The organism is Chitinophaga sp. CC14, assembly GCF_048957795.1.
Classification (GTDB): Bacteria; Bacteroidota; Bacteroidia; order Chitinophagales; family Chitinophagaceae; genus Chitinophaga; species Chitinophaga ginsengisegetis.
Genome location: NZ_JARBFY010000005.1, coordinates 749,729 through 807,399, shown reverse-complemented (window position 1 = coordinate 807,399; position 57,671 = coordinate 749,729). Strand labels below are relative to the sequence as shown.

Annotated in this window: 51 protein-coding genes and 1 tRNA gene (2 of these 52 running past the window's edge); 29 read left to right on the top strand and 23 right to left on the bottom strand. The window is 45.8% G+C overall.

Annotated features, from left to right (window positions below; translation table 11 throughout):
• Positions 1-162: the 5' end (the start) of a Crp/Fnr family transcriptional regulator gene (locus PV783_RS22815; RefSeq protein ID WP_420989699.1), read on the bottom strand. Its footprint begins 405 nt before the window's first position; 162 of the gene's 567 nt are visible here — the first part of the coding sequence; the start codon lies at positions 160-162; its stop codon lies off the left edge, out of view.
• 203 nt (positions 163-365) lie between these two features.
• Between PV783_RS22815 and PV783_RS22810 the strand changes: the two genes are divergently transcribed.
• Positions 366-1,052 carry a type 1 glutamine amidotransferase domain-containing protein gene (locus tag PV783_RS22810; RefSeq protein ID WP_111579377.1) on the top strand — a complete coding sequence of 229 codons (687 nt, stop codon included), beginning with the start codon at positions 366-368 and terminating at the stop codon, positions 1,050-1,052.
• Between the two features lie 56 nt (positions 1,053-1,108).
• Here the strand turns inward: PV783_RS22810 and PV783_RS22805 are convergent, their stop codons facing one another.
• Both PV783_RS22805 and PV783_RS22800 read right to left on the bottom strand, forming a co-directional pair.
• Positions 1,109-1,486, bottom strand: coding sequence for a DoxX family protein (locus PV783_RS22805; protein ID WP_420989698.1), 378 nt, complete (start codon positions 1,484-1,486; stop codon positions 1,109-1,111).
• Positions 1,487-1,500: 14 nt separating this feature from the next.
• On the bottom strand, positions 1,501-1,965 hold the full coding sequence (locus tag PV783_RS22800) for a DUF2214 family protein (protein WP_111579186.1): 465 nt from the start codon (positions 1,963-1,965) through the stop codon (positions 1,501-1,503).
• 122 nt (positions 1,966-2,087) lie between these two features.
• On the opposite strand from PV783_RS22800, the gene PV783_RS22795 reads away from it, so the two are divergent.
• A complete protein-coding gene (locus PV783_RS22795; RefSeq protein WP_168771450.1) occupies positions 2,088-2,723 on the top strand; it encodes a MarR family winged helix-turn-helix transcriptional regulator in 636 nt (211 codons plus the stop codon).
• A 156-nt stretch (positions 2,724-2,879) separates the two neighbouring features.
• Here PV783_RS22795 and PV783_RS22790 read toward each other — a convergent pair whose 3' ends face one another.
• The 3 genes from PV783_RS22790 to PV783_RS22780 all read right to left on the bottom strand — a co-directional run bounded on the left by PV783_RS22790 (position 2,880) and on the right by PV783_RS22780 (position 5,554).
• Positions 2,880-3,593: a hypothetical protein gene (locus PV783_RS22790; protein ID WP_420989697.1), complete on the bottom strand. Its 714-nt coding sequence runs from the start codon at positions 3,591-3,593 to the stop codon at positions 2,880-2,882.
• A gap of 116 nt (positions 3,594-3,709) precedes the next feature.
• Positions 3,710-4,648 (bottom strand): hypothetical protein, encoded by a 939-nt coding sequence (locus PV783_RS22785; RefSeq protein ID WP_420989696.1) that lies wholly within the window; start codon positions 4,646-4,648, stop codon positions 3,710-3,712.
• A 60-nt stretch (positions 4,649-4,708) separates the two neighbouring features.
• Positions 4,709-5,554, bottom strand: a complete 846-nt coding sequence (locus PV783_RS22780) for an alpha/beta hydrolase (RefSeq protein ID WP_363438455.1) — start codon at positions 5,552-5,554, stop codon at positions 4,709-4,711.
• Between the two features lie 96 nt (positions 5,555-5,650).
• Here PV783_RS22780 and PV783_RS22775 point away from each other — a divergent pair, with 96 nt between their 5' ends.
• Positions 5,651-6,448: a class I SAM-dependent methyltransferase gene (locus tag PV783_RS22775; RefSeq protein WP_420989695.1), complete on the top strand. Its 798-nt coding sequence runs from the start codon at positions 5,651-5,653 to the stop codon at positions 6,446-6,448.
• Positions 6,449-6,451: 3 nt separating this feature from the next.
• Positions 6,452-6,940, top strand: a complete 489-nt coding sequence (locus PV783_RS22770) for a protein-tyrosine phosphatase family protein (protein WP_420989694.1) — start codon at positions 6,452-6,454, stop codon at positions 6,938-6,940.
• Between the two features lies 1 nt (position 6,941).
• Here PV783_RS22770 and PV783_RS22765 read toward each other — a convergent pair whose 3' ends face one another.
• Together PV783_RS22765 and PV783_RS22760 are read right to left on the bottom strand one after the other, a co-directional pair.
• A complete protein-coding gene (locus PV783_RS22765; protein ID WP_420989693.1) occupies positions 6,942-8,558 on the bottom strand; it encodes a family 43 glycosylhydrolase in 1,617 nt (538 codons plus the stop codon).
• Positions 8,455-9,339: an AraC family transcriptional regulator gene (locus tag PV783_RS22760; RefSeq protein ID WP_420989692.1), complete on the bottom strand. Its 885-nt coding sequence runs from the start codon at positions 9,337-9,339 to the stop codon at positions 8,455-8,457. Before PV783_RS22760 ends, PV783_RS22765 begins: the two co-directional genes overlap by 104 nt.
• Positions 9,340-9,500: 161 nt before the next feature.
• Here PV783_RS22760 and PV783_RS22755 point away from each other — a divergent pair, with 161 nt between their 5' ends.
• From PV783_RS22755 to PV783_RS22715, 9 genes are all read left to right on the top strand, one after another.
• Positions 9,501-12,512: a glycosyl hydrolase gene (locus PV783_RS22755; RefSeq protein ID WP_420989691.1), complete on the top strand. Its 3,012-nt coding sequence runs from the start codon at positions 9,501-9,503 to the stop codon at positions 12,510-12,512.
• Positions 12,509-13,933, top strand: a complete 1,425-nt coding sequence (locus PV783_RS22750) for an arabinose isomerase (RefSeq protein WP_420989690.1) — start codon at positions 12,509-12,511, stop codon at positions 13,931-13,933. The genes PV783_RS22755 and PV783_RS22750 overlap by 4 nt, the downstream gene beginning before the upstream one ends.
• Before the next feature lie 144 nt (positions 13,934-14,077).
• Entirely contained in the window at positions 14,078-16,441 is a 2,364-nt protein-coding gene (locus tag PV783_RS22745; RefSeq protein ID WP_420989689.1) for an ABC transporter permease, read from the top strand.
• 96 nt (positions 16,442-16,537) lie between these two features.
• The gene (locus PV783_RS22740; protein WP_336388118.1) at positions 16,538-16,750 is read left to right on the top strand and encodes a hypothetical protein; all 213 of its coding nucleotides are present in this window, start codon (positions 16,538-16,540) and stop codon (positions 16,748-16,750) included.
• A 100-nt stretch (positions 16,751-16,850) separates the two neighbouring features.
• The gene (locus PV783_RS22735; protein ID WP_420989688.1) at positions 16,851-18,050 is read left to right on the top strand and encodes a glycoside hydrolase family 71/99-like protein; all 1,200 of its coding nucleotides are present in this window, start codon (positions 16,851-16,853) and stop codon (positions 18,048-18,050) included.
• Between the two features lie 77 nt (positions 18,051-18,127).
• Positions 18,128-18,505: a hypothetical protein gene (locus tag PV783_RS22730; RefSeq protein ID WP_420989687.1), complete on the top strand. Its 378-nt coding sequence runs from the start codon at positions 18,128-18,130 to the stop codon at positions 18,503-18,505.
• A gap of 60 nt (positions 18,506-18,565) precedes the next feature.
• Positions 18,566-19,657 carry an AI-2E family transporter gene (locus PV783_RS22725; protein ID WP_420989686.1) on the top strand — a complete coding sequence of 364 codons (1,092 nt, stop codon included), beginning with the start codon at positions 18,566-18,568 and terminating at the stop codon, positions 19,655-19,657.
• 32 nt (positions 19,658-19,689) lie between these two features.
• Positions 19,690-20,172: a hypothetical protein gene (locus PV783_RS22720; protein ID WP_111579198.1), complete on the top strand. Its 483-nt coding sequence runs from the start codon at positions 19,690-19,692 to the stop codon at positions 20,170-20,172.
• Between the two features lie 78 nt (positions 20,173-20,250).
• Positions 20,251-20,769: a GNAT family N-acetyltransferase gene (locus tag PV783_RS22715; protein ID WP_420989685.1), complete on the top strand. Its 519-nt coding sequence runs from the start codon at positions 20,251-20,253 to the stop codon at positions 20,767-20,769.
• Here the strand turns inward: PV783_RS22715 and PV783_RS22710 are convergent.
• Entirely contained in the window at positions 20,758-21,081 is a 324-nt protein-coding gene (locus PV783_RS22710; RefSeq protein WP_111579200.1) for a hypothetical protein, read from the bottom strand. The two genes, PV783_RS22715 and PV783_RS22710, sit on opposite strands and share 12 nt — an antisense overlap.
• 5 nt (positions 21,082-21,086) lie before the next feature.
• A complete protein-coding gene (locus tag PV783_RS22705; protein ID WP_420989684.1) occupies positions 21,087-21,923 on the bottom strand; it encodes a DUF899 domain-containing protein in 837 nt (278 codons plus the stop codon).
• A 134-nt stretch (positions 21,924-22,057) separates the two neighbouring features.
• Here PV783_RS22705 and PV783_RS22700 point away from each other — a divergent pair, with 134 nt between their 5' ends.
• Positions 22,058-23,053 carry a GlxA family transcriptional regulator gene (locus PV783_RS22700; RefSeq protein WP_420989683.1) on the top strand — a complete coding sequence of 332 codons (996 nt, stop codon included), beginning with the start codon at positions 22,058-22,060 and terminating at the stop codon, positions 23,051-23,053.
• A 29-nt stretch (positions 23,054-23,082) separates the two neighbouring features.
• Complete coding sequence (locus PV783_RS22695; RefSeq protein WP_420989682.1) at positions 23,083-24,957, top strand: M1 family metallopeptidase; 1,875 nt, start codon at positions 23,083-23,085, stop codon at positions 24,955-24,957.
• A gap of 33 nt (positions 24,958-24,990) precedes the next feature.
• On the opposite strand, the gene PV783_RS22690 is transcribed toward PV783_RS22695, so the two are convergent.
• The 9 genes from PV783_RS22690 to PV783_RS22650 all read right to left on the bottom strand — a co-directional run bounded on the left by PV783_RS22690 (position 24,991) and on the right by PV783_RS22650 (position 35,113).
• Positions 24,991-25,650 (bottom strand): response regulator transcription factor, encoded by a 660-nt coding sequence (locus tag PV783_RS22690; RefSeq protein ID WP_079472565.1) that lies wholly within the window; start codon positions 25,648-25,650, stop codon positions 24,991-24,993.
• A 2-nt stretch (positions 25,651-25,652) separates the two neighbouring features.
• Positions 25,653-27,053: an ATP-binding protein gene (locus PV783_RS22685; RefSeq protein ID WP_111579204.1), complete on the bottom strand. Its 1,401-nt coding sequence runs from the start codon at positions 27,051-27,053 to the stop codon at positions 25,653-25,655.
• Between the two features lie 36 nt (positions 27,054-27,089).
• Complete coding sequence (gene urtE, locus PV783_RS22680) at positions 27,090-27,803, bottom strand: urea ABC transporter ATP-binding subunit UrtE (protein ID WP_420989681.1); 714 nt, start codon at positions 27,801-27,803, stop codon at positions 27,090-27,092.
• Entirely contained in the window at positions 27,800-28,555 is a 756-nt protein-coding gene (gene urtD / locus PV783_RS22675) for an urea ABC transporter ATP-binding protein UrtD (RefSeq protein ID WP_079472568.1), read from the bottom strand. The genes urtE and urtD overlap by 4 nt, the downstream gene beginning before the upstream one ends.
• Position 28,556: 1 nt before the next feature.
• Positions 28,557-29,636, bottom strand: coding sequence for an urea ABC transporter permease subunit UrtC (urtC, locus tag PV783_RS22670; protein ID WP_420989680.1), 1,080 nt, complete (start codon positions 29,634-29,636; stop codon positions 28,557-28,559).
• An 11-nt stretch (positions 29,637-29,647) separates the two neighbouring features.
• Positions 29,648-31,291, bottom strand: coding sequence for an urea ABC transporter permease subunit UrtB (gene urtB, locus PV783_RS22665; protein WP_420989679.1), 1,644 nt, complete (start codon positions 31,289-31,291; stop codon positions 29,648-29,650).
• A gap of 53 nt (positions 31,292-31,344) precedes the next feature.
• The gene (urtA, locus tag PV783_RS22660) at positions 31,345-32,652 is read right to left on the bottom strand and encodes an urea ABC transporter substrate-binding protein (protein ID WP_079472570.1); all 1,308 of its coding nucleotides are present in this window, start codon (positions 32,650-32,652) and stop codon (positions 31,345-31,347) included.
• Positions 32,653-32,697: 45 nt separating this feature from the next.
• Positions 32,698-33,987, bottom strand: coding sequence for a hypothetical protein (locus PV783_RS22655; RefSeq protein WP_079472571.1), 1,290 nt, complete (start codon positions 33,985-33,987; stop codon positions 32,698-32,700).
• Positions 33,988-34,519: 532 nt separating this feature from the next.
• Complete coding sequence (locus PV783_RS22650; protein ID WP_420989678.1) at positions 34,520-35,113, bottom strand: 2OG-Fe(II) oxygenase; 594 nt, start codon at positions 35,111-35,113, stop codon at positions 34,520-34,522.
• A 177-nt stretch (positions 35,114-35,290) separates the two neighbouring features.
• On the opposite strand from PV783_RS22650, the gene PV783_RS22645 reads away from it, so the two are divergent.
• From PV783_RS22645 to PV783_RS22635, 3 genes are all read left to right on the top strand, one after another.
• Complete coding sequence (locus PV783_RS22645) at positions 35,291-35,659, top strand: YccF domain-containing protein (RefSeq protein ID WP_111579207.1); 369 nt, start codon at positions 35,291-35,293, stop codon at positions 35,657-35,659.
• Positions 35,660-35,722: 63 nt separating this feature from the next.
• Positions 35,723-35,923: a hypothetical protein gene (locus PV783_RS22640; protein ID WP_079472574.1), complete on the top strand. Its 201-nt coding sequence runs from the start codon at positions 35,723-35,725 to the stop codon at positions 35,921-35,923.
• Positions 35,924-36,167: 244 nt separating this feature from the next.
• Positions 36,168-36,842 carry an ester cyclase gene (locus tag PV783_RS22635; protein ID WP_420989677.1) on the top strand — a complete coding sequence of 225 codons (675 nt, stop codon included), beginning with the start codon at positions 36,168-36,170 and terminating at the stop codon, positions 36,840-36,842.
• Positions 36,843-36,865: 23 nt separating this feature from the next.
• Here PV783_RS22635 and PV783_RS22630 read toward each other — a convergent pair whose 3' ends face one another.
• On the bottom strand, positions 36,866-37,444 hold the full coding sequence (locus PV783_RS22630) for a YdeI/OmpD-associated family protein (RefSeq protein WP_079472576.1): 579 nt from the start codon (positions 37,442-37,444) through the stop codon (positions 36,866-36,868).
• A gap of 116 nt (positions 37,445-37,560) precedes the next feature.
• Here PV783_RS22630 and PV783_RS22625 point away from each other — a divergent pair.
• A tRNA-Lys gene (locus tag PV783_RS22625) sits at positions 37,561-37,633 on the top strand.
• A gap of 321 nt (positions 37,634-37,954) precedes the next feature.
• Here the strand turns inward: PV783_RS22625 and PV783_RS22620 are convergent.
• Positions 37,955-40,327, bottom strand: coding sequence for an arylsulfatase (locus PV783_RS22620; RefSeq protein ID WP_420989676.1), 2,373 nt, complete (start codon positions 40,325-40,327; stop codon positions 37,955-37,957).
• A 312-nt stretch (positions 40,328-40,639) separates the two neighbouring features.
• Between PV783_RS22620 and PV783_RS22615 the strand changes: the two genes are divergently transcribed.
• The 6 genes from PV783_RS22615 (at position 40,640) to PV783_RS22590 (ending at position 44,005) form a co-directional block, all read left to right on the top strand.
• Entirely contained in the window at positions 40,640-41,347 is a 708-nt protein-coding gene (locus tag PV783_RS22615; RefSeq protein ID WP_420989675.1) for a hypothetical protein, read from the top strand.
• Between the two features lie 96 nt (positions 41,348-41,443).
• Entirely contained in the window at positions 41,444-41,782 is a 339-nt protein-coding gene (locus tag PV783_RS22610) for a helix-turn-helix domain-containing protein (protein WP_420989674.1), read from the top strand.
• 282 nt (positions 41,783-42,064) lie between these two features.
• Positions 42,065-42,427 carry a plasmid mobilization protein gene (locus PV783_RS22605; protein ID WP_420989673.1) on the top strand — a complete coding sequence of 121 codons (363 nt, stop codon included), beginning with the start codon at positions 42,065-42,067 and terminating at the stop codon, positions 42,425-42,427.
• Positions 42,417-43,037: a relaxase/mobilization nuclease domain-containing protein gene (locus tag PV783_RS22600; protein ID WP_420989672.1), complete on the top strand. Its 621-nt coding sequence runs from the start codon at positions 42,417-42,419 to the stop codon at positions 43,035-43,037. The genes PV783_RS22605 and PV783_RS22600 overlap by 11 nt, the downstream gene beginning before the upstream one ends.
• Positions 43,025-43,300 (top strand): DoxX family protein, encoded by a 276-nt coding sequence (locus PV783_RS22595; protein ID WP_420990657.1) that lies wholly within the window; start codon positions 43,025-43,027, stop codon positions 43,298-43,300. Before PV783_RS22600 ends, PV783_RS22595 begins: the two co-directional genes overlap by 13 nt.
• Positions 43,301-43,720: 420 nt before the next feature.
• Positions 43,721-44,005: a hypothetical protein gene (locus PV783_RS22590; RefSeq protein WP_420989671.1), complete on the top strand. Its 285-nt coding sequence runs from the start codon at positions 43,721-43,723 to the stop codon at positions 44,003-44,005.
• A 2,151-nt stretch (positions 44,006-46,156) separates the two neighbouring features.
• Here the strand turns inward: PV783_RS22590 and PV783_RS22585 are convergent.
• The gene (locus PV783_RS22585) at positions 46,157-47,179 is read right to left on the bottom strand and encodes a sensor histidine kinase (protein ID WP_420989670.1); all 1,023 of its coding nucleotides are present in this window, start codon (positions 47,177-47,179) and stop codon (positions 46,157-46,159) included.
• A 318-nt stretch (positions 47,180-47,497) separates the two neighbouring features.
• Here PV783_RS22585 and PV783_RS22580 point away from each other — a divergent pair, with 318 nt between their 5' ends.
• The 3 genes from PV783_RS22580 to PV783_RS22570 all read left to right on the top strand — a co-directional run bounded on the left by PV783_RS22580 (position 47,498) and on the right by PV783_RS22570 (position 49,862).
• Positions 47,498-47,758, top strand: a complete 261-nt coding sequence (locus PV783_RS22580) for a hypothetical protein (RefSeq protein WP_079472606.1) — start codon at positions 47,498-47,500, stop codon at positions 47,756-47,758.
• A 348-nt stretch (positions 47,759-48,106) separates the two neighbouring features.
• The gene (locus PV783_RS22575; protein ID WP_420989669.1) at positions 48,107-48,337 is read left to right on the top strand and encodes a hypothetical protein; all 231 of its coding nucleotides are present in this window, start codon (positions 48,107-48,109) and stop codon (positions 48,335-48,337) included.
• Positions 48,338-48,623: 286 nt separating this feature from the next.
• Positions 48,624-49,862, top strand: coding sequence for a hypothetical protein (locus PV783_RS22570; protein ID WP_420989668.1), 1,239 nt, complete (start codon positions 48,624-48,626; stop codon positions 49,860-49,862).
• A 22-nt stretch (positions 49,863-49,884) separates the two neighbouring features.
• Here PV783_RS22570 and PV783_RS22565 read toward each other — a convergent pair whose 3' ends face one another.
• Positions 49,885-51,756 carry a biosynthetic peptidoglycan transglycosylase gene (locus PV783_RS22565; RefSeq protein ID WP_420989667.1) on the bottom strand — a complete coding sequence of 624 codons (1,872 nt, stop codon included), beginning with the start codon at positions 51,754-51,756 and terminating at the stop codon, positions 49,885-49,887.
• Positions 51,757-52,192: 436 nt separating this feature from the next.
• Here PV783_RS22565 and PV783_RS22560 point away from each other — a divergent pair, with 436 nt between their 5' ends.
• Positions 52,193-57,671 carry the 5' portion of an amino acid adenylation domain-containing protein gene (locus PV783_RS22560; RefSeq protein ID WP_420989666.1) on the top strand. It continues 1,004 nt past the right edge of the window, so the window shows 5,479 of its 6,483 coding nt (coding positions 1-5,479); its start codon is at positions 52,193-52,195; its stop codon lies off the right edge, out of view.

The window sequence follows — 57,671 nt, the reverse complement described above, 5'->3', positions numbered from 1 at the left end:
TCCGCTTACCACAAAATATTCATGTCCCACCAGGTTCCCTTCCTGCACCAGGAACTGGTGCTTGCGCAGTTTTTTTTCCGTGAAGTACGACTGTATATGATCGAATTCCGTATCCGTGAGTGGGGAAATTTGTTCGATATGTTGTCTTAGCACATTACTCATAAGATACAAATTAACATAAAAGCTGTGACCTGCATCACAATTAAATGGTGATCTGTTTCCTTCCACAGCATACGTTTAAGTACCAACTTTGTGTAAAAATCAGGTAAATGAAAACTAAAAAAACAGGCTTATTGCTGTTACTGTTGCCCTTTCTGGCTTTTCAGGCATATAGCCAACGTACAAAAACAATTAATCATCAGTCTATGAAAAAAATACTTATCGTAGTGAGTTCTTTCGGCGAAGTAAAAAGTACGGGTCATAAAACAGGCACCTGGATAGAAGAATTTGCCACGCCCTACTACCTGTTTACCGATAAAGGGTTCCAGGTAACCATTGCATCACCCGCAGGCGGAAAGGCGCCTATTGATCCAAAAAGTACTGCACCAGATTATAGCACGGAATCAGTAAAAAGGTTTCTTAAAGATCCGGCAGCACAGGAAAGATTGAACCACACGGTGCTGCTGAAAGACGTGCAGGCGGCGGATTATGACGCAGTGTTTTATCCCGGCGGACATGGCCCCATGTGGGACCTGGCAGATAACGCCAAATCCGCACAGCTGATAGAAACATTTTATGCAGCAGGAAAACCGGTAGCACTGGTATGCCATGCTCCTGCGGCGCTGAAAAACGTAAAAGATAAAACGGGTGCGCCATTGGTAAAAGGGAAGAAAATATCGGCGTTCACCAATAGTGAAGAAGTTGCTGGTCAAACTACCGCTGAAGTACCTTTTTCCCTGGAAGATATGTTGAAGGAGCGTGGTGCAAACTATGTAAAAGGGGCCGACTGGCAACCCTTTGCCGTAGCCGATGGCAATCTCATTACCGGCCAGAACCCTGCCTCCGCACAGTTAACAGGCGAAAAAGTAATCGCAGCCCTGGGTGTGAAATAATATAGCAATAACAATAAAAAGCCTTCAGACACGCCCGGTCTGAAGGCTTTACTTTTTTAGGCAACAACCACTGGTGGATGCAGTTTGTGATAGTAAACATAAGAAACTACCAGGCTTACAAAAAAGGAGGTGTGACCTATTTCCAGCAATACGCTGTCGCCGCTCGACAAATGCGCAATGGCTGCAGAAATCAATGTAATACCAAATCCAAAATAGGCGAACTCCCGCAGCTTCGGCGGTGTAAAGGGCAACAGGAGCGCCAGTGAGCCCAGTAACTTGGCAACGGTCAGTTCTATCCGGAACCAGTTGGGTAACCCCAGGTGGGCGAAAGCGCCCTTCATTTCAGGGTTGAAGGCAAAATTAAAAGCGCTCCATAACATCACGCCGGTAAGAATGAGTGTGGCCGTCCAGTAAATGATTTTATCTTTTTTCATGATGTTCAATTTGATCAGTTGAATTTGTAAACGCTCAACAGGATGATGATAAAAACGAATAATAACTGCACAGTGTGGAACAGGCTGATGTTGCTCCTGATTTTTTGAACCGTGCCGGCAGACGTTTCAAAGGACTTCTTTAACTGTTTTTTCTGCCGCTGCCCGAAAAGAAATGTGTTGAGGATAATAACGATCACCAGGCCAAACTTCACCCGGAACCACAGCTGTTCCCCAAAAACGCCGTGCGTCATGTACATAATGCCTATGCCGGAAAGAATGATCAGCCCGATCCCCACTCTCATTAATACCGGGAAAACGGATATGGCCTGCATCACGGTGGCAGCCTTGCTTTTATCCAGGTCGTACTGCTTCCAGAATTGCCGGAAACCTACAAAATCCGCTACCGACGTACCGGCAAAGAGCAGAAATCCTATGAGATGGAGCACAACGAAGCCCTGGAAAATAATCTGTGTTGACATCTGACTATGATTTTTATATGACAGAATCGAAATAATAATAGTAAATGTATAACGGAAATGTAGCAAAAACAAAAAATCCGGAGTATTTTTTCTATTATTGCTTCGAAAATAAAATATATAGCATGAATAAAGCCGTAGAACTGATTACTGAATGGGGGGCGTTTGATGATCAGCATCCGGAAAGCAGCATTGAAGAATTTTGCAGGTACTACCTCGCACACAAGCAAACACGGAAGCCCGTTCCGCCGGAAGGGAAGTTTCTGCCGGTACAAAGTGAAGGTGTACTGATGCGGGTAATCGGAAGGATCTTTAAGTTACATACCATTTACACGGTAGCGGCACTGGACGGTACCGGTATCAACACCATCGATGAATATTCATTGCTTAATACCGTGGCCCAGTTAAAGGAGCCCCGGAAAACAGAAGCGATCTACGCGGCACTACAGGAGCTGTCTACCGGCACAGATAAACTAAACCGCCTGAAAAAGCTTGGCTACCTCGCCGAATATGATGATAAAGAAGACAAGCGCTCCAAACGGTTAAAAGTAACGCCTAAAGGAGAAAAAGTATTAGTCCTGTGCAGACGGCGGATCAGCCAGCTCGCGGAGGTGATGTTCCACGACATGACAGACGATGACCGTAAATTATGCGTACAGCTGTTGAAAGGGGTGGAAACAAAATTCGCCGGTATCTGGCAGTCGCACAAAGGAAAGGATTTTGAAGAGATTTATGCGGAAATCATAACGGATAAACGTTAATACTTCGCCGCACAGAATCGCCGTAGTCGAACCGGGTCATTGATACATGAAAGCTGGTGCAGTTGGGCTTATTAAGAGGAAATAAATTATTACTATATCTCAAAATAAAACGAAAAAGGGCGGGCAAAATTGCCAGCCCTTTCAGTCAATTTGCGTTTACTTATCTACATCCATGCAGTACGTAACACAATGCCATACGCGTTTAAAATCTTTGCCTTCATGTTGCCCGCTGGCTTCTTCGGTAAAAGTACCTTCCAGCATGTAACGGCCTGCCCATGCGGGTGAAAAAGTAACGTCACCGGCCTGGCTGGCTTTGAACTTCTTAGTCCATCCCTCCGGCGATTGTACGGTTACTTCGCCGGCAGCAGGAACTGCTTTCTTATAGCTTAACTGCACGGTAGCCGGCTGATGCAGTTTGTTTGTTTTTTTGAGATTCGTGAGCAGGGAGAAATCCGTATAGTCTTTTACGTTATCTGCGCCGGTTAAAGAGTTGTTGACTTTCACCAGGCCCATTGCATAATAATGGATCTTACTGCCGCTATATACTTCCTGCACGGTGTGATCAATGGATAACACGTGCGTGCCGGCAACAGCGGGCGTAAAAGTCGCTGTGAAATAATTGCCGTTGGCGGTGCAGGCCAGTTTTTCTTTTTGTCCGTCGGGTTTCACCAGGTACAGGGTGAAATCTTTCATATTACTGAACCAGTTCTGAATAGAATCGCGCTCGTTATCTGCATATTCTCCCAGGAAAACTTTCACTTCCTGTGGCTGCCCGATCTTCCCGGTAGTAACGGTTTCAATCCATATGGCATGGGCAAAAAGCGGCTGAAGGCTACAGCATAAAATAACAGAAAACAGGAATTTTTTCATTATATCTTGATTTATTAGTGGAGCATCATCTGCAATGCGGGCAAAGCTATGCCGGGAGAGGGCCGGACCGGTAGCGAAAAGGGAATATTATTTACGCAATCGGGAAAAATTATCCGTTATTCGATGCTGACGAGATAATGCAGGAGCCGTTGCAGATCCTGGTTCACGGACCGGATGGTAGATTGAAGCTCATTTACCATCGCTGCACGGGTATGAAGGTCGTCGGCTTTATACACGCCGCCATCACCAAAAAACAGCTGTTTATCGGAAGTGCTGACACTCCCTTCAAGATCAAACCGCTCCCATCTCTTTTTAACATTAGCCGCCAGTGATATCTGCCCGCTGTTACTGAAATGTTTTTCATTCAGCACATACCAGGTAAAAGGAGGATAAATGGCAGAAGTATCCGGCAGGTACCAGATGTCCGATAATACATTCCGGAAATGCGCGAACCTGATCTTCTTCCCGGCGGCATTGATCGTTAATGCACCCAACCCCGCGGAAAGCAGGCCTCCACCAATGGCAACGGCATTCTGCGGACCATCCTCCTTGATAGCAACCGTCGCAATAGTAGTCAATGCACCGGTAATGATCGATGCCACCGTTAAGCGGGTATTCCTTTTGCTGTTAAAATTATCAAGATATTTGGCCAGCTGGTCAGCCTTTTCGCCTTCACAGTCCAGCTCCGCAGCAATACCGGCAATCTCCATGGTGGCCAGCAACAGACGGTGCTGGATCTTCGACCGGAGTTCAGATCTTCTCATCATCCCTTCCAAAGTGGTGTCTCCGCTTATTTCTTTCATCCGCCGGATCAGGAACAGGGTACCGGTAGCATTGGCCATCAATACTTCATGTACCGGTAAATCAGGGTTCGCCTTTATCAGTGAATCGGTATTTTTTAAGGGAATGGTATCCTGGTTGTTGGTGAAGGCGGTCGCCGGAGCGCAGTAGTTGCCGGTAATGGTCAGGTCGGTACTATTGATCACCCGAGTGGTTTTACAGGCGAACAGCAGTGCCATGCTGGCAAAAAGTAAGAGGAAGCAGCGTGTTTTCATGCAGGCATTTTTCTTCATACACTACAAACAACCTGCTAAATGGTTTGAAAGAACACCTCATTATCCGGATGGCAGTATCCACTGTAGCCCTTTTATAAAAGTAGGCAGCTGGGTATCCATATGTCCCAGGTTGGAATAAATGTCGCCCTGGTAGGTAATTTTTTGGGAGACAGAAGCCGTTAATTGCGCCATCAGCGCCTGTAGCGATAAGGCGCCGGAATCACCGGGCTCCGGTTCTTCCTGCCCTCCGAAAGTAAAATATGCCTTTACGTTTACCCGCGCGCTATCCTTTATAGTTTTCAGCTGCTCCGGCAGGTAGTAATGATTATAATGCAACGACGGACTCGCCGCAATATATCCGCTGAAGCCGGTGGCAGTACCGGCCAGATCACGGTAAAGTGTATACGCAGTAAAATAACCAGCCAGCGAATGGCCCATCAGCACCCGCTTTGTGGTATCGGTGCGGTATTGCTGATCTATTGCCGGCATCAGCTGACCGTGTATAAAAGACAGGAATTTATCTGCGCCGCCACTGGTGCTCATTTCATATTCCGGGATCGCCACAGGATAAGTGTCGTCCCGGTTCCTTAAAGAATCCATCGCTGGGAAATCTTTATAACCAATACCCACCAGAATCACATTGGGCGCCAGCCCTACTTCGGCATATTTATTCAGGGTAACTGCCATCACATCAAAGTACAGGTTGGCATCCAGCAGGTATACCACCGGGTATTTTGTGGATTGCTCCGGGTTATAATCAGCAGGAAGATGTATGAAGATAGAAAAGGAATCGGCCACGGCTTTAGCATACAAACGCATCACGGTGGTTTTACTTTGTTTATCTGCTTCGGACGAACATCCGGCCATTATCAGCAATACTATTACGGAAGTAACATAACGGGTCATAGCTGTTAATTTAGATACGTCGTAAAGTATCACTAATTTCTGTTTACAAAATGTTATATTTAAACTCACCGTTTCCTGATCAAACAACAGATCCTCATGAGTAATACCGCGAATGAAAGAGCCGTGATGCCAAAAGACAGCAGCATTTTAGACAGCCGGAGTTTGCAGAACAGCTATGCTACGCTGATACCATTGCTCAGGGAAGGCATGCGTGTGCTCGATGTAGGCTGCGGCACCGGCGCCATTTCTGCCGGAATAGCCGGTGCAGTGGGCCAAACCGGAACCGTGGTGGGGATCGACAGCAGTGCGCACTTAATCGCCAAAGGCAACACCGATCACGCGGATCTGGCTAACTTAACATTGCTGGAAGCCGACCTGTTTGCCTACAACCCCGCGGAAAAATTTGACCTCATCGTTTCAGCACGTGTACTGCAATGGTTAAGCAATCCGCGTGAAGCGCTGCTGAAATTTAAATCCCTGCTGAAACCCGGCGGATACATTTCTATTTTAGACTACAACCATACCCGGCTGGAATGGACTCCTGCACCACCGGAAAGCATGCAGCGGTTTTATAAAGCATTCCTCGACTGGCGTGCCGATGCAGGCATGGACAATGAAATAGCGGATCATCTCTCTGCGCATTTTGAAGAGCTGGGCTTTCATGATATCGCGGTACTGAATGCCGATGAAGTATATATCCGTGGTGAAAGTAACTTTGCGGAGAAAGCAGGCATCTGGTCCAAAGTAGCGGAACTCAGAGGGCCGCAGGTGGTGGAAAGTGGCTTTAGTACTGAAGAGGAGCGGATCCGCGCCATAGCCGATTACCAGGCATGGATCGGGGAGTCGGCTCAGAAAATGGTGATGAAACTGAAAGATGTAAGGGCAAGGATATAGTGTATGCAGACAAAAATTTACTGGTTGGAACAATTTAGTAACGGTGCCCGTTTGGGTATAATGGCAAGGCCACGGGGTAATGACTGGCTTGAAAGTGAAATCGTATACCTCAAACGGCAGCAAGTGAAAGTATTGGTATCATTGCTGGAAGCCCATGAAATAAGGGAGCTGGAATTAAAGAAAGAGGAAAGTTATTGTGTACAACACGAAATCACTTATGTAAATTTCCCCGTAAGGGATCGTGGCATTCCGGACAGTAGTCTCAAAACAAATTCCTTTATTACAACGCTAGCAGCGGAAATTGACGCTGGTCATTCAGTGTGCATTCATTGTCGGATGGGCATAGGCCGCTCCTCTATCATTGCCGGCAGCATATTACTGCTGAAAGGCCATTCTTTCAAAGGATTACTTGAAAAGATCGGTGCCGTACGTGGGCTGAAAGTACCTGATACTATCGAACAGGAGCAATGGCTGTTAAAAAGAGTTAACTAACCTACTTCCCCACATATGTACTAAACTTCAGCACCCGGTCTTTTTCAATAGTAAACACCTGGCCGCAATCAGCGCTGTAACCCGCACCACCACCGGGCGTTTCATCTTTATAGGTGATGCCATAACATCCGCTGCCCGTGGATGATCTGATCACCATCACATAACTGCGTTTGGCCGCTACCGTTATATGCGTTTTTATAGTAACCGGTTGCGGCGACCAGCTGAGGCTATCGCGTGAAACTGCCGTTTCATATAATGCCTTTCCTGCTGCCGGTAAGCCTTTATCATCGGCTGGATAAATGCTGATATGAAGATCATCGTCGGGGTAGCCGCTTTTAAAAGCAGTGATGCTTACAGCCGTAAGCACGCCGGAACGGGTAGGGGTAAAGGTTTGCGAGCGCTGTATGCATCCGTGAATATCGCACTGGAACCGGAAACCTTCCTGCCCGCTGCTGTTGTCGGGTTTTACTTTCACAACAGGAGGCAGCGCTGCGCGCAGTGGCAGTGCTATACTGTCTTTACAGATGATAGGTTCAATAGCGCCATCTGCTGCAAAGGAAAGCGGCGCCCAGTAGTAATTGGCCAGCGCTTCATTTTTGGCTGCTTTGTTCCACAGGTCGCTGCCATAAAGGAATACGCTGTCATTGTTGAGTTTAATAAGAGATACAAAAGAAGGCTGGCCTCCGCACGATTGGTCGCTGATCTTCACGCCATCAGACCATGGGCCTAACGGCGAGGCCGCACGACGGTAAGAAGTGCCGGTGCCGGCGCAATAGCCACAATTAGGATCGGAGTACAGGAGGTAGTAAATACCATTGCGCCGGAGAAGCGCCGGCGCCTCCGTATTTCCTTTGGTAACCGCTTTCACATGTTCGCCGCTGCCGGTAAGATAATCTGCGCGGAGCTTTTCTATTACAATGGTACCTTTTGTCTGCCAGTCGGTATACGCAATGTAAGCAGTACCATCTTCATCTACAAAGGTATCATGATCACCGTTGTTCAATCCTGCAACAGCGCCGTTGTTGTTCACTGCCAGCGTTGGCTCCGCCACTTCTGTAAACGGACCGGTAGGATGCTGGCTGGTAAATACGCGGAAGCCTATACGATTATCGTATACATTGATCCACAACACATACTGTTTTGTTTTTTTATTGTAGATCACATGCGGCCGGAAACAGCCGTAGGTACTGCCATTGCAGCGTGTTTGCCATACGGGTGTGCGGGCGTCAAATAAAAATCCTTTGTCGGTCCACTGCTGCAGATCTGTGGAAGTATATACTTTGAATCCGCAAAAAGGCGCATCCTTTTTGCCCCATTCAAAACCGCATCCATAGCTGGTTCCATAGAGGTAATACGTGCCGTTGAAGTAAGCAATTTCACCGTCGTGTGCATCAATGGCGGCGCCTGCCGTGCTGAAGCGGATAGTTTGCTGTTGCTGCGGGTTGAAGTTAATAAGCGATGAAGTCGTTTGTGCATGCACGTTAGCTGCCAGCAGTAATATGCAGCAAATGATATTAAATATCGCCCTGCGCTCTTTTCCGGTATTCCGTGGGCGTAAGGCCGGTCTTCTCTTTAAAGATCCTGGAGAAGTAAAACGAAGAATCAAACCGGAGATCATAGGCAATTTCTTTTACAGATACAGCGGGGTCATTTAATAATTCCCTCGCTTTTTCTATTTTAAGTTGTATGTAATACTGGAACGGAGATAAGCCCGTATATTTCTTAAATTCTTTCCTGAACCACGAATAGCCCACCTGTAGCTCTTCTGCCGCCTGCTCCGGGGAATAATGCTGAGAGATGTTGGCGCGGAATAACAGTCGTGCTTTATTCATCAGCTGCTCTCTTTCTTTATTCCCGTTTACCTGTTGCTTCACGAGATAGTGGATGGTTCCCATCAGGTGAAGGGCCGCGCCGGCAATGAGCGGCTGGTAGCCAGGGTTCTCCTGTTTTGTTTTTTCTATAATGAGATGAAACAACTGCAGCGTGCCTTCCTGGAAACCGATATATAAACAGGGCTTTTCCCGTGTAAAAAAATTCTCTTTCAGCAGGTTATCGAGTACAGGCCCTTTCATACCTACCCAGTATTCATCCCAGCCGGTTTCGGCGAGTGGCCGGTACCGGTGTCTTTCTCCGGGGAATAGCAGGATGATGGTACCGGCTTTTATTTCCTGCTGGCGGCAGCTGTCTGATTCAAAAATACCTTTCCCGCTGGTGATATAAATAACCTGGTACTCGTTCAATACCCTTCCCTTTTTCCAGTTGAAATGATGATGCGCAGGATGATTTTTTCCCGGATAGATGTCTGTTGCTGCTACCTGCGTACAACCGGTATTCAGCACCCACAGCCCCCAGTTCTCATCTTCCCTGCTTACAGGCAGGTATTTATAATAGTTCATCATAACGCTTCCTTCTTTTACATAAAAATATAAAAAGCCGGAAAGGAATGGGAAAGTAATAAGAATTTCCGCTCCCTGCCGGGATTATGTCAGAAAGTACAACTGAAATATCAAATAATTCATCCCACTACGGCTAGTTTTATTCCGGCTAAAATAATCCACTGATGATAGCTCTTCGTCCACGTTATTTTCTGTTATTTTTTTCCGGAAGATATATGCCTTACCGTTATCTTCTTTTGTTCATATTATGGCAGGTAATTTTCGTACAGCCGTTATGGTGTCAGCTGTCTGTATGGAAGCAGGGCTTTTCAGAACCGCCTGCCAGCACGCGTCCTGGGGTATATTGGTATTTTATGGATGGTAATTTATCAAAGGAAGGTATTACGGCCGACCTGGAGTCGATGAAAAAAGCAGGCATCAGCAATGTTACTTTCCTCGAAGTGAATGTAGGCATTCCCCGCGGTAAAGTTGATTTTCTTAGTGAAGCCTGGCAGGATCTTTTTGTACATGCAGTGCGGGAAAGCGAGCGGTTGGGGATTGAAGTTACCCTGGGCATAGGACCCGGCTGGTCGGGGAGTGGCGGTCCCTGGGTAACGCCCGCCCAGTCTATGCAGCACCTGGTAGCCTCCGCTACCCATGTTTCCGGTAACGAAAAAAAGATAGTCACGCTGCCGGTACCATCTCCCAAAACACCTTATTTCGGGGAAGATGTTTTTACCCCCGGTCTGAAAAAGCAATGGAACGATTTTTATAAAGATGTGGCTGTACTGGCGTTTCCTACACCCGCCAATGCGCAGCACATTACAGATATCGGTGAGAAAGCATTGTACTATCGCGCGCCATTTACCTCTGTGTCCGGCGTGAAGGCATACCTGCTATCTCCCGGTGTGTATGATACGTTAGCCGGGATTGCAAAGGATCGTATCATTGATCTTACTGCCGCGCTGCAACCGGATGGAACCCTGCGGTGGACCGTACCTCCCGGCAACTGGACCATCCTGCGTTTCGGCGTACGAAACAATGGCGCCATCACCCGCCCGGCGCCATTCCCCGGATTGGGATTTGAAGCCGATAAGTTTGATACTACCGCTATTAATGCACACCTGGATCATTACATCGGTACGTTGCTGCGTAAATTAGGAAAACAAAATCCCGCATTGCCAGGCGGTTTGAAACGCCTGCACATGGATAGCTGGGAGATGGGCGCTCAAAACTGGACGCCGCATTTCCGGGAGGAATTCAGGAAAAGAAGAGGCTATGATCCGCTGCCGTTTTATCCCGTGTACACCGGGAGCATTGTGGAGAACAGGGAAATCAGCGAACGCTTTTTATGGGACCTTCGGCAAACTGCGCAGGAACTGGTATTGGAAAATCACGCCGGGCATGTGAAAAAATATGCGCACGGGCACGGATTGAGTTTGTCTATAGAGCCTTACGATATGAACCCCACTGCCGATCTTGAGCTGGGCGCTATCGCAGATATCCCGATGTGTGAGTTCTGGAGCAAAGATCTTGGCTTCAACGCAGCCTTCAGCTGTATAGAGGCGGTGTCGGTTGCGCATGTGAACGGACAGTCACTGGTGCCATCCGAAGCGTTCACGGCACAAAATGATGAGGGCTGGAAACAATATCCCGGTGTTATGAAAAATCAGGGCGACTGGGCCTTTGCGGCGGGGATCAACCGGTTTGTGTTTCATACTTTCCAAAGCCAGGTGCTGGCCGATTCGTTGCGCCCCGGCATGACGATGGGGCCTTATGGAGTACACTGGGACCGCAACCAAACCTGGTGGCCGATGGCAGGGGCGTATCACCGTTATTTATCGCGGTGCCAGTACCTGCTGCAACAGGGAACTACGGTAGCGGATATACTCTATTTAACACCGGAAGGATCGCCGCATGTATTCCTGCCGCCACCATCGGCATTGTCTGGTGATGCCGTATTGCCCGATCGTAAAGGATATAACTTTGATGGCTGCGCACCCGGACAATTATACCAGGCCACAGTACAAAACGGTCGCGTTGTATTTCCCGGTGGTGCCAGCTACCGCATATTGGTATTGCCTGCTGTTACCACCATGACGCCGCAACTACTGGAAAAGATCCGGTCGCTTGTATTTGCAGGCGCAGTGGTTACCGGCATACCGCCGCAGCATTCCCCCGGCTTATCCGGTTATCCCGCCTGCGATGCCGCGGTGCAGGCAATCGCCGCAACACTCTGGAAACAACCAGCTTCCGGCAAAGGAAAAGTAATTTACAGCACTGCGCCGGCGGGTCAGCTGTACCCACTCTATGATAGCACGGCTGCTATCCTCGCGGCAATGGGCGTGCCGCCGGATCTGGAAGCAGGTGAAAATATCCGTTACACACACCGCACTACCCGCAACGCCGACTTATATTTTATCTCCAACCGGAGCAACGCACCAGTTAGCAGCAAAGCTATTTTCCGTAGCCGTAATGGTGCGCCGCAGCTATGGGATCCGATGACAGGCAGCATCCGTGCACTCCCGGAATTTACCGCTTCCGGAACACGCACCACTGTTCCGTTACAGCTGGAGGCAGGAGAAAGTTGCTTTATTGTTTTCACAAAAGAAACGATCGCAAAGCCCTCATCTTCCAAAAACTTTCAGAGAAAAATAATCGTACAAACACTGCAGGGCGACTGGCAGGTAGCCTTTGATCCAAAATGGGGCGGCCCGGAAAGCGTAACATTCAACCCGCTGCAGGACTGGACACAACGGCCCGAAAGCGGCATTAAATATTACTCCGGCATGGCGGTGTACCGTAAAACATTTGATCTGCCCGCAGCCGGGAAAAAAGCATCCCTCCTGTTACAACTCGGGGCCGTCAATAACCTGGCAAAGATTACACTAAACGGAAAAGAACTGGGTGTACTGTGGTGTGCACCCTGGCAGATTGATATCAGCAACGCCGTAAAAGAAAAAAATAATCTCCTGGAAATAACCGTTGCCAACCTGTGGCCTAACCGCTTAATAGGCGACGAACAACTCCCGGACGACGGCATAAAAAACGGGCAATGGCCCGAATGGCTGCTGAAAGGCTTACCCCGCACCAGCGGAAGGTATACTTTCTCCACCTGGAAATTTTATACAAAAGATTCCCCACTGCTACCATCCGGATTGCTGGGGCCGGTTACTATTCAAAAAATCACACCATGAATACATTGAAAGTTGGCCTGTTTGGCATAGGGCTCGCTGCCTATTGGGAACAATTCGAAGGACTGCAACATCGCTTATCCGGCTATATTAATATCGTACATCAGCAGTTGCAGCATTATGGCGCCGATATCGTTAATCTCGGATTAATAGACACGCCGGAAAAAGCTTTTGAAGCCGGCAGCCGTTTCAGGAAAGAAGACGTAGACCTGATCTTTTTATATGTAACCACCTATGCATTATCTTCCACGGTTCTACCGGTAGTGAAACGGGCAAAGGTACCGGTAATCGTATTAAACCTTTCTCCGGCCGCAGCCATTGACTACGCTACATTTAATAAACTTCCCAATCGCACCACCATGACCGGCGAATGGCTGGCCTTCTGTGCCGCCTGCCCCGTGCCGGAAATAGCCAGCGTATTCAAACGTTCACACATCCCTTTTTACCAGGTAACTGGTATGCTGCACAACGATCCCATTGTTTGGAAAGAAGTGGAAGAATGGATCGCCGCCGCGAAAGTAGCGCACATCTTATATCATAACAGGCTTGGCTTAATGGGTAACTATTATGGCGGCATGCTGGATATCTATTCCAATCTTACTTTACACGCCGCCGTATTCGGCGGGCATATGGAAATCATTGAGGTTGATGAATTATCAGGACTCCGCAATACGGTCAGCGAAACAGAAATTACCGCCAAACTCCACGAAGCACAGCAGGTATTTGACATACAACCCGATTGCTTACCGGAAGAATTGCACCGCGCCGCCAAAACCGCTGTAGCACTGGATAAGCTGGTAGAAAAGCATCAACTGGGCTCCCTGGCATATTATCATAAAGGAAGCGGCAATGCAATAAATGAAGATACCATGAGTTCCGTGATCATGGGCACCTCGCTCTTAACAGCACAGGGCATCCCTGTAGCCGGGGAGTACGAAGTAAAAAACGCACAGGCCATGAAGATCATGGATAGCTTTGGCGCAGGTGGCTCCTTTACGGAATACTATGCAATGGACTACCAGGATGATATTGTACTCATGGGCCACGATGGGCCTTGTCATCCTGTAATAGCCGCCGGTAAAATAAAGTTAAAGCCATTACAGGTATATCATGGAAAAGTAGGAAAAGGATTATCAGTAGAAATGTCTGTGGCACATGGTCCGGTAACCCTGTTATCTGTAGTGGAAACAGCAGATGGAAAATTGCAGTTCCTCCTGGCGGAGGGCGTGTCTGAAGCCGGTCCTATTCTTGAAATCGGTAACACCAACAGCCGTTACCGGTTCCCTACCGGCGCCAGGAATTTTGTGGAAGCCTGGAATGCAGAGGGGCCGGCGCATCATTGCGCAGTAGGCAAAGGGCATATAGCGTCGCGGATAAAAAAGCTGGCGGAGTTGTTGGGGGTGGAGGTTAAGCAGGTTTGCTAACTTCTCTCGTATAATATAAGCGGTCAGCCACTGTATCAAAAACGAACACATTATTTTAAAAATAACTTTTTAAATTACTGGAACGTAAACCATTTTCGGTGTGGCATGTTTTTTCAACAGGTGCTGTAACAGATATCATCTATCATGATAAGAAATTACTTCAGGATTGCATGGCGCAACCTGGTCCGCAATAAAGCTTTTTCTTTTATCAATATCCTGGGGCTGGCGCTCGGATTGGCCTGTAGCCTGCTCATGATCCTGTGGGTACAGGATGAAAAAAGCATGGATGGCTTTCATGCCAACAGTGATAAACTGTACCAGGTGTATGTGCGCCAGTCGTCCGGAGGTAAAGTAGATGCCGGGTATCTCACACAGGGACCATTGGCAGCAGAGCTGAAAAAAGAAGTGCCGGAAGTGGCTTATGCCAGCGGCTTTCAGGCTTTCCCGCCTGTTGCATTACGGGTAGAGGATAAAGTAATGAAGATCACCGGTGCGTATGCGGGCGCCGATTTTTTGCAGATGTTCAGTTATCCTGTATTGGCGGGCACAAAAGCTTCTGCCATCGATAAACCCGGCACTATTGCTATTTCCAGGCACCTCGCGGAATTATTTTTCGGTAGCCCGGAACAGGCATTGGGAAAAACGCTGCGTTATGAAGACACGGTAAGCCTGTCTGTTACTTCGGTATACGATGTGCCGGCCAATTCATCACAACAGTTTGATTTCCTCCGCAACTGGGAAGACTTTACAAAAAACAACGCCTGGACAAAAAACTGGGGCAGCTTTAGCCCGCTTACGTATATCCGCCTCCGTGACAACGCCGACGCAGGTAAAGTAGCCGCCAAAATAAAAGACTTCGTTTATAATTACCAGCCACGCAACAACAATTCCTATACAGAATTAGGCTTGCAGCCTTACAGCGAAAAATACCTGCACGCAGTATTCAGTAACGGTGTTCCCGGTGGCGGACGTATTGAATACGTGCGTCTCTTTACCCTGCTGGCAATATTTATCATGCTTATTGCCTGTATCAATTTTATGAACCTCTCTACTGCCCGCTCTGTAAAAAGAGCAAAGGAAGTAGGCGTGAGAAAAGTAGTAGGAGCGCTACGTTCTTCTCTTATCATGCAGTTTATTGGAGAAGCCATGCTGCTGGCATTCTTTTCACTGGTAATCGCCCTGTTGGTGGCAATATTACTGTTGCCTGCCTTTAACCAGCTCAGTGGAAAACAATTATCATTACCCATCTCACAACCTGTATTCTGGGCTACCTTGCTGGGGCTCACGGTGCTCACCGGTTTTGTGGCCGGCAGTTATCCGGCATTGTTCCTGTCGTCTCTGAACCCGGTACGGGTGCTCAAAGGAAGTCTGAAATTTGGCTCCGGCGCAACCAATTTCCGCAAAGGATTGGTAGTGTTTCAATTTACGCTGTCCATTTTGTTAATGATAGGCATGTTTGTGATTTACCGCCAAATGGATTATGTGCAAACGAAAAACCTTGGCTACGACCGGCAAAACCTTATCTACATTCCTATTGAAGGTAGCCTGATCTCGAAATACGATGTATTCAAAGAAACTGCCGCCAACCTGCCCGGCGTGCTGGCCATCTCTAAAATGAAGGAAACACCTACGGTAATACAACATCATAAAGGAGATATCAGCTGGTCAGGAAAAGATCCGGACGATGTTCCCTCTTTTGCCGATGCAGCAGTAGGCTACGATTTTATAAAAACCATGCACCTCACCTTACTGGAGGGCCGCGATTTTTCACGTGAATTTGGAAATGATTCCGGCAGCTATATCCTGAATGAAAGCGCTGTGAAAAGGATCGGTTACCAGCATCCGGTAGGACAACCATTCACACTCGGAAATGTTTCCGGTACTATTGTAGGCGTACTCAAAGATTTTCACTTCAACTCCATGCACGACGCCATAGAACCATTGGTGATCCGCCTGGATGAAAAGCCAAAATGGGGTACTGTACTGGTAAGAGCCGCCGAAGGCAAAACAACGCCGGTGCTGGCCGGGCTGGCAGGGATCTGTAAAAATCTGAATCCTAACTTTCCTTTTACCTACCAGTTCTCCGATGAAGAATATACAAAGCTTTATAAAAGTGAACAGATGGTAGGGCAGTTGTGTAATTACTTCGCCTGCCTCGCCGTATTTATTTCCTGCCTCGGGTTATTCGGTCTGGCCATGTTCACCGCCGCGCAACGTACAAAAGAGATAGGGGTGAGAAAGGTACTCGGCGCTTCTGAATCCAATATCTTCGTATTGCTATCAACAGGTTTCCTGAAACCGGTATTTATAGGGATGCTCATCGCCTTCCCGTTGGCCTGGTATATTATGAATCATTGGCTGGAACACTTCGCCTATAAAACAGACCTGGAATGGTGGATCTTTGCCGGCGCAGGACTCATCACTATTATTATTGCTTTACTCACAGTCAGCTTTCAAAGCATCCGGGCCGCCGCCATGAACCCCGTGAAAAGCCTGAAAACAGAATAATCCTACTTATTGGGGCGCTAATTCCCCATTATACCGCTAAAAATACGGCCATAGCAATGGCATGTGGATTGCCGGTACATTCATAAACGCAACATTATGAAAGTACTTGGCATGATCCTCATTATTGCTGGTATTGCAATGATCCTTATCAGGGGTTTCTCTGTTCAAACAGAAAAAAAAGTGGTAGACATTGGTCCCGTTGAAATTAATAAGAAAGAAAACAAATGGATCGGCTGGCCTACCTACGCAGGCGGTATCGTAGCCATTGTTGGGCTAGTGCTGGTGGTATCCGGTAAACGGAGAGACTAAAGGTGGTATATGTTCCTGTTGGAAAAATATTATCTTTAATCCCCAGGTCGATAAAAGAAATAAAATGATCAGTAAAAGGTTCCACGTTATATTAACATGCATGCTATTGGTATGCATGCTGGCTAAAGCACAGCGCTATCCTACCTACAAAGGACTGGTAATGGCTGGTTACCAGGGATGGTTTAACACACCCGGCGACAGCGCCGGCAGGGGATGGCACCACTATGAAAAAAGAGGCGTGTTCAAACCAGGCTCCTGCGAAATAGATTTCTGGCCCGATGTAAGCGAGTATAAGAAAACATATACCACCCCTTTTAATTTTGAAGATGGAAAGCCGGCTTCGGTTTTTAGTCCGCACGATGCTTCTACAGTAGCTGTACATTTTAAATGGATGAAAGACTACGGTATCGATGGCGTATTTATGCAGCGCTTTGTAGCGGAGATCAGGAACCCCAGTGGCAAAAAGCATTTCAACGCGGTACTGGATAATGCGATGACGGCGGCCCGTAAATACGACCGCGCTATTGCCGTAATGTATGACCTCAGCGGGATGCGTCCGGGAGAAGAGCAACTGGTGTTAAAAGACCTGGACGAACTAACAGAAAAATATGATCTGCTGCACGGCAGTAAAAGTCCTACTTACCTGCACCACAATGGAAAACCCTTTATCGTGATCTGGGGTGTGGGCTTTAATGATCGCCGCGCCTACGGACTAAAAGAAGCGGAAACCCTGCTCGATGCCATGAAAGCAAAAGGCTTCAGCGTGATGCTGGGTGTGCCTACCTACTGGCGGGAGTTGAGGCAGGACGCGGTAAACGACGAAGAACTGCACCGCCTTATTAAAAAATCGGATGTAATTATGCCCTGGTTTGTAGGCCGCTATAATGGCAAAAGCTATGATGGTTTTAAGCAGCTGATAACAGCTGATATCGCCTGGTGTAAAAGCAATGGTGTGGATTATGTACCACTGGCCTTCCCTGGCTTTTCCTGGAAAAACATGAATGGCCCGGAAGCCAACACCATTCCGAGAGAAGGTGGCCGCTTCTACTGGCGCCAGGTTGCAGGCGCAAAAAATGCCGGTGCGGAAATGTTGTATGTAGCCATGTTTGATGAAATGAATGAAGGCACCTCCATATTTAAATGTGCTACTGTGGATAAGTTACCGTTAAATGCAGCCGGCTCTTTTACAGGTATCGAAACAGCATTGGGCAGCGATTATTACCTGTGGCTTACAGGGCAGGCTGCCCGCTGGTTTCACGGGAAAGGCAAATATTCGGATCAGCTGCCGGTAAGAAAGTAACGGCATGGGATATACGAATGGTGTGTAAGAAATATAAGGCTGGCTTATTTATTATATTGTAGAATAAAACCTGGAAGATGTCAACATCTTTATTGGATCAAAACAACGATCCGCTGCTCAAAACTTTCATTGCCGGTAAACCGGATCATACATTGGCGCTGTTGCAGCACTTCATCGCCCAATATGAGAAACTGGGAAAGATATACTTGTATCCCACCAAATCCATGATAGGTATTGGTTTCAACGATAGCAGGGTAGCATGGATCACCCAGCTTGGAAAGAATTTCGTACATATTGTGTTCCCCTTTGAAAAAGCATACCCCGATAATTTATGCTTTCAGAAAATTGCGCAGGTACCGGGCACTAACCGGCAGTTTAATCATCATTTCCGTATGTATCTCCCGGAAGATATCAATGAAGAAGTACTGGCGTTTATGCGCCTGTCGCTGGAGTAATGGGTTTATGCCGGCGGTTTTAAGTATATTTAGGAAGAAACCTGTATAAAATACCGTCATATGAATCTCCATCGCCCTGCCTCTAAAAATATGATCGAGTCCATCCTGGTGCTGCTGTTGCTGCTGGCTTTGTTGCTGGCGCTGTATGATGTGCTGCGGCTCTTTTTCGGGATACTCACCTTTGCGCTGATCTTCTCCGTTTCTTTTCATCGCCTGTTTGAGCGCATGGTTATTTGGTTAAAAGGCCGCCGTAAACTGGCCGCTACCATATATGCGGTAGCGTTAGTAGCCATCATTGCCCTGCCGGTTACTTATTTTATTGCAGCGCTGAGTTCACATATCCGGGAAGCATTGCACTGGATCGGTAATGTAAAGGAAAACGGTTTGCCGGCGCTGCCCGACTGGATTGTAAGTATGCCATACATCGGCAGTGATATCGTGGATTTCTGGGAACATTTGCAGGAAAGCCCCCGCGAAACATTGTCCACCAATGTACATGAACAACAGGTAAGAATGGTGCTGCATCATATCATCAGCAGTGGCGCAGGTATTCTCGGTGCAGCAGGACAACTCATCCTCGGCATCATCATTTCCGCCTTTTTCCTGGTAGGCGGTGAAAAAGCGGTGCGCCCCATCAGGGCTACAGCCCAGCATTTGCTGGGACGTAAAGACGGCGCTGATCTGCTGAACGCTACTACGATGGCGATCAAGGGTGTGTCTATCGGTGTAATGGGCACTGCCTTCATTACCGCTATTGTGGCGTTTATCGGGCTTAAAATTGCGGGCATCCCCTTTGCCCTCGGCTTAGCCGCCATTATCTTTTTCCTGGTGGTGATACAGATAGGTCCGCTCGTGGTATGGATTCCTCTAACCATCTGGATGGCCACACAGGGTCATCCCGGCATGACGCTTTTCCTGGCCATTTATGGCGCCGGCATCCTGATCGGAGAAGCCATCCTGAAACCCTTGCTCATAGCCAGAAGCGGCAAACTGCCTTTCCTGGTATTATTCCTCGGCGTAATAGGCGGCATGGCCGCATGGGGATTCACGGGTATGTTTAAAGGCGCTATCATCGTAGCCGTATTCTATACCGTATTTAATTCCTGGTTGTTGCGTAAAGATGCCGCCCACGGTTCACATGCTGCAGAATAGATAGTATCTTCGCAACAAGCATCAGCAGAATTATGAAAGCGGCAAGTATCAGTGATATAAAAAAAGAATTAACTACCCTGCCTCCGGCAGAATTGTCGGCCTTGTGCCTGCGGCTGGCCAAATACAAGAACGATAACAAGGAACTGCTTACCTACCTTTTGTTTGAGGCCCACAACGAAGAAGGGTACATCGCCGCGGTGAAGGAAGAAATCGATAAAGGGTTTATTGAAATGGCCGGCGATAAATTATACCACGCCAAAAAAAGATTGAGGAAAATCCTGCGGATAACGAATAAGCATATACGTTATACCGGTTCCAAATCTGCCGAAACAGAACTGCTGATCTATTTCTGTACAAAAATGAAACTGTCCGGTTTATTATCTTCCTATAGTGTTCAGTTAAATAACCTCTACGAACAACAGGTGAAGAAGATCACAAAAGTGGTTTCCTCCCTGCATGAAGACCTGCAATATGATTATCTCCGTCAGCTGAAACGGCTTACCGGCGAGGATTAGCACTTTGGTTTGTTCCCTTCACCGGAAAATTTTATTTTGGTGGGTGTTGACGAATTAAAGAGGCCATAAAATGAATGCATGAAAGTTCTATTCGAAACGCCGCGGCTGCAGGTCCGCACTTTTGCCGCCACAGATGACGCATTTGTACTGGAGTTACTGAATACGCCTTCCTGGCTGCAATACATCGGCGACCGGCAGATCCGGACCCTGGCAGATGCACAACGCTATATCATGAATAACCTGTTACGCCTGTATGCTGAACAAGGCTATGGCGCATGGGTAGCAGTGTTGAAAGAAACAGGGAATCCTATCGGTATCTGCGGACTGTTTAAAAGAAAATACCTGGAGCAACCCGACCTGGGGTTTGCATTCCTGCCTGCCTATGAAGGTTTGGGCTATGCTTATGAAGCGGCTACAGCTACCATTGAATATTCCCGGCAGCAATTACCGTTCTCCCGGTTGTTTGCCATTACCCAGCAGGATAATCACCGGTCTGTTCGTTTACTGGAGCGGTCAGGATTCACGCTGCAGGGTACCATCCTTCCGCCCGGAGAAGTGGAAGAACTGATGTTATTTGATCTTGAATTAGGAAGCTGACTGCCGCCGTTTCCGGTAAGCCATGATCCTGCTTCCCGCCAGGTAAAGCAATGAACCCACACACAACACCACCAGCCCTGATCTCAGCCATGTAGCAGCGGTTACAGACAACCCGATTCCTGTACCCAGGGCTACATAGGCCGCGAAACAAATGGGGCACTTTGGCAGCAGTACAAGGGTGATGCCCGGTATCAGCCATCGTACGCCTTTTACAAAGCGTTGCCATAAAGTAAGCGGGCCGGTGGTTTGCGCAGCGGTTGTTTTGCGGGCGCCGCTGCCCGTAGCGGCGCCGCAGGAACAATGTGTTTTCATGATGCTTAGTCTTCTGAACAACAGGAACCCGGCGTTTTCTCTTTGTGATACCTGCCGGTATTGTCTACATGTCCTTTCTCTTCATATTTGTCGTGATGCCGTACCCACGATGTTAAATCACCACGTTCACTGGTTTCATTACGTCCCAGCGGCGCTATATCCAGGTAGTTGTAAGCGGCGAGCTGTAATTCGCCACCACGGCCATACGTGGAATACGTGTGATAAATATCGCCGGTTTCATCTTTGTAAAAAACACTGATGCCCTGCAGGTCTTCCAAATGATGCGGCAATCCTTCCACGATACCGTAATTGTAATACACCTTTCCTTTTTCCAGGTCTTCTTTACGGAAAGACACGTGATAATCGTAGTTGAAATCACTGCCTTCAGATGATACCCAGTTGAAGTGCCAGTCCATACGCTTGCGGAAAGCTTCCAGCGTGGCCAGCGGCGCACGTGATATCACCGCAATGGACACATCATGATGCTCCAGGTGAGGCAATACGCCGTTAATGGAATCTGCTGCAAAAGAGCAGCCTACACAACCTTCTTTTTCGTGGGGACCAAACATAAAATGCTGGATGATCAGCTGGCTGCGGCCATCAAAAAGGTCAGAAAGGGTGACCTTCCCTTCCGGACCATCAAATACATAGTTCTTCTCAACCTTTTCCCACGGCAATGCCATGCGCTCACGGGTAAGCTCATCCCGCAAACGGGTATATTCCTTTTCTTTCTGCAAAAACTTCTTCCTGGCTTCCAGCCACTCTTCAGAGGATACAATTTTGTGCGGGGGACCGGGTTTAACAGCACTATCTTTAAAACCAGTCGTTACAGGAGTACTCATGATTTTTGTGATTTTAATGTTCTACAAATCTCAGGAGTTAAAATGTAATTTAACGAGGGTGAATGCGACTTATTTAGGGGGTGTTTGTGCCACGTTAAAGTATTAAATTTGTGTTGTAACAGACACAAACTGCCATGAAGACTGTTTCTTTGCTTATTTATGAAGATGCCATTTTATCGTCCGTGTCCAGCGTGATGGATATCCTGCTGGGAGCTAACCGCTTCCTCATTGAAACAGGAAAGGAACCAGCCTTTAAGCTGGAGCTGGTCAGCGAGAAGTTGAAGAACATCCAGCTGCATGCGCCTGCGCAGTTTATCTGCTTCAAAACCATCGATGAAGTAAAACATACAGATCTCATCCTGGCGCCTGCCTTTGAAGGCTTAGCGGATGTTGTGCTGGAGAAGAACAAGGCGCTGGTGAACTGGATCCGCACCATGCACGCCTGCGGCACTGAGGTAGCCAGTCTTTGCCTGGGAAGCTATTTCCTGGCCGAAGCAGGACTGCTCTCCGGGAAATCCTGCACCTCTCACTGGACTGCCCTCGACGATATGCGCAGCCGCTACCCGGATGTCAATATCCTGGCAGACCAGGTAATGACCGACGACGATGGCGTGTACACCAGCGGCGGCGCCTTTATTTCATTAAACCTGGTATTGTACCTGATAGAAAAATTCAGCGGTCGTGAAACCAGCGTTTGGGTAAGTAAAATGTTTTCTATAGATATGGACCGCGTTAACCAGGCCCATTTCGCGGTGTTCCAGGGACAACGCCGCCACGAAGATGAAGACATTCTCAAAGCGCAGGCTTACATCGAAAAACACTACGATCAGCAGATCTCCATAGAACAGATTGCCGGCCTGGCGAATATGAGTAAACGTAATTTTGTTCGCCGCTTTAAACTCGCAACACACAATACCCCGATGGAATACCTGCAGCGGGTAAAAATAGAATCGGCCAAAAAAGAACTGGAGAAAAACGCCATCAACATCAGCACGCTGATGTACAACGCAGGATACAACGATCAGAAAACATTCAGACAGGTGTTTAAACGGTACACCGGTTTAACCCCGCAGGAGTATCGCAGAAAGTATTGCCGTGGCGGTGTGGATGTTTCCCCATACTTTCCCTAATTTTATCGTTTTCAAACCGGCAGATGCGTATGAACAAAATTATCTATAGCCTGCTGTTGCTGTTGGGTGTAAACACCATAGCATCAGCACAGGAATTGTATATGCCCCGTAACATTAAACAGGCATATGTGAACGGAACCCGCGACAAGAGCGGCGCACCGGGCAAACACTATTGGCAGAACAAAGGGGTATACAATATCCAGCTGGCTGTAAACCCGCCCAACCGCAAAGTAACCGGCAGCGAAACTATCAGCTACGTGAACAACAGTCCCAATACATTAAAAACAATTGTACTCCGGCTGATCGTGAACCTGCATAAATACCAGGCTCCCCGTTCAGGTTATGTGAGCAAGAACTTTTTAACGGATGGCATCACCATCGATACACTGGTGATCAATGGCGAAACGCTGAAGTTCAATAATGATGTAGGCACGCTCTCGCATGTGGTACTGCCAAAACCATTGCAGCCGAAAGACAGCCTCCAACTGCAAATCAGCTGGCATTACGACCTGTCTGTACAAAGCGGCCGGGAAGGCATGCTGGACAGCACCTCCGTTTTCATGGCCTATGCTTATCCCCGCGTATCTGTATACGACGACTACAACGGCTGGGACGCACTGGATCACACCGACCGGGTTGAGTTTTACAGCGACTTCAACGACTACAACGTATCGGTAACAGTGCCAAAGAATTTCGTAGTGTGGGGTACCGGCGATCTGCAAAATGCTTCTGAAGTACTACAACCTGATTTCGCAAAACGTTTGCAGCAATCTTACACTGCAGATAGTGTGATGCACATCGCTACGCTCGATGAAATGCAGCGCAAAGTAGTTACCCGCCAGAACAACACGAACACCTGGAAATTTAAAGCCACACATATCGCGGATGTTACCTTTGCGGCCAGCAGCCATTATGTATGGGACGCCGCCAGTGTAATCGTGGACAGCAGCACCATGCGCCGCGCCAGCGTACAGGCGGCGTTTAATGATACATCCACCGACTTCCATCACTCCGTGGCGTTTTCACAAAACGCACTGGGATGGTTCTCTCACCAGTGGCCGGGCGTACCGTATCCGTTTTCAGTAATGACGGCCGTGCAGGGCTTTGCAGATATGGAATACCCTATGATGGTAAACGATGGTTCGGTAGGAGATGACCTCGGTTTTGCGCAATTAGTGCAGGACCATGAAATAGCGCATACCTATTTCCCTTTTTACATGGGCATCAACGAAAGCCGCTACGCCTTTATGGATGAAGGCTGGGCCACCACTTTTGAATACCTCATCGGTATTGCGGAAAAAGGAAAGGAAACAGCAGATAACTTCTACAAAAAATTCAGGGTCACCAAATATATTTTTGATCCTTCTACGGAAGAAGATCAGCCTATCATTTCCATGTCCAACCAGGTAAGCGGAATGGGCTACAGCAACAATTCCTATGGCAAAGCATCCCTGTCGTACCTCGCAGTAAAGGACCTGCTGGGGGATAAGCGGTTCAGGAAATGCCTGCACGCCTATATGGATAACTGGCATGGAAAACATCCCATCCCCTGGGATTACTTCTATTCCTTCAATACTGCGGCGGGTGAAAACCTCGACTGGTTCTGGAATAACTGGTTCTTCAGTAATAATTACATCGATCTTACTTTATCAGATGTAAAACAAACAGGTAAAAGCATTAAGGTGAAAATAACCAATACCGGCGGCTTCGCTGTTCCGTTTGATGTGATCGTTACCTTTACGGATGGCAGCACGGCTACCCATCATCAAACACCGGCGGTATGGAAAGCCAATACAAAGGCTACTGTGCTGGATCTGGCAGTGAAGAAAGAAGTAACTGCCGTGCGGCTGGATGGCAACCTGTTTATGGATGCCAATGCAAAAGATAATAGCTGGAAGAAATAATACGGGAGAGGGGATCGCATCACGCGATTCCCTTTATTCTTCTTTCAACAGGCCGTTAATTTTACAATACTCCACGGCTTCTTCAATACTATTCACCTGGAACTTGCGCAGGATGTTCATCCGGTGCGCTTCAATAGTGCGGATGCTGATATTCAGCGATTCGGCAATATCTTTATTATTAAGTCCCTGGCTGATCATGCGCATGATCTGCTCCTCGCGGCGGGAAAGTGAGATCTCCTGCGTGCCGCCATTGCCGGGCGTTTGTTTGGCATCAAGATATTTCTTTACGAGGATATCGCTTACTTCCCCTATAAAATAATATTTACCCTGGTGGATAGTGCGGATAGCGCTGAGGAATATTTTATTGCTGGTATCTTTCAATATATATCCGCTGGCGCCCATTTCAAGGGCCGCTGCTACATAGTCGGGTTCGTCAAAAAGACTAAAGAACAGGATTCTGCCGCGGGGATTTTTTTCCAGCAGGCGGGTACTGGTTTCCAGGCCGTTCATACCGGGCATACGGATATCCATGATAATTACATCCGGTTGGATGGTGGCTAACTGTTGCAGCGCATCTTCGCCACTGCTGGCTTCTCCCGTCACTTCCATGTCGGCTTCGCTGTTGATAAGCTGTTTAAGGCCGTTCCGGAATATTTCATGATCATCTACTAAAAAAACGCCTATTTTTTTCATTGCTAAAAAGTTATTGCCAACTGTACAATTGTTCCGGTGCCGGGTTGTGAATTGATCTGAAGCGTGCCGCCCAGCAACTCCGCCCGTTCTTTCATATTACGGATGCCGTTTACTTTTTTGGCCTGCTCGGAGGAATATAGCTGCTGGCTATCGAAATGAAAACCTTTGCCGTTATCCCTTACGGTCAGTTGCAGGAAATTGGCAGTGCCGTCAATATCTATTTCAATGGTATCCGCATCTGCATGCTTGATGGCATTGTTCAACGCCTCCTGCAAGATACGGTAAACGCCTGTCTTTACTTCCTTTGGCAGTGGCGCCGCCGCTAAGGTGTCTTCCAGCTGGAAGTCTATACCGGGAGCCGTTTGGCGGCATAGCTTTATCAGTTCATCAATGGCCGCCCGCAGGCCGAAATCTTCCAGCACACTGGGCAACAGGTCCGCACAAATCCGTTTGGTTTCATTGATGATGCTGTACATCATGGTATTCACCATCGCAATTTCAGGATCGGGGCGCATACTCCGGTCTTCTATCTGTTCCAGCTTCATACGCAAGCTGGTCAGCATCTGGCCGATGCCATCATGTATTTCAGCGGCAATCCGCTTACGCTCTTTCTCCTGCCCGTTGATGATGGAATACGACCGTATACGCTGCTCCGTTTCCTGGCGCAGCAGTTTTTCCTGGTTGGCCAGCTGCACCTGCTCTGTTAACTTACGCGCCCGCTCTTCGGCATCTACCAGCCCGCGGATTATTTTCCGGATGCGGGTAGACAATGGGTAGAAGATCACCCCTGCTTCCAGCATCAGGGTGAAAAGCACCAGACCCAATACGATGTATTCAATTTCCTTCAGGTTACGGATCCGCTCTTTGGAAAAGCGGTCGTAGTCAAATACAATCAGCTCCATGCCCAGCAGGTACGACTTCTCATACGCCAGTATTGTTTGCACATACGGGCGGATATGCGCCGGCTTAAAGGCGCTGTCGCTGTACAATACCGTAATCATTTTACTGGCGGCATCCCATATTTCCTGGTGGGGGTTGCGGATAATCTCAAACATCTGCTTCAGCTCATCCTGGTCGTTCGCCGGTAAATTGAGAAAGTTACTGCCTGCCTGTAAGCCTTCGTGCGATTTCTGCCACTGCTTCAGCGTATTGATAAATTCTTTCCGGTTATCATCTATATCCCTGCCGGATTCCAGCAACAGCGCCAGCTTACTGAGCGTTTGACTATACGTTCGCAGCTTTCCCGCAAAGTTGATCACATGCGAATCGTTCATCTGGTGGTTCAGCGCCTGCTGGATTTTTATCTGGCTGAATATGGACAACAGCGCAATAGTAGTGAGCGCCACCGCGTAGAGGATGGTGAAGATCTTAAAAATACTTCTGTCTTCAGATACAGGATGCATAATGTTAAAGATAAATAAAACCCACGCCCGGTAGCATCATACCGCAATATGTTTTTCCAGTTCCGAGTGCTTCAGCTCTTCCGCGGTGCCATCCAGCACCATCCGGCCACGATCCATAAAGTAGTAGTGGTCTGTTACCTGGTTGGCAAAGTCTATTTTTTGTTCCACCAATAATACCGATAATCCCTTTTGCTGTACCAGCTGTTGCAGGATACTGCCAATTTCCTGCGCAATGGAAGGCTGTATACCTTCTGTAGGCTCATCGAGCAGCAGGAGGGAAGGGTTGCTGACCAGCGCCCTGGCAATAGACAGCTGTTGCTGCTGTCCGCCGCTGAGGTTACCGCCTGCGCGTTTGCGGAAATCTTTCAGGATGGGAAACAGGCTGTAAATCTCTTCTTCAGGGATCTTTGCCTTCCGGTCGGGATGCGCTTCCAGCCCCAGCAGTAGGTTTTCGTACACTGATAGCTTGGGGATAATTTCCCTGCCCTGTGGTACGTAAGCAATGCCGGCCTTTGCCTTTTTATGCGGCGGCAGCGCTGTAATGTTTTCGTTATTGAAAAGGATACTGCCTTCCTGCGCGGGCAGCAGTCCCATAATAGTTTTGAGCAGGGTGGTTTTCCCTACGCCATTGCGGCCCATCACCGTAGTAACGGCGCCTCTTTTTACAGAGAGGGTGGTGCCGCGCAAAATGATGCTCTGTCCGTATGCGGCAGAGATATTGTTAACAGTCAATACCGGTGTGTTCATCATAATGTTTCAAGTTGAGCGTTAGTACGGCCTAAGTAGCAATCTATTACCCGCTGGTCATTCTTAACTTCCGCGAAAGTGCCTTCCATCAATCGTTTGCCGCGAACCAGCACGGTCACCAGTTCGTTGGCTATCTGTTCTACAAATTTCATATCATGTTCAATCACAATGATGCTGTGCGCTTTGGATAATTCCAGCAGCAGCGCCCCCGTTTTCTCCGTTTCTTCATCACTCATGCCGGCGGCAGGTTCATCTATCAGCATCAGGGTGGGGTCTTGCAGCACCACGATGGCAATTTCCAGCCACTGCTTTTGTCCGTGCGAAAGATCGCCGGCCAGTTTATACATCACGTTGGTGAGCGATAATTTCACAGCCACGCTATGTATCCTGTCGGCCAGCGCTGGCGTGGATTTGAAGAAGAGGGAAGAAAAGATATCTTTCTTCATTTTGGCTGCCAGCAACAGGTTGTCGTGCACCGTTAGCCCCGGGAATACTGATGGCTTCTGGAATTTACGGCCTATACCGGATTCCGCGATCTTTACTTCAGTTTTCCCTAAAATGGATTTGCCGTTGAAGAATATTTCTCCTTTGTCTGCTTTTGTTTTTCCGCAGATGATATCGAGGAAGGTGGACTTACCCGCTCCATTCGGACCAATGATCACACGTAGTTCTTTATCGCGCAAGCTGAAATGATCCAGGTTCAGTGCATGTACACCGCCAAATGATACCGCCAGGTTGTTTACGTTTAGTAGCATATCAGTGGGTAGTTTGAGGTGTTTTAAACCGGGTAGGGGAAAATCTTTGTTTGATACTTTCCAGCAGACCCATAAATCCTTTGTCGAAATATAATACCGTGATCACAAACAGGAAGCCCAGTATAAACAACCACGAATCCGGGAACAAACTGGTACAGATGCTATAGAGGAAGTTTACCAGCAAAGCCCCTAGCACGGCGCCTTTCAGGTTGCCCCTGCCACCGAGTGCCACCCACATCACCATTTCTACCGATGCCTTTACATCCATACGGCCGGGTGTGATGATACCTGTTTGCGGCAGGTATAGCATACCACCTACGGCGGCTAACAGTGCCGCCACTACGAAAACAGCCAGCTTGTAATCCACGACCTTATAGGCCGCATAGCTGATGCGCGATTCGCTGTCGCGGATGGCCTGCAACACTTTCCCGAACTTGGAGTTGGTGATCCGGTAACAGAAAAAGTAAGCGGCGCACAATACCGCAAAGGAGATCATGTACAGTGCCAGTTTTACGGAAGATGAGGACAGGCTGTAACCCAGGAGGGTGTTAAAATCGGTAAGACCGTTGGTACCACCAAGATTGGTTTCATTCCGTAAAAAGATGAGCCACATCGCCAGCGTAAGCGCCTGCGTGATGATGGCCATATACACGCCTTTGATCCGGCTTCTGAACAGCACAAACCCCACCACAAAAGCAAAGAGGGCGGGGATCAGCAGGCATAGCGCCAGCGACCAGCCAAAGGAATGAAACGGTTGCCAGAATAACGGTAACGTATCTATTTTATTCCACGCCATAAAGTCGGGCAATACGGCGCCCGCCGCCACTGTTTTCTTTAGCAGCAGGTGCATGGCAATGCCATAGCTGCCTAAGCAAAAGAAGAACGCCTGGCACATGGAAAGGATGCCGGTATAACCCCAGATGAGATCAATACCCAGCGCCGCTATTGCAAAGCAGAAGTACCGCCCCCAAACGGAAATGGTATTCACGGATAAAAATCCCGACAGGTAACCTGCCGGCAACAGGATCGCAAAAATTGCGATGAATAAGATATAATACAGTGGATTGTTTTTCGTTTTCATATACCCGGTTTTTAATCTTCCGCAACGCGGCCTTTGTCAGGAAATAAGCCTTTGGGTTTATACTGCATGAACAGCATAATAAACACCAGGATAAACACTTTGCCGTATACCGCCTGGAAAAAGGACTCTGATATTTTGGTGAAGAAGCCAATGCCTAACCCGGAGAAGATAGTGCCGGCGAGTTTGCCCACACCTCCTGTTACTACTACCAGGAAAGAATCTACAATATAAGTTTGTCCCATATCGGGCACCACGTTGCCAATCAGTGTAATGGCACAACCGGCCAGTCCGGCCAGCCCGGAGCCAATAAAGAAAGTGATGGATGCCACGCGCCTGGTTTCTATGCCCAGGCAGGCGCTCATCTGCCGGTTTTGTGTAACCGCCCTGATCTGTAATCCCAGCCTGCTGCGATAAAGCATCAGGTATGTAAACACTACCATCAGCAGCGTTAGCACAATAATAAAAATGCGGTTATAGGGTAAGGTGAGATGTGGAGATACCTGCCATCCTCCGGACAGCAGCTGCGGGGTTTTCACCGCCGTTAGATCTCCGAAAAGTAAACGGGCTGTTTGTATCAGTATTAAACTAACGCCCCATGTTGCCAACAGGCTTTCCAGCGGTTTGGCATACAGGTGGCGGATTACCAGCCGTTCCAGTATCCATCCCATTGCGCCTGCTACCATGAAAGAAAGCGGCAGTGCGGCGAGGAAGAAAAGATCTGTTTGTGGTATGCCCAGTGTATGGGTAAAAAATACCTGCGTGCAATAAGTGGTGTAGGCGCCTATCATCATAAATTCGCCGTGCGCCATGTTAATGATGCCTGCCAGTCCGTATACAATAGAAAGCCCCAGTGCAATCAGAATAAGGATGCTGCCAAGACTCAACCCACTGAAGAAATTCTGGATCCTTTGGAGGCTGTCGTAACGCTTCTCCAGGCTGATGGCCTGTGCGGCGGCATAGTGGGCCGTTTCCTGGTTTAAGAACCCGGCTTTGGCGTAGTTCCGCAGCATCACGGGTGCATTGTCGCTCCAGTTGTCGCCGATACTATCAATATATGCTTTGGCGGCGGCGGTGCTGGTGGCGCTGTATAAGCGGGCGGCGTAGAGTACATCTTTACCGGTACGCCGTGCATCGGCATTGGATTCCTTTGCCAGTGCGGCCTGCAGGATGCTGAGTGTGGCGCTGTCGCCGGTATTTTTCAGCTGTGTATATGCCAGGATCCGTTTTTGCGCATCGTTGCTGAAGAGGTTCAGCAGCGGTGCTATACCTGCCAGTTGCAGCCGGTCGGCGCGCGGGATGTCTACCGTTTGCAGGGCGGACAATGGTAACAGCAGCGGTTGCCCGCTGCTGTTGGTAAGGAGTATATTATCGGGATAAAGGGAATAAAGCCGGTAGGTTCCTTCTCCGGTCGGTTTGCTGTCCACCGTTACCGCTTTATGATCCAGCAGGTACAGCTTTTTATCATTGATCGCCATCAGCAAAGGAAAGGTGGCCGGTATCCGGAGAGCGGCCAGTCTGCCAATAGCCTGTGTGCGCACGGAGTCGTTGGGTGGTTGCAGCAGCTGTGCGGTGTAAATGGAAGCGCTGTCCTGTGCTGCTACTTTCAGCGGCAGCAACAGTAAGCAGCACATCAGCATCCGTAAGGAGATTTTCATCGCGTCGTATTTGATAAGTTGGAAATAGCCTGTCTTTTGTAAAAGGTATCCGCCTATTTTTTGGCGTAAGTACCGTTGTGGTTTACCCAGTCGCAATCTTTATCCGGAGAGGTTAATGGCGACCATGGTTGCGGATCCACGAGCCCTTCAGATTTCCAGATGATATCAAATTGTCCGTCGGGTTTTATTTCGCCGATCACTACTGGTTTTGCCAGGTGATGATTTCTCGGGTCCATTTTAACCAGTCCGTCGGGAGAAGGGTAATCCAGTCCGTATAATGCGTTGCGTACTTTTGATACATCGAAGGAACCTGCTTTTTCAGCGGCTTTTGCCCAGAGATAAACACCGGTGTAAGCCCAGCAGATAGGATCGTCTGTTACTCTTTTATCGCCGCCGGGTAGTCCTTTTTTCGCGCAGAAGGCTTTGAAGTCGGCTACAAACTTTTTGTTTTCGGGCAGGTCGTTCGACTGGAAGTAGTTCCATGCTGCGAGGTGTCCTACCAGGAATTCCGTGTCCATAGAGCGGAGTTCATCTTCTGCCACAGAAAACGCCATGATGGGGCAGGTAGCGGAAGAAAGGCCCTGGTTGGCGAATTCTTTATAGAAAGGCACATTGGAATCGCCGTTGATAGTAGAAAGGATACAGGCTTTACCATCTGCTGCAAAGCGTTTTACTTTAGAGATGATGGTTTGATAATCCTGGTGGTGGAACGGCGTGTATTCTTCAATGATATTTTCTTTCGGGATGCCTTTGGAAAGCAGGTAGGCTTTCAGGATTTTGTTGGCAGTGCGGGGAAACACATAATCTGTTCCCAGCAGGTAAAACTTTTTATAGCCGCCGCCTTTTTCGCTCATGAGGTATTCCGCCGCCGGGATCAGTTGTTGGTTAGGTGTGGCGCCGGTGTAGATCACGCTGTTGGAGCATTCTTCCCCTTCATATTGTACCGGGTAAAAGAGGAGGCCATTGTTCTGCTCAAATACGGGCAGCACTGATTTGCGGGATACGGAAGTCCAGCAACCAAATACGGCAGATACTTTTTTATCGATCAGCAGTTCTTTGGCTTTTTCTGCAAACAGGTCCCAGTCGGACGCCGGATCTACAATCACTGGTTCTATTTGTTTGCCGAGCACGCCGCCTTTGGCGTTGATTTCATCTACCGCCATTTGTACCGCATCTCTTAAGGATACTTCAGAGATGGCCATTGTGCCGCTGAGGGAGTGGAGTACGCCTATTTTAACTGTTTCTTTGGCAGTGGCAGAGTCGCTGCTGCCGGCTTTCCCGGCGCTGTTATTACAGGAAGAAAAGAGTGCAGTGGCGCCGAGTAGCAGGATGGGTAGTTGTTTCAGGAAAGCGTTTCTCATGTGTTGTATTATTTTATAAAGAAGATGAATGAATGCGTATGTCCTTTAGAAAATGAAGAATTGTGCCTGTAGCCAGAGTTGTCCGAATGTTTTTTTCGTGTAGTCGTCGGCGATAGCAGTAGCTACGTTGTAGGTACGGGTGGTGTAGGAGAGGCGCAGGTTGGTACCGGTGCCATTGAAGAAGTAGTTGAGTCCGCCGCCCATTACGCTGCTGGAGTTTATCTTATCAAAATTGGCAGGCTTAACGGCGCCGGCTTGTGCGGCATCGGCGCTTACGTCCTGGTTTTCGTACCTGATCCAGGGCTGCAGTTTTGTTTTTTTGAAGTAGTAGCCTAGTTCCAGGAACTGAACGGTTTGTTTAGGGATGAGGGTGGCAAAGGAGTATTTGGAATCCAGTTTGGTGCCACCGGTCATATATTGGAACGCGGCATTTACAGTGATGGAGCCGGCGTTGCCCAGGGGATGATCAAAGAACACATCTGTGCTGAGGTTGTAGTAGGTAGCCTGTGCATCGACGCCCGCGCCCCATGCCAGGGTTTTGCCGTTGCCCAGTTTGGTACCGGCGTAGTAGTAGTCCTTTTCCGCATCGAGGAAGTTGTATGCCACGCGGCCTACGGTACGCAGGGGTGCGCCGCCATCTACATTACGGCCGGTGAAAACCCCGAGCCGGTATTCCAGTTTATCGTTGGCGAGGAATCCGCGGGCGTTGATTCCCAGGTCGCGGCCAAAATTTCCCTGCAGCGGGCTGTTGGCAAACAGGTTATAAGGGTACTGGAAGTAGGTGAAGTCGTTGGCCATTAAACCGGCGGCGCCCTGTAGTCCGTTACGGTTGTTGGACACCAGTTGCATCCCTGCTACGAGCTGGAAGGCGTTGGTAAAAGTGTATTCCAGTTGCGCGTCCAGTATGATGGGGGATACCTTTACATTCTTCTCCCCGTTGGATTGTATGCCGATGGGAGAAGGGATTTCCGTTTCCATAAAGAAGCTGGCTTTTTTCGTAAGCTGACCACCTACGAGTACCCTGGCGCGGTAAATGGAAAATCCCTTGTTCCAGTCTTTCGCTGTTTTATCGTTGCTGGGGGCGCTAAACCCGGTTTGTTCGCCGGAGGCGAACATATGAACAATGGCGCCTACCTGGATAGAGGGCTTGAATGGTAAGTCGGATGCCTGGAAAAGGGTGATGGCTTTTGCGCTGTCGTTGCTGGTATTTAAAGAAGCGGGGAGTTCAATTAAGTAACTGCCTCGTTTTTTCTTTTTAGGGGGATCGTTGTTTTCGGCTTTCGCAATAAATGGAGCAGCGGCAAGTATGAAGGCAAATGTGGCTGACAATTTCATAAAATAAGTAATTAAAAATTAGATAATGTACTTAAGTACTTTTTTGGTTGATCGATCAGTATACTTAAGTATAAAAGTAGAAGATTAATTTACTTAATTCATATAATTTTTATGAAAATGGCTAAAATTTGTATGAAGTGTTGATAATAAATGTATATATATTTTATTGTAATATAATTTAACGCATAGGTTATTACTTAATTAAGTAGATTGATTTATAGTGTATTAGGGAATGATAAAAAGAACCAGCCATCATTTATGCCTGTCTGCGATTTCTTCTTACTATTAACATTATATAATTATATTATATAAATTAAGAAGGGGTGCTACCGGTAATGAAACAGTATGTAAAGGCTATTGCTGTAATACTCAAACGGTATGGAACCGGCAGGCGCCATTATAGGATAAGCCGTAGATAAGCCGTATATGAGCCGTATGTAAGCCGTAGATAACCTGTACCTATATAGATACGGCTTATCTATGACTTATCGGTGTTTGCGTTATGGGTGTAATAGGTGTACCTGGGGGATCGTCACCGTTTCAGCCAGCCGGTGATGCTTAATCTGGGTTTATTGGTAAGTTGTACTTCATGCTCCAGCTCACTGCTTTTAAAGAAAACGGTTTTTCCGCTGCTGGGGTCTACCTGTTGCGCATCGCCATTGGCGTGGTAAATAGACAGCTGTCCGCCATCGGCGGGTAGCCAGCCGGCGTTGAGGTAGATGATCATGGAATACTGCCGGCTGTCGTTGTTGCGGAACTGATCCAGGTGTTTCCGGTAGAAACTCCCCGTTTCATACAGGGTGTAATGAAACTCGTACCCGGTAATGCCGGTGTAGCAGGATTGGTTCAGGTAAGCCACAAAGGCGTCCATCACATCAAAGAAAGCATTTTCATGCGCGTTGTTGTGTTGCCTGTCGAGCCAGTAAATAATATCCCCGCGTACGGATTTGTCCTGGTTCACCAGTGGTTGGTTGCCGGTGCCTGCCGCCAGCATGCTTTTTTCTGAGTGAAGATGTAACAGGTTTTCTTTTAAGTCGTTGGAAAGCTGACTGCTTAAAAAATTTTCTGAGATACCTACTTTGCTTTCAATGAAGCTGTTAATTAATGTGTCAAAGGCCTGTTGCAAAAAGAGGGCGTGCTTATAGGAACAGAATTATCCCTATTCCGGTGAAGGTAGCTGGAATAAAAAGATTTTATTTCAATATTTTTCTCCCGGTAGTTATTTCTTCTCTGTTAAATCGTTTTTTGGGTAGAAGTTATCAAGTGTATTCCAAATGTCCCTTAACCTTTTTACATTTGAAAGATGAACTTAATTGGTAACATCATCTGGCTCATCTTCGGAGGCTTTGTTGCGTTTATACAGTATATGGTCAGCGGCTTTCTGCTCTGCCTCACGATTATCGGTATTCCGTTCGGGTTACAATGTTTTAAGATAGGCTTCTTTACCTTGCTGCCATTTGGCCGCCAGGTGAGGGATGTGCCGGGGCAAACGGGTTGCCTGGCTACGATCTTCAACATTATATGGATCCTGATCGGCGGCGTGTGGATTGCGCTTACGCACTTGTTTTTTGGCCTGTTGCTCACCATTACCATTATCGGCATTCCCTGGGGCCGGCAGCATTTTAAGCTGATGAGCCTTAGCTTCACTCCCTTTGGAAAGGAAATTTTCTAACGGTTGTGTATGCCGCTGTTGGCATGACTATTGGATTTCTGTTTCCGGACTAAAACCTGAAATATGAAAAAGATATTGTTTGCAGCAGCAGCTGTAGGTACTGCAGCCTCCCTGGTTATCTTATATCTCAGAAAACGTCAGCAGGGACAGGATTTACTGGAAGATGCGAAAGATTCCGTAAAGAAATCTGCCGGCACTATGCGCGACTACGTACGTAAAGCGAAGGCAGAAGCCAATGGAATTTATAGTAATGCAATGGGGTAAATCAGATAACTTTTTGAAAAAGCGCGTCCGGCCACCGGGCGCGCTTTTTTTATCCAGTTGAAATTAAGTCCGGTTGATTCCCCGGAAAACACTAGGTTTACAGCATATTTACTTTCACTACATATCTCCTCCCGATTACCCAAAATCGGTCTTTCCCGGAAAGGAACAGGGTTTCCTTTCTCTGATATTTCTATTCTATTTTAATACAAACAGGTGCTTACGGCACATTTAACCAGGCAAATACATGTCATCAATATCCAATAAGGCCATTGTACTGGCCGCACTCAGGCGCCTCATCGGGGAGCGCAATACCAGCGTAATAGACACTTATCTTCATGATTCCTATATTCAGCACAGTCCTATGGTAAAAGACGGCAAGGCCGGTTTGCTGGAAGCGCTTGAGCAGCTGAAGCAGCAGCCCGCGCCTGCGGAGGCAAAATCGCCTGTAGTACGCACCTTCGAAGACGGGGATTATGTAATGCTGCATATGGCTGTAGCGTTTATGGGCAAAAATGTGGCCATTGTGGATCTTTATCGCCTCGAAGAGGGGAAGCTGGCGGAGCACTGGGACGCCACACAGGAGCAGCCGGAGAATGCCTCCATAACAGAAGGCGCCACAGAAATTACCGACCTGCATCTCACGGCAGGTAATAAGGCAATTGTGGAACAATACTTCCGGAAGCCTGATGTGGCGCTCCTGTCGCCGGATTATTATTCGCACAACGTGAATACTCCCGGATTGGCAACCCGCAGGGTTCACCGCATCATAGGAGAGGGGAACTTTGTAATGGTGCAATCTTCCACTGCGGATGTTGTTTGTTACGATATATTCCGCTTACAGGAAGGATTGCTGGCGGAACACTGGCAGGTAGCGCAGGCCATTCCTGAAAGGATGCCGCATAATAACGGCATGATATAGTTTTTTACAGCTGGAATGGCCGGTCAGTGAAACTTTTCCTGCCGTTCCAGCTTTGCAATGAAATCGACAATACGCTTAGCCCTTGTTTCAGGCTTTTTCGCATTTTGTAACCGGAAGTAGATAGCGAATTTATTTTGCTTGTTCAGGGTTTCAAAAAAAGCAGCTGCTTTTTTGTTCTTCTTTAATGCAGCCATAAAGTCGTCCGGTATGGTTGCTTCACTTTGGGTAGCATATGCTTTTTCCCAGCGACCGTCGGCTTTAGCCAGTTCCACCTGGCGGATACCTGCAGGCTTCATTTTTCCTTCTGCAGTAAGGCGTGCGATATGTTTGGTATTTCTTTCCGACCAGATGCTCTTTGGGCGTCGTGGTGTGAACTTCTGTATATAAGAGGTTTCATCAACGGACTTCGCCATGCCATCGATCCATCCGTAACAAAGTGCTTCTTCGAGTGCCTGGGCGTAATTAATGGAGGGGATTTTGGAATCTTTTTTATACATGCGGAGCCAAACGCCATCTTCCTGCGTATGGTGCTTAGCCAGCCATTTCTCCCATTGTTGCTGGGTTTCGAAGAAAAGTTCGGGTAGTTCTTTAGGAGTTGCCATAGATATAAAGATATGGGTTTGATCAGCGTGTATGCATGGCAGTTAGTATTTTTTTTCAGAAAAATTTGGAAGTTTTAAATTAATTCATACTTTTGCGCTCCCATTAGATGAATAACGATTCCCTAGCTCAGTTGGTAGAGCAATACACTTTTAATGTATGGGTCTTGGGTTCGAGTCCCAAGGGGATCACTGGAGAAACTTGAAACCTGCACTAGTTGCAGGTTTTTTGTTTTAGGTCTATTTGTTAGTCTATCAAAGTGCGAATTCGCTATTCTGCTTTACTTAGTTTTATTTGGGTTGACTTGTCTATATGAAGATACTTCTTATTTAATTCTTTTGTTACAACTAATTCTCTCGTAAAAAAGCGTGTTATTTTAAAGTTAGTAAGCTTTAAAACAACACGCTTTAGGCAAATCGATGATTACAATATAATTGATCTTAGATCTTCCCGGTAAAAATTTAGATTATCTCTTCTCTCTTAATACTGTCAGTTTTACCCGGAAATCATTATCACTTTAAATCAATGGTGACTTTTTCGATTTTGCCGCAGAACTTAAATGGCATTTTATAAGTCCAATCAACGGGGGAACCTACATCTTTTCCGATGTCCATTCCTTCTACAATTGAGAATTGAACTGGAATAGTTCTTTCCAACCGTCCTTCCGCTATTTTTTCTCCATTGGCACTCATAGTGATCTTTCCACCTTTGCCCATTCCGCCACCATCGTAAACAAAATCTACCACTAAATTAGTTTTGCCTTTGGGGAGTGGTTGTTTGGATGTTAAAGTTATATGGTCTAAACCCAGATAATTGTAGGTGAAAACAGCCTTGCCCGCGCGTAAATATAGGCCATAACCAGCCTGCATTCCTCCATGTGTGATGATGATGCCACTATCCCTTGTATCTGAAAGTTCAAGTACGGCGGTAATGGTCCATGATTTATTGAGCATAGGCGGTGCAGCTGCATCTGGAACACCATTGGTCCCGTTATAGTAAGTCATGGACTTACGCCCGCCAATTAAACTTGGTCTGCCCATAAGTTCCGCATTCATCCTGGGGTTGGAGCCGCGCCAGTCTAACGGCAATACATTGTATTTAGCTGCTTCAACCCACCATATATCTTGCATTTGGCGAAGTTTTTCAGGATATTTCTGTGCGAGATCATTCGCTTGCGTAAAATCCTCGTCAATATTATAAAGTTCCCACTTTTGCTTATCTGGATCAAACGCACCTCGTACGGCTTGCCACGGCGGAAAAGAGAGCGCAGATGCCATCCATCCATTATCGTAAAGTCCCCGGTTAACTCCCAATTCAAAGTACTGGGTATTATGACGCCCTTTGGCGTTAGCGCTGTCAAATGTGTAGGCAAAACTGATGCCTTCAATAGGTTTCTGCGCTATGCCATTTAGTTCTCGTGGTGGTGTGACGCCGCATACTTCATATAGGGTGGGAACAATATCGATGACATGTGTAAACTGGCTTCTGAGTCCCCCCTTATCTTTTATTTTGGCTGGCCAGTCAATGATCAATGGATTACGTGTGCCGCCGAAATGACTGGCCACCTGTTTGGTCCATTGGAAGGGAGCATCCATTGCCCATGCCCATGCTGAAGGAAAATGATTGTAGTGTTTAGGACCTCCCAGTTCGTCAATCGCCTTTAAATTGTCCTGCCACTTTTCAGGATGGCCATTGAAGAATGCCATTTCATTGATAGAGCCTTCAATACCTCCTTCGGCACTGGAGCCATTGTCTCCGGCTATATATACGATTACCGTATTATCAGCATCCGGCAATTTTTTCACAGCCTCCACAATTCTTCCCATCTGATCATCGCAAAAAGAACCGTATGCAGCAAATACCTCCATCATGTGAGCATACAGCCGTTTTTGATTCGCATTCAACGACGCCCATGCCGGCAAACTCTCGGGTCGGGGTGTGAGCTTTGCATTAGCGGGAATCACGCCAAGTTTTTTCTGTCGGTCAAAGGCTTCTTCACGATATCTATCCCAACCCATATCAAATTTGCCTTTAAATTTTGCTATCCAGTCCTGGGGTGCATGGTGAGGCGCGTGGGTAGCGCCTGGCGCAACATATAGAAAAATAGGTTTATCGGGTGCGATGCTCTTGGTCTTTTGCATCCATTCAATGGCCTTATCCGCAAGATCTGTTGTCATATAGTAATTTGGATCTGTTGAAGCCGGAACCAGGTTCATGTTTTCATATAGTACCGGATTCCAATGATTCATATCTCCACCATTAAAGCCGTAGAAGTAATCAAAGCCGAGACCATTGGCCCAGTGATCAAAAGGGCCTACATCACTGGTCTCCCAGGTGGGTGTGTTATGATTTTTGCCAATCCATGCCGTAGCATAACCGTTTTGTCGTAATACTTCGGCTATTGTACCGCAACTTTTTGGAAGAATACAGGTGTATCCTTCATATCCCGTTGCCGCTTCTGTAATACCTGCAAATGCAGCAGAATGGTGATTCCTGCCGGTAATAAGTGAAGCCCTGGTAGGACTGCATAATGCCGTTGTGTGAAAGCGATTGTATCTTAATCCCTCAGCAGCGAGTTTGTCCATGGTGGGAGAAGGGACGCCTCCTCCAAAAGTACTGAACTGCCCAAAACCTGCATCATCCAGCAATATCAATACAATATTCGGTGCTCCCTTTGGCGCCTTTACTGGTTGAGGAAACTGCGCTGGATCGGATTCAAGGTAAGTCCGTCCAACATGCCCCTTAAATTGAAAATCCGGTCTGGGGAGAATGTTCGAAGTTCTCTTCCCGGCAGGAGTTGTGCTTTTTTGATCCTGGGCGCTGGCTGATTGAAAGCCCCCAATACTAATTAGAAAAAGAATGCAGACAATTATCTTCTTGCTCATATTTAAGGATTAAAAGATTTAGCTATCACCACATACAATAAGACCTATATCGATCAGTTGTCCGTGTTGGTTGAAGTATTTAAAACCTAAAATGATGAGTTAGCTAATTGAATATGCCAGGAATAGAAGTCAGGGTTCTCAGCGCTCATTTTTAACAGACATATTGATAATATGTTTTGATCGCCACTTGGATTTTAGTTGGTTTTTCGCTGAATCTATTGTTTTCTAAACAACCGGGTAGAAAAATTGTTTTCTACTGTTGTTAACTATACCAGAATATATTGGTATATTCATATTAAAAGGATTTGTGTTATGGAAAAGACTTTGCAGCGTTTGGCATCCTTTGCCACTTTTGATCTCCCACTTAGTGTAGGCTATAACCAGCTACTACTACGTACAATTCACAAAGAACAAGTATCCGTTAATCGCTCTTGGAATATTGAGGGCACGAGAAGAAGGCTAATTGCCCATTATTGGTATCGGCATGTACTTTATCACTTCCTATCATTGTTCTGCATTTCCCTACTTATTATTTTACCATTTGGCCCTTACCTTAATTTACTTATCTATACTATTTATGATGGGAATCATAAGTTTTTGGATAACCTACTTTTTTATCTATTTACCTTTTTTTCATCAGCCTTTCTTCCGCAGTTGGAAACACTGATAGCCAATTACAAAAAGGCACAAGTAGAAATACCCCGGACCAAGAGCGCCAAAACTCAAACTAAAATTCCTGCCTTAACCATTATTCTTTATACACTTTTCAAAACAGCTGGCGCTGAAAGGATTTCTAGTGATGCCTTTTCCGCTCAGATGATAAACAGATTAACTGGAGTGGATACTGACAGCATTAAAGAAAATCTTCGTAGGATTATTCACCCCAAAACTCTCACCCCTAAGGAACGGGCAGAAATAGTGAAAGGCATAGCTGTTGCAAAGATTTACTTTGAGAAACTGGGCCATCCACCAGCTATTAAGCTGCTGGATGGGATGGAAATGAAATTGAGAGGGGCATAACGCCCCTTTTTTATGCGTTAATACCTGGCCTTAAGTATACTTAGTTTTTTTCAACTTGCCCACAGGCATATGTTTGTCGCCTAAAACAGTAAGTGTATGAAAGAAAATGTGCAAATTGAAAAAGCTGTAACCCCCATGTTGTTTCCCTTTGATCCCGACCAGTATTGGCAACGGATAAGACTTATTATCCGGGAAGAAGTTACAAACGCCGAAAAGAGTAAACCTGCTCAACCGTTTTATGAAACGCCTGGATTGACCTACAAACCCCTTTTTAAGCTGGCAGAGGTCTGCAAACTATTCCAGGTTACTAAGCCCACCATTTACGAATGGATCAGACGTGGCAGGCTAAAACGCCACAAAATTGAACCCCGTGTATTCTTTCTCTGGAATGACATTCAGCAACTATTACAACCCGAACAAGACAGTAAAGATTAAACGTTCAGCTTTTGCTGCCCGTTTGCGAAGATCAGACAGACAGCATAGCTATCTGTCCTGCGGAGATTGAACTAGCGGCGTTACCGCCAGTTCGGGGAGATGATACAGGCAGCTTCGCTACCTGTATGTGGAGATAAACCGGGCGGCTTCGCCATCCGGTTGCGGAGGTCGAACGGATCTTCGCTCCGTTAGCGAGCGGTGTTTTTGCTTCGCTCCCGCTCGCCCCTTCGCTCCCGGTGGTCGCAAAGGGGGAAATGCAGCGGAGATTAAATCGGAGATCAGATGGAGAGATCAGAGCAAAGACCAAAGAGTAAAGGTGGTCGACCGGCTAAGGCCGTTCGAAAAGAAAAGCAATTCAGCCTCAGATTCACTGAGGCCGAATATGCTACCGTGAAGGAAAAAGCCGCTAACGCAGGCTTAACCTTCACTATGTATCTGCGAATAATGGCCCTGTTGGGCCAGGTTAAAGCACGGCAAAACGAAGATGAAAGGCAGGCGGTAAAGCAGTTAATTACTATGGCATCTAACATTAATCAACTGGCAAAAGTAGCCCACCAGCAGGGGCTATTAACTGCTATGCAGCTTTTTGAACGGTACCGGAAACAATTTGATGAAGTAATTAACCAGTTAACAAATGATAAGTAAGGTGATCATCGGCAGCAGTTTTTATGGCTGCTGCCGGTATATATGTGAAGATGAAGGAAGAGCAACTGTATTAGATGCTGAAGGTGTGAGAGACTATAATTATCGTTTAATGGCCCATGATTTTGAGACTCAAAGGGGGGATCTACCAGGAAAGAAGAAGGCAGTTTTTCACGGTATTCTTAGTTTTTATCCTGGGGAAGCTTTAACAGATGAATTATTGGTGACGATAGCAAAGGAGTATCTTGAAAAGATTGACATGTCCGATACCCAGTTCGCAATAGCCAAACATACAGATAAAAAACACCTGCATCTGCACATAATAGCCAATTTTGTTGGGAACAAGAGGAAGGCAATCCGCGACAGCTGGATAGGCTGGCGAGGGAAAAAAGCAGCGCAGGCATTAACAAAGAAGTATCAATTAATTCCTGCTAAAAAGAAGGTTTTAGCTCTAACAAATCTGGAATCTTTAAATACAGAAGAAGCGATCCGTTATGATATTTATCATGCAATTCAGAGTAAATTACCCCATGCCCGAAGCCTCTCAGGGCTAGCCGATAGCTTGATGAATCTAGGAATAGATATACAGTTTAAGTATAAATCGGGAACCTGAAATCGAATAGCTCAATAATACCAATCCGAATATTAGGGGTTCTTGAATTATTAGGATGTATCGGCATTATAGTCCCGTGGCTTTCAGATATTGCACCAATTTTGACACCCATGGCAGCAACAGCCTTTTGCTCAATTATGTTAGCAGGCATGGTTGTTCACGTCAAGAAGAAGGAATACAAAATGCTCCCAATGTTAATTATAGTTTTTATCCTGTCAGCAATTGTTGCATATTTTAGGTTCGCAGCTTTAGCATCACAATAGGAAATAGCTGAATTGAACATAGCAATATTTAGCCAAACGGCCATCAACTACTACTTGCAGCCTTGTTTGACAGCAATGAAAGCTACTCTTAAATTCACGCAATTTCGGCTAACTTGCGCAGGTCCATATACAAAAAGTTCGAGTTTTGTACCAGCGGGATCACTGGAAGATTTGAAGACCTGCACTTGGTGCGGGTCTTCTTTTTTTGCTCTATAATTTACTCTATAATAATCCGTTTGGACGGTAGAGTTTACGTGGCTTTACAAAGAGCTGAACTATCTTTACGAATTTACGATATTTTACTATGAAATATTTCCTTGTGAAAGTTTGTTAATTTTTATTAAAACGATAATGCGCAAATAAATGGATACCCTATACCCTGAACTTAAGGACTATATCTATCAATACTGTGAGCAATTTATGACTGTAGATGAAATGATGGCGAAGAAAACGGTTTTGTACAACCTCAACACGGAGTCCGAATCGATGCTTTCAATGATGCGGGAAAAAGGATGGATGAGTGATGATCCGAAAATACTTTCAATGATAGCAGATGGCAAGGAGGTACTGAAAGACAGGATTGTAAAAAGAATATGGGAGGAACATCGGCATGAGTTGTCTTTAAATCTTTGTTTAGTGTGTAACAAAATTACTAGAACTCCTGAGGCCCGCCAATGTCGTTTTTGCTTTCATGATTGGCATTGAGGCCCAGTTAGAGTTTCGTAATTGCGAAATCACAACAGCGAAATCAAAAGATATGAACAGGTTCGATTTCTGTACCATCTGATCACCAGCTGGAGTAAAAGTAAATACTCGTACCTAATTACATCTAAATTTTGCAGGTCAAAGAGTTTGTTTATTATTGGAATTATGCATAATGTACATATAAGTGGATATAAGAAGGGCGAATGGCCGTTTGTTCCATTGTTGATATTAATCAGGGAATTATCGGATATGTCTTTTGCTGATGCACGAAAAATCGTAGATAGTGTCTGGGCAAATGAAACTGCTGAAATTTCGTTTGTTGATTTGAGTGTGGCGCAGGAGTTTATTAAGAAGGCAGATACTATTGGGATAGACTGTGTATTATGGTAGAAGATTATTGTCACATTCCCTGCTTCGCCGGAACCCGCCAGATGTTCGATTGTGATACAATCGGGGATTTGTTAACTGCTACCCTCCTAAGTCGGGGCAGTGAATAGAGAAAAAAGGAGAGCAATTTGTGGGTCGTGGTTGTTGGTTTATCTCTCAAAACTTAACTCTTTTGCATAATCCGTATAATCACTTCATAGTGAAAACTGCAATTAAAATGATTGGTAATAAGAATGAAACCAAAGAAGTAACTCCCCATATTTTTTTTTGAGCACTTGTCTTAAGTTCAAATACTTCAATAATCCTTCTCCCTTTTTCTTCCGAATAATACTTAAAAAGAAGAAATAACCATACGAAAATTAAGGGTAAGAAGTAGAATTTATTGATACCTATTTCCCTTAGATTGATCATTCCAATTCTTTGAAAAATTGCAAATATCAGAATACATAACATCATTTGGCATACAGCCACGACACAGATGGCACTTGGCCTAGGTTCTTCTCGTTTAAACCGGGAATAGAATTTATAAGTTGCGGCGTATATATTATCGTAATATCCCATTTTTATTTTTTTGTTTATTTTTTATCTATTAAGTCTTGAATCGTATCACTAATGCCCTTGCCATCATTAGCCGCCCTTTAATTTTGTTACCGCGCCATTGTAGAAAGGCAAACCATGATTACGCTGCAAAACGGTGTGAATGGTTATTTATTCTGGCAAATTCTCCCTTGTATACATGTGCCGTTACACTTAAGTTTACATCTCTAACGTCCATTCTTTAAGTTACAGTGCTGTGCTAAAATGAGAAATTGAAAGCGGTTCCAAACAATTTTTCAGAGTGCTTCTTTTGGGCATATTGCCCCTTTCGGTGGATGAACTTGGGCTAAAAATAATCAATATTTAGGGTTTTGAACCACCATTAGGTCATTGTTTTCGTACCCATTTGTCTCTTTTTACAACTTAAGAAAAGTAAAATCTCTTCAGTAATAGAATATCATTTTTATATATGTAATTGTGCGTATTTTCCCCATTTACTGCCCCGACTTAGGAGGGTAGCAGTCAAAAAATCCCTGATTGTATCACAATCGAACATCTGGCGGGTTCCAGCAACGCATGGGACATAATATTTATGTATCAAAATAAGATCAAGCAGAAAATACACACCTCGTAGATCGCTTTTAATGAGATCTTAAAAATGCAAATCAGACGTTTTTTGGGTCCTCGGCAGTTCTCTTTTATCTTCCTTAAAATCGACTATAAATAGTATTTTAAGAGGTTCTTAATTCCGGTTATCTATCTATTCTTTTTCTGGTCCGTATGATAAATAATATCAGCAACTGGAGATTTTAAGTAGGAATCAGAAATTGCCTATTTAGATGGTCACGCCTTGTAAAATATAATTGATCGATGGCCTTAAAAAATATTTGAATGGTTAGGCTAATATCTTACAGATTTCCCGCTTCACTGAAAACTGCAAAATGTCAGGTTGTATGTATTACAAGTTGTATTTTGCGCTTTCCCTCAGGAGCCGGGGGCTATTTAACCTGTATCAAAATCTTTAGGGGTTGAGGCTATGATAAAACTTTTAGTTATTTTCGAATAACCAGTTTTCTCAACTCCGCATATTGGGCTTGCCTCCCGTCGGACTTCAGATAGAAAGCCATTAAAAATGCACAATATCCCTTGTTGTTATCGACCCATGGATAACTGCCAAAGAGGCCCGGGCTGCTGACCGTACCTCCACGACCACTATACGGATATTTGTCATTGTTTTAAAGGGAGTTTTACTATAAAATGTGTATCTGACCGGCTGATTTCAATTTCATGGTGGATCATGATCCTGAAACGTTCATTCAGGTTGGCAAGGCCCATTCCATTGCTCGCTTCCGGTGTTGGTATTTCCCAAAGGCTGTTACTGAAAATAAGCTGACCATCCTTTACTTTAATTTGTACCCGTAATGGTCTTTCAGCGGTTGCTGCATTATGCTTGACTGCATTTTCAAGCAGGGGTTGCAACGATAGATGAGGTATTTTAACCGGCAGGTACACATCGGCTATATTGATTGTGAGCTCAAACGCATTTTCCAGCCGCATTGAAATAAGTTTTGCAAATGATCTGAGCACTGTCAGTTCATCGGTAAGGGGAACCAGATCCGTATGGGAACCTATCAGTGCATAACGAAAAACAGCAGACATATCACGGATGTATTTTTGAGCCTGTTCCGGATTTTCACGGACTATTGCTGAAAGGCTGCTCAGGGAATTGAACAGGAAATGCGGGTTCATCTGCTCTTTTAGTAATTGTAACTCCGAGGCCAGATAAGCATTTTTCAATTGCTGATTTTCGGCTGTTATGCTCCGGGAGTTACGCATCAGCAAAATGATCTTAACGATGATGGCTGTCAATATTGCGCTCAGGCCCAGTCGAAAGAAAGAACCTGAGAACATCAGACGGGTCAATTGGAGCCCCGGGAAAAACAAACGTTGTAATACCGTGCCGGTAATCAATAAAACACAAAATGCAAGGACGTTGAAAACAGTGTAGAGTAAATACTTTTCCTTTTCCCGGTAAGATGACAGCCATTTTCCCCTGCGGAGATTAACGCTGAAAAGAAGAACACAAAAAAGCAGGTTAAATGCAAACTGGAATAAAAGCTCAGAAGGATTAAAATGCCAGTACCTGGCCATGAGCCCATTTTCACGCAAAGCTAAAAGTTTTGGTGAGTTTACCATCAGGGCGATCAGCAGGGAACTGTACCAGCAAATACGGTGCTCATTTTTATTCATTGTTAAACTTACGGAAAAATTGATATTCTCAGGAGGCTACAACCGTCAGTTCGATAAATCAGGGGGTGAAAGGGAATATTTCAATGGTCAGTTTGACTGCATCTTTAAGTTGAAACGATGGGGACAACCGGACAACGATGGTATTATACCTTTCGAATATGACCAAATTTTGGGCGAATATCGGCTTATAACTTTCGAATATAAAACGGATGCATGAATTGAATCATGGCTCATCTATTTTTGATGTGAAAATATTAGTGTGAAAAGTGCCGCTATTATTGGCTTGTTAAGTTATTAGCGCCGTTAAAAACCAAAATTATGTTGAAGTTTAACAAAATGAGTAAAAAGCCGCTTGATATCCTGTATGCAATACTTTGGATTGGCATTTTCGGGGCATTTGCAGTTTATGTATATTCGGGCAAGGTATTCGAGCCATATAACGGGAAGATTCATATTGTTGCCATTTTGATAGGGTGGGTGGCACAATATATTGGTTTGTTTCTTACGGCGTTACTCTTGTTTGCAATAGGAGTATACAAAGCATTCATGATTTTATTTAGTGATAAATACGAGAAGTAAAATCACGACGATACAGGAACTGAATGAATCCCTGGCTATAGTGGTGAGTCGCCATAAATCCATTGGAAAATAGTTCGGTTTCTGAACCACAGGGATCACCATCAAATAACAAAGCTCGCGCTAGTCGCGAGCTTTGTTATTTGATCTGTTTTTAGTCGATCAAAAGGGTGGATTCGCAGTTCTTGATTACGGGGTTTCATTTGGGTTAACCTATCTGCACTACCAGGGTATTTCTCCTGTTTCAGGATTATTTTCCTCACTGAAAAATTTCCCTGTTGGGCCATCATCGTCAATCAGCGCATATTTTACGATCCGTTTTCCGGTATCTTTAACCGTTCAGGGACCACGATGTCCATTGAAATCTGTCTTTGTATATTATCTAAGTACAGTATCTGGTTTAAAATTCCAAAAACCTTTATTACTCTTTCTTTTGCAGCACTGTCAAGAGCTATAGTTGGTTCGTTTAAAGGGTTGACTAAAAAAGAGCATAGTTGTGGCAACAAGGCCAATGTATTTTCATCAAACAGTAATTTGAAGTATTTGATATTGTCTGTTTTAGCAGGTGGCGTAAAAATCTGATTGGGCATTGCAAAAAGCAAGTGCCGTCAGTAAGCATATAGTCTTGTAGTTCTAAATTGTATGTAATTGAGCCGCTTTCAGGAATGAGCCGGACGACTGATCGAAAAACTACGTTATAAATGAAAAGAAAGACAAACCCGGAAATGAGGAAGAGGGGACAACTCTTGCGCAATAATTTAAATTTCTTATTTCGTTTGATTGTATTTAGAAAATAATTTTCAAATTTTTTCTTATATTAGTCTGATGCCACGGATTCATTAATTTGTTTAAACCCGACACCATTATTATGCTCGCGACTAAGTTCCTCCAGCTTTTTAAAAGGCGTACTTCCGGATCTTTAAAAGAAGGAAAGTCAACATTTACGGATGATTGTGTGAGAAAAGTCCATTGCACAGGTAATAGACAATGGATCAGGAAATTGAATACCCAATGGAAAAAATTCGTTGCTGAAATAGAACCTTTTCCTGCCCGTTTTTCAGGAAGGGGGATTGTAATTTGTGCAGGGGGCGTGAATTATTTTACCTGCGCCTGGATCAACATCAATATGTTGAGAAGAAATGGCTGTACACTCCCGATAGAAGTATGGTATACCGGAATAGAGTTGAATGCAGAGGCCATCACGGCATTGGAACGATTGGATGTAAGGTGCAGGAATTGCGAGGACTGCACAACAACCAATCTTACTGCACTCACGAGCTACGCCATGAAGCCATTTGCCATTTTACAAAGTGATTTCAGGGAAGTGTTATACCTGGATGCTGATAATAATTGTATCTCAGATCCTGCATTCCTATTTGACAGTAAAGAATACCAGGAACATGGAACGATTTTTTGGCCCGACTTCTGGACAACTGACCGCCATAATCCTATTTGGAAAATTATTGATTCCGAAGAGGATGGTTCGATAGAGCAGGAGAGCGGGCAGCTGTTGATTAACAAAGAAAAGTGCTGGAAAGAACTTAACCTTTGTCTGCATTTTAACCTGAATAAAAAAGACTATTACAGGATGTTATTGGGGGATAAAGATACCTTCAGATTTGCCTGGAAAGCATTGCATACTCCTTATTATATGATTGCAGATGGCGTAGGACTATGTGGAATGGACGAGTCTGCCGTTGGCTTCTGCGGTATGTCAATGGTACAACATGACCCGGCCGGGGAAATATTATTTCTCCACAGAAACTGGTTCAAATGGGATATTATGAAGGATGACGAGATCATGTGGACAACCATCAAAAGATACCAGCCGGGAACCACCAGATTGTTCAGGTTGAAATTTTTAACAAGAGGAAAAATAAAGTTGAAATTTCTGGATCTGGGCGGAGATGTCGAAACTGTTTCATTCCGGGAACTATTCGGCGACTATGAAATCAGATGTCTCGAAATACTTAAGGAACTCAGGTCCAGTGGGCTTTACAGCCGGTTCCTGCAACATACCTATTTTTCATTGTCAAGACCGGCTTACGCAGATGGGCATACGGAAAACATTTTTTCCGCATCCCAGACGGGAGTCTTAGCTGATTAATGATTTATGTCGTTTGGTCAGGTTAACTACCGGTGATGGCAGCCTCCACCTCTGTCAGATTCAACTCTCCCAGGCTGGGTGCAAATGTTATTTTGTATTGTATGTTTTCAAATTCTTCTAAAGAGATGATGTCCTTTTTAAGCATCACTTTTGAATTGTGCAGGATGTGTGCTGTCAGGTTCTTTCTTAATTTCGGTGAATTCATTTTAAGGGCTTCCAGGAAGAATTTTGGTCTTGGTATAATATAGGCCAGGGCAAGCGATTCGGTCAGGGTGAGCTGATTAGCCGGTTTGTCAAAATAGAAGTAAGCAGCTTCCTGGACGCCATAGATACCCGGACCGAGTTCAATGATATTGAGGTATATCTCCAGTATACGGTCCTTTCCAATAGAAAATACCTCTTCCAGGTACCACGTCAGTATAACTTCCTCTATTTTTCTTTGAAAATTTTTTCTATGGTACAGGAAAAGATTTCTGACCACCTGCATGGTTATGGTACTGGCGCCGCGGCTTAGTTTCCTGCTTTTTATATTGGATGCCATAGCAAGAAAAATAGCCTCAGAGTCAATTCCTTTATGGGTGTAGTAATGAGGATCTTCGGTACAGATAATTACCTTTTTAAGGTCTGCTGATATCTTGTCCAGCGGAAGAAAAAAAGAATTACCGCTATCAAGGTTAATTGACTTTACAGCGATATCTCCATCATAGACGTTATGAACAAAAGGTTGTTTTAAATAGGAATAGTCTGCGCCGCCATGATCCAAAATGCGAAGATTGTTATCCAGTTTGATTTCAAATTCTCTTTTGAATGAGTTGGTTAACTCAAACCGTAAGCGGGAAAGGAAGCCCAGGGTACCGGAAAATGAACTCCTGTATAAACTTTGTGTAGTGAAGTCCTGAAAAGATTTCAATATATCCTCCATTTGACAAGAAACCAGGTTTACTCCTAACTCGATAATGTCATTTTCCCTGTAAGAATGATCCAGGTAGAAAGGGAATCTGAGGTTATTCAGATGAAAACAGGATTGACGGTCGATATGAAATCCTTCTGAGTCGGGTTTGGCATACAACATCAGGCCCAGGTCACAGGTAAATGCCTGCTGATTACTTACCTTACTATTGTGCAAGGTGAGGTCGTGCGTATTGGTTTCAAGATCATAAGAGATCCCGTTGTTTTCGTCTTTACCCCGGCTAAGCCTGAATGTTAATTGTTTGGCAGTTACAGTGGTGGAAGGAGTATCTGCCTGTAGATCAGCAACCATGGTGAAATTACCTACATCCACCGTTAGCTGTTTTTCCGCAACCAGCTTTCTGGCTATTCCTTTTGGCTGGAAGCGTCCATCCTGGTGAGAGCCAGGCGCCGTGTTGTAATAGCGTTTGTTCAAGGCGAACGAACTGATTTTTACCTGTACATTTTTATGACCCGAAAGAATTATTTCCAGGTTCTCAATGTTGACCTGCGGAGGAATCGATTCAAACGCAGTGTCTACCCGGGTGGATATGCGTTTGTAAAAGTTTCTGATCATATCCTGGGGACTGATAACTACCGTACTCTTCGCTGTCGTATTTGCAGGTATAGTTTCTCTTTTGTTAATAACAATTTTGCAATCAGATATTTTTACAGAGATCAGTTTTATCCTGCCTTTTAAAAGGGAATACCAGCTGAACTTAACCTGGATACTGCCGGTTTCGCAAATCATATTCCGGGCGTTATTATATAAGCTTACAGGCTTTATTTTTACGCTGTTTATGCTGGTGATGCTGACAATGCCGAAATCTGCGCTTATCCGGTAGCGTGATTTTATTTTAAGCAGGATTTTTTCTTTTAAGGATCTGGCTACTGATGAGGTTTGGAGCTTCGTTAATAAACCGGGTTTTGTAACGTTGGATTGCATAAACAGAAATTAATTGATAATTGAAGATTCAAAATGTGTGATGCACTATAGGAAGGCATATGGATACAGCACAGTAAGCATTGGGTTATTATACAAAAAATAGAAAAGCAGTTTTGACTCTTCTAATAATTTTGAAATTATCATTTAAAACATTATTTTGCAAATATTAAACCCGAATTTCTCAGTTTTTTTTATTGACCCTCGATTTGTAACAACCCTCAGCGGAGCTGTGTCTTGCTCCATTCAAATTCAACCTGACACTCATTTTGCCGTTAGCGTACTTATTTTTCAGAATGTAATAATTCTGTGAACAGAGCAAGCTATGCGATAAAAATTTATGCTGTGCCGCTACGTGATTGTACTGACGGGATTTTCCTGTAATTCCACGTGAGCATTCCGCTGAGTTTGGAAGCCAGATCTGAGTTAACTAAGCGATATGCGTATAACAAACCTCACTCAACTTATACAGGCACAAAGTACATTGGGAAATGCTGGCATTACCTTTATTGAAAGCCATACTGATGAACATTTCCTGTTGTATAAAGATTTGTATGAAAAAGCATTGCAGTGCTTACTGGTGCTGCAGAAACGGGGCGTTTGCCGAAATGACGAGGTGATCCTGCAAATTGATGATAATAAATCTCTTCTTATTGCTTTCTGGGCCTGCATATTAGGAGGCATGATCCCGGTGCCGCTGGCAACGGGAGGAACGGATATGCATCGGCAAAAACTGTTTAATGTCTGGAAGATATTGAACAGGCCCCACCTCATCTCCTCTGCAGCGCACTTTGAAAAGATGACCGGATATGCCCTGTCAAACTCTCTTTTTTCAAGCAGTGACGAGATCAGTAAGCGTTACATTAATGAGTCGGAAGCGCTATCAGCCGGTGCGGCTGCTGAGCCGGTAACCGTAAGTCCGCAGGACATTGCGTTTATCCAGTTTTCTTCAGGCTCTACCGGAAATCCCAAAGGTATTGTACTCACTCATGAAAATCTTATTACCAATATACAGGGCATTAGTAATGCTGCGCAATATTCGGTTTCAGATTCCACGTTGAGCTGGATGCCACTTACCCATGATATGGGTATGATCGGCTTTCATCTTAATCCTTTACTGCATGGAATGAATCAGTGCCTGATACCAACAAGCCTGTTTGTTCGCAGACCTGCACTGTGGCTGGATGTACTTTCCCGGCACAGAGCCACCATTACCTGCTCACCTAATTTCGGCTACCGGTATTTTCTGAAGCATTATACACCCGATGATCATCACGACTGGAACCTCTCCAGCCTGCGGATTATCTATAACGGCGCTGAGCCCATATCTACAAAAATCTGTAAAGAGTTTACAGATAGCATGAAAAGATTTGGGTTGAGGGAACAGGCAATGCGCCCGGTGTATGGACTGGCAGAAGCGAGTGTGGCAGTTACCATATCGGATCTTGATAGCGATGTGGTCGCTGTAATGGTTAATAGAAATCATGTTAATATCAATGATAAGGTAGTGTTTAGTGAAGAGACTGCTGACGCAGTTTCTTTTGCAGATGTTGGCAAACCGGTGGATGGTTGCTCCCTGAGAGTAGCGGATGATGATGATCATCCGGTTGATGCCGCTGTAATAGGCCATATACAGATAAAGGGAAATAATGTAACAAAGGGTTACTACAATGATAAGCAGGCTTCCGGACAAGTATTCAGTGCGGATGGATGGTTGAAAACAGGTGACCTTGGCTTCCTCAGCGACAAGGGATCACTATTTGTTACCGGAAGAGCGAAAGATATCATCTTTATTAATGGTCAGAATTTTTACCCGCACGACATCGAACGCATTGCAGAGGAAATTGATACCATAGAACTAAACAAGATAGCCGTTGGTGGTTTTTTTAACAGGAATACGCAGAGAGACGAAGTGATTGCTTTTGTGCTTCACCGGGGCGAGCTTTCTTCGTTTATTCAAACCGCAACACAGCTGAAGAAATTGATCAATACCAGGTGTGGATTTGAGATTGACCAGGTGATTCCAGTAAAGAATATACCCAGAACTACCAGTGGTAAGCTGCAACGCTTTAAACTGATAGCGCAATACCTCGACGGTAAGTACAGGGAAACAACGAATGCATTATTTCGCTTAACGGAAGATGCGGCCAATGATTTTGACGTGTTTCACCCGGAGACACCTATCGAGCAAAAGCTATTTGATATCTGGCAGCGGGTTCTGAAGCATCCGCATTTTGATGGGAAAGGTCACTTCTTTGAAAATGGCGGGGACTCTTTAAGGGCATCTGAAGTATGCATGTTGGTGAAAAAGGAATTGGGAGTAGAGATGGGCCTGGAAGTACTCTTCCGCTACCCTGCCATCCCGGCGCTCGCTGCTGAAATAGCCAACCTGGAGAAAGCGGCGCCTTATCATTCCATCCCCCGTGCAGCACCGTCAGATACGTATGTATTGTCTGCTGCACAAAAACGGATGTACTATACATGGGAAGTAGATCAAACGTCTACCGCATACAATATACCTGTTACATTAAAGATAGACGGGCCTGTTAACCGGGAGAAACTGAAGGCAGCCATAGAAACACTGATATCCAGGCATGAAGTGTTACGTATGTCATTTAAAGACCCTCAACAGCCGGTATACAGGATTCACGAAACAGTGGCTTTGCCGTTTGATTACATAACTTCCACTCCGGAGAACCTGGATCAATTGTTCCGGGAGCTGATTACCCCTTTCGACCTGCATCAATCACCACTGTTCAAGATCCGCCTGGTAAACATTCCGGGGCAGCAACATTACTTGTTTTTAGATTTTCACCATATCATCTGCGACGGTATATCCGTGAATATTTTCATACAGGAATTATTCGAATGCTACAGGGGGGATGAGTTGCCTTCTATTCCCGTTACTTACAGTGATTACTCGGATTGGGAGCATCGTATGTTTGCATCGGGCAGCCTCCAAAGGCAGGAATTATTCTGGAAACAGCAATTAGCTCAATCCGTTCCGGTACTGGACCCGCCCATTGATTTCAACCGTCCCGTTATTTTTAATCCCAAAGGCGAAAAACTGGAAGTGCTGCTGGATAAAGATATCACCGCCGGTCTTTCCCGGATAGCCACACAATATGCCTGCTCACTGAATACACTCCTGTTCACATTATACAGCGTGCTATTGTCAAAGTACAGCAGACAGCCACAGGTTGCAATAGGTATTGCCGCCGCTGGCAGAACCCACCCGGATCTATTGAATATAGTCGGCATGTTCGTCAACAGCCTGCCTGTGATAAGCGATATTCCCGCCAATACTTTTTTCCCCGACCTGCTGGAAAAACATCATCATCTGTTAACGGCCGTGTTGGATAACCAGGATTATCCCTTTGAAAGGATGATACAACAGGCGGGAGCACCTGCTGATGCCAGTCGTAATCGTCTTTTTGATACCATGTTCGTTTATCAGAATATTGGCTACGATCATATGAAGACCGGCGATCTGCAGGTCCAGCGCCATTTCTTCGATCCGGGAATTGCCAAGTTTGATCTTTCGATGGAAGTATTTTATTATGACCAGACATTAAAGTACGTCATCGAATACAATACAAGCCTCTTCAAAAAGGAAACGGCAGAACGGATTTCCGGTCACTTTGCTAACCTGGTAAAACAAATAACGCAGAAGCCGGACATCAGCATTCATGAAATAAATTTGCTAAGCGGAGTAGAATACCAGGATATCATTCATCATTTTAATAATACCGCTGCAGATTTTCCGCTCCATACCACTATCCATGAACAGTTCAGGCGGCAGGCGGAAGCCACGCCGGAGGCGATTGCGATAGAATACGGGGATGATACTATCACTTACCGTCAATTGAATGAGCAGGCTGACCGGTTATCATTTATACTGAGAAGTAAAGGTATCAACACGGAGAGTATTGTGGCCGTGCTGATGGACAGGCGTCCTGAACTGATGGTGGCCATACTGGCAGTGCTGAAAACGGGAGCCTGCTTTTTGCCCATTGATATATCAACGCCTGTCCGGAGAATCAGTTACATGCTTACAGACAGCAGGGCAAGTATGATGATCACAGGCAAAGAAGAAAGCGACCTGCCGGAAGTAGCTTTGCTACTTTCTGAGCTGCCCTTGTTGGAAATATTGGATATCAGTTCGCTGACACTACCGGAAAATGTTCCTGCTACTTATAGTCCGGCTGAGCCCAACAGCCTGGCTTACATCATTTACACTTCCGGTACCACCGGGAATCCCAAAGGCGTGATGATTGAGCATCATTCATTGGTCAATTATATTATCTGGGCTTCGGACATGTATGTGAAAAAAGAGGAAGCTGCGTTCCCGCTGTATACCTCTATTTCATTTGATTTAACCATCACCTCTTTATTTTTACCGTTGGTAACCGGTAACAGGATTGTTATTTATAGCGCTGCGGAAGATGAGTTTTTGATGCGGAGAGTGGTGCTTGATAATAAAGTGGCAGTAGTTAAAGCCACTCCCTCGCATTTGATATTGATCGCCTCCTGCATTTCCAGGGAAGTTGCGCGTAACAGTAAAATAAAACGCTTTATCGTTGGTGGTGAGGAATTGACCCGTTCCATTGCGGCGGAAATACACCTGCTTTTTGGAAGTCATATAGAGATCTATAATGAATATGGACCGACAGAAGCAACTGTAGGATGCATGATTCATCAATTTGACCCGGCAGACAAGGCCGCGGCAGTGCCTATTGGCATACCTGCCGCTAACACCCGCATATATGTGCTGGATGATTCGCTTAAGCCGGTACCCATCGGTGTTAAAGGGGAATTGTATATTTCCGGCGAAGGGGTAGCAAGAGGATATTTGGGTAGCCAGGAACTCACCGGGCAGAAAATCATCAACGACCCTTTTGTGACAGGGTTAAGGATGTATAGAACAGGCGATATTGCGAAGCGCCTTCCTTCCGGCCTTATTGAGTATATAGGCCGGACAGATAAGCAAATTAAAATCAGCGGCCATAGAATTGATCTGACTGAAATTGAACACCAGGTGGCAACTTACGAGGGGATTGCTTCTTCGGTAGTCATCATCAGGGACGGGAAGAAGTCTCCTGTTATAGTAGCTTATTACATTGTTTCGGGGAGACAGGAGACCATAGCAGAACCGTTGCTCAGGTCTTACCTGTCAGATAGACTACCCTACTACGCCATGCCGGCTTATTTTATTCAACTGGATGCTTATCCGCTTACCTCTAATGGAAAAGTAGATCATGCAGCACTTCCGGCGGTGGAATTTTCTGAAACTTTGGATGTCCGGGAGATAGATGCACACGATAAAACTTTTATAGCCATATGGAATGAGGTATTTGGGGTAGATAATATTTCGGCCAGTGATAATTTTTTTGAACTTGGAGGAGATTCTATCAAGGCTATCCAGATATTATCCCGGTTAGCTGATGAAGGTTTTATGCTGACCATAAAGGATATTCTCATCTATCAAACAATCCGGCAGATCGTCTCCAACCTGCAGAATACGGAGAGTCGCCGGGAATATGAGCAGGGATACATAGAGGGCTCCCGTGAGCTGATGCCTATTGAAGCCTGGTTTTTTGATCAGGATTTTCAACGTCCGGATTTCTACAATCATTCCATGTTGCTTTCGTTTCATGAAGAGATCGATCTCCATTTGCTGCAGTTGTCTTTTCAGGCACTCATCAGGCAACACGATGGAGTGAGAATCAACTATGATCCCAGGCGGGAAACATTATTCTATAATAAGCATCACCGCGATAATCCATTCACCATAACATCATATGACCTGGACGTTCAGGGCCAGGAAATGAAGGGAATATGCATGTCTCTTAAAAGTAGCTTTGATATTTCAAGGGATCTTCTTTTGAAAGCAGCTGTTTTCAGAATGGGAGGCAACC

Bases quoted from the DNA above. Each gene is read 5' to 3' on its own strand.
- PV783_RS22730 (WP_420989687.1), top strand. From the start codon at position 18,128: ATGTCAACATCTTTATTGGATCAAAACAACGATCCGCTGCTCAAAACT.
- urtE (WP_420989681.1), bottom strand. From the start codon at position 27,803: ATGATGAACACACCGGTATTGACTGTTAACAATATCTCTGCCGCATAC.
- PV783_RS22720 (WP_111579198.1), top strand. From the start codon at position 19,690: ATGAAAGCGGCAAGTATCAGTGATATAAAAAAAGAATTAACTACCCTG.
- PV783_RS22630 (WP_079472576.1), bottom strand. From the start codon at position 37,444: ATGGCAACTCCTAAAGAACTACCCGAACTTTTCTTCGAAACCCAGCAA.
- PV783_RS22645 (WP_111579207.1), top strand. From the start codon at position 35,291: ATGAACTTAATTGGTAACATCATCTGGCTCATCTTCGGAGGCTTTGTT.
- PV783_RS22785 (WP_420989696.1), bottom strand. From the start codon at position 4,648: ATGAAAACACGCTGCTTCCTCTTACTTTTTGCCAGCATGGCACTGCTG.
- PV783_RS22795 (WP_168771450.1), top strand. From the start codon at position 2,088: ATGAATAAAGCCGTAGAACTGATTACTGAATGGGGGGCGTTTGATGAT.
- PV783_RS22745 (WP_420989689.1), top strand. From the start codon at position 14,078: ATGATAAGAAATTACTTCAGGATTGCATGGCGCAACCTGGTCCGCAAT.
- PV783_RS22605 (WP_420989673.1), top strand. From the start codon at position 42,065: ATGGAGAGATCAGAGCAAAGACCAAAGAGTAAAGGTGGTCGACCGGCT.
- PV783_RS22780 (WP_363438455.1), bottom strand. From the start codon at position 5,554: ATGACCCGTTATGTTACTTCCGTAATAGTATTGCTGATAATGGCCGGA.
- PV783_RS22810 (WP_111579377.1), top strand. From the start codon at position 366: ATGAAAAAAATACTTATCGTAGTGAGTTCTTTCGGCGAAGTAAAAAGT.
- PV783_RS22640 (WP_079472574.1), top strand. From the start codon at position 35,723: ATGAAAAAGATATTGTTTGCAGCAGCAGCTGTAGGTACTGCAGCCTCC.
- PV783_RS22585 (WP_420989670.1), bottom strand. From the start codon at position 47,179: ATGAATAAAAATGAGCACCGTATTTGCTGGTACAGTTCCCTGCTGATC.
- PV783_RS22800 (WP_111579186.1), bottom strand. From the start codon at position 1,965: ATGTCAACACAGATTATTTTCCAGGGCTTCGTTGTGCTCCATCTCATA.
- PV783_RS22805 (WP_420989698.1), bottom strand. From the start codon at position 1,486: ATGAAAAAAGATAAAATCATTTACTGGACGGCCACACTCATTCTTACC.
- PV783_RS22600 (WP_420989672.1), top strand. From the start codon at position 42,417: ATGATAAGTAAGGTGATCATCGGCAGCAGTTTTTATGGCTGCTGCCGG.
- PV783_RS22610 (WP_420989674.1), top strand. From the start codon at position 41,444: ATGAAAGAAAATGTGCAAATTGAAAAAGCTGTAACCCCCATGTTGTTT.
- PV783_RS22620 (WP_420989676.1), bottom strand. From the start codon at position 40,327: ATGAGCAAGAAGATAATTGTCTGCATTCTTTTTCTAATTAGTATTGGG.
- PV783_RS22735 (WP_420989688.1), top strand. From the start codon at position 16,851: ATGCTATTGGTATGCATGCTGGCTAAAGCACAGCGCTATCCTACCTAC.
- PV783_RS22575 (WP_420989669.1), top strand. From the start codon at position 48,107: ATGTCCATTGAAATCTGTCTTTGTATATTATCTAAGTACAGTATCTGG.
- PV783_RS22775 (WP_420989695.1), top strand. From the start codon at position 5,651: ATGAGTAATACCGCGAATGAAAGAGCCGTGATGCCAAAAGACAGCAGC.
- PV783_RS22685 (WP_111579204.1), bottom strand. From the start codon at position 27,053: ATGCATCCTGTATCTGAAGACAGAAGTATTTTTAAGATCTTCACCATC.
- PV783_RS22580 (WP_079472606.1), top strand. From the start codon at position 47,498: ATGTTGAAGTTTAACAAAATGAGTAAAAAGCCGCTTGATATCCTGTAT.
- PV783_RS22725 (WP_420989686.1), top strand. From the start codon at position 18,566: ATGAATCTCCATCGCCCTGCCTCTAAAAATATGATCGAGTCCATCCTG.
- PV783_RS22710 (WP_111579200.1), bottom strand. From the start codon at position 21,081: ATGAAAACACATTGTTCCTGCGGCGCCGCTACGGGCAGCGGCGCCCGC.
- PV783_RS22790 (WP_420989697.1), bottom strand. From the start codon at position 3,593: ATGAAAAAATTCCTGTTTTCTGTTATTTTATGCTGTAGCCTTCAGCCG.
- PV783_RS22705 (WP_420989684.1), bottom strand. From the start codon at position 21,923: ATGAGTACTCCTGTAACGACTGGTTTTAAAGATAGTGCTGTTAAACCC.
- PV783_RS22760 (WP_420989692.1), bottom strand. From the start codon at position 9,339: ATGATGAACTATTATAAATACCTGCCTGTAAGCAGGGAAGATGAGAAC.
- urtA (WP_079472570.1), bottom strand. From the start codon at position 32,652: ATGAGAAACGCTTTCCTGAAACAACTACCCATCCTGCTACTCGGCGCC.
- PV783_RS22690 (WP_079472565.1), bottom strand. From the start codon at position 25,650: ATGAAAAAAATAGGCGTTTTTTTAGTAGATGATCATGAAATATTCCGG.
- PV783_RS22635 (WP_420989677.1), top strand. From the start codon at position 36,168: ATGTCATCAATATCCAATAAGGCCATTGTACTGGCCGCACTCAGGCGC.
- urtC (WP_420989680.1), bottom strand. From the start codon at position 29,636: ATGAAAACGAAAAACAATCCACTGTATTATATCTTATTCATCGCAATT.
- PV783_RS22615 (WP_420989675.1), top strand. From the start codon at position 40,640: ATGGAAAAGACTTTGCAGCGTTTGGCATCCTTTGCCACTTTTGATCTC.
- PV783_RS22755 (WP_420989691.1), top strand. From the start codon at position 9,501: ATGATAGCTCTTCGTCCACGTTATTTTCTGTTATTTTTTTCCGGAAGA.
- PV783_RS22655 (WP_079472571.1), bottom strand. From the start codon at position 33,987: ATGAAATTGTCAGCCACATTTGCCTTCATACTTGCCGCTGCTCCATTT.
- PV783_RS22570 (WP_420989668.1), top strand. From the start codon at position 48,624: ATGCTCGCGACTAAGTTCCTCCAGCTTTTTAAAAGGCGTACTTCCGGA.
- PV783_RS22770 (WP_420989694.1), top strand. From the start codon at position 6,452: ATGCAGACAAAAATTTACTGGTTGGAACAATTTAGTAACGGTGCCCGT.
- PV783_RS22750 (WP_420989690.1), top strand. From the start codon at position 12,509: ATGAATACATTGAAAGTTGGCCTGTTTGGCATAGGGCTCGCTGCCTAT.
- PV783_RS22695 (WP_420989682.1), top strand. From the start codon at position 23,083: ATGAACAAAATTATCTATAGCCTGCTGTTGCTGTTGGGTGTAAACACC.
- PV783_RS22590 (WP_420989671.1), top strand. From the start codon at position 43,721: ATGACTGTAGATGAAATGATGGCGAAGAAAACGGTTTTGTACAACCTC.
- PV783_RS22700 (WP_420989683.1), top strand. From the start codon at position 22,058: ATGAAGACTGTTTCTTTGCTTATTTATGAAGATGCCATTTTATCGTCC.
- PV783_RS22565 (WP_420989667.1), bottom strand. From the start codon at position 51,756: ATGCAATCCAACGTTACAAAACCCGGTTTATTAACGAAGCTCCAAACC.
- urtB (WP_420989679.1), bottom strand. From the start codon at position 31,291: ATGAAAATCTCCTTACGGATGCTGATGTGCTGCTTACTGTTGCTGCCG.
- PV783_RS22740 (WP_336388118.1), top strand. From the start codon at position 16,538: ATGAAAGTACTTGGCATGATCCTCATTATTGCTGGTATTGCAATGATC.
- urtD (WP_079472568.1), bottom strand. From the start codon at position 28,555: ATGCTACTAAACGTAAACAACCTGGCGGTATCATTTGGCGGTGTACAT.
- PV783_RS22765 (WP_420989693.1), bottom strand. From the start codon at position 8,558: ATGATCTCCGGTTTGATTCTTCGTTTTACTTCTCCAGGATCTTTAAAG.
- PV783_RS22715 (WP_420989685.1), top strand. From the start codon at position 20,251: ATGAAAGTTCTATTCGAAACGCCGCGGCTGCAGGTCCGCACTTTTGCC.